This is a genomic window from Streptomyces sp. 4F14, assembly GCF_048159485.1.
Lineage (GTDB): Bacteria > Actinomycetota > Actinomycetes > Streptomycetales > Streptomycetaceae > Streptomyces.
Genome location: NZ_JBLRVY010000044.1, coordinates 1 through 57,237, shown reverse-complemented (window position 1 = coordinate 57,237; position 57,237 = coordinate 1). Strand labels below are relative to the sequence as shown.

Below are 57,237 nucleotides of genomic sequence, written 5' to 3'. Positions count from 1 at the left end.
CCGGCGGTTCGCCGGGGGCGAGGCCGTAGGGTGGGCCGATGCGCGCGGGGATCGGGCTCAGGGAGGTGGCCGAGCGGGCCGGGGTGTCGATGCGGACCGTGTCGAACGTGGTCCGGGGGACGGGCCGTTTCTCGGAGGCGACGCGGGTCAAAGTCGCCCTCGCCGTCGAGGAGTTGGGGTACCGGCCGAACACCGCCGCCCGGCGGCTGCGCACCGGCCGCAGCGGGGTGCTCCTGCTGGCGGTGCCCGATCTGTCGATGCCGTACTTCGCCGAACTCGCCGGGCACGTCCTGCGGGAGGCGGCGGCGCACGGCTGCACGCTGCTCGTCGAGGCGACCGGCGGTTCCCCTCGGGCGGAGCTGGAGATCGCCCTCGGGCGGACCGACCCGATGGTGGACGGCGTCATCCTGAGCCCGCTGGCGCTGGACGACGCGGCGGCGGCAACGGCCGTACGCAGCAAGCCTCTTGTGCTGCTGGGCGAGCGGCTGCACGACCTGCCGCATCCGCACGTCACCATCGACAACACGGCGGCGGCCCGGGAGGCGGCCGGCCGGCTGCTGGCGCGCGGGCGGCGCCGGATCGCGGTGATCGGCCGGCAGACCGTCCCGCACGCGGCGACCTCGGCGACCCGGCTCCAGGGGTACCGGGAGGCGCTGCGCGCGTACGACGTCCCGTACGACGAGGCGCTCGCGCCGCCCGTCCCCGCGTACGACCGGGCGTCGGGCGCCGCCGCGCTGCGCACCCTGCTCGCGCTGCCCGGGGCGCCGGACGCCGTGTTCTGTTTCGCGGACGCGCTCGCGGAGGGGGCGTTGCACGCGGCGCGGGAGGGGGGAGTGCGGGTGCCCGAGGAGCTGGCGGTGATCGGCTTCGACGACGTCGAGGCGGCCCGGTACACCGCTCCCCCGCTGACGACCGTCGCCCCGGACAAGTCCGGGCTGGCGCGGCTGGCGGTGACGTCGCTACTGACCGGGATAGCGGGGGCGGACCGGGCGCCGGTGCTGGTCGCGGGGCACCGGCTGGTGGTGCGCGAGAGCGGGTGAGGGGGCGGTCGTACAGGTCTCATCTCGCCTGTTCCTCGGTGGAGTTCGCGTGTCGCGTGTTCTAGGCCCTCTGGTGCCAGGGGCGTTGCTCCGATAGCTTCCGGCGCACACATCAACTCCACAGGTATGCAGGGAGGGTGCACGCGCATGCGCAAGGCGCTCAGATGGCTGCTCGCGCTCACGGTGCTGATAAGCACGCTGGGCACGGCGACGGTGGCAACAGCCGCCGGACCGGAGGCCACCGACATCAAGGACCGGCTGCTCGCGATCCCGGGCATGAGCCTGGTGCAGGAGAAGCCGTACCCCGGTTACCGCTTCTTCGTGCTGAACTACACGCAGCCGGTCGACCACCGCCGCCCTTCCGCCGGGACGTTCGAGCAGCGCATCACGGTGCTGCACAAGGACGAGAGCCGGCCGACCGTCTTCTACACGAGCGGGTACAACGTCTCCACGACGCCGGGCCGCCGCGAGCCCACCCAGATCGTGGACGGCAACCAAGTCTCCATGGAATACCGGTACTTCACGCCGTCACGACCCGCCGATCCGGCCGACTGGTCGAAGCTGACCATCTGGCAGGCCGCCAGTGACCAGCACCGTATCTTCGAGGCGTTGAAGCCCGTCTACTCCAAGAAGTGGCTGTCGACGGGTGGTTCGAAGGGCGGGATGACCGCCACGTACTACGAGCGGTTCTACCCGCGGGACATGGACGGCGTCGTCGCGTACGTGGCGCCCAACGACGTGGTGAACGACGAGGATTCGGCCTACGACCGGTTCTTCGCGACGGTCGGCACCAAGGAGTGCCGCGACCGGCTGAACGGGGTGCAGCGCGAGGCGCTGGTGCGCCGGGAGCCGCTGGAGAAGCGGTACGCGGCGTACGCGGCCGACAACGGGTACACCTTCGACACGGTCGGCAGCCTCGACAAGGCGTACGAGGCGGTCGTCCTCGACTACGTCTGGGGTTTCTGGCAGTACAGCCTGCTCAGCACCTGCGACACGATCCCGGCGGACGCGAAGAACGCGACGGACGACGAGATCTGGGACTCGGTCGACTCGATCTCCGGGTTCTCCTTCTACACGGACCAGGGCCTCGACACGTACACCCCGTACTACTTCCAGGCCGCCTCGCAGCTGGGTGCGCCGACGATCCGCTTCCCGCACATCGAGCGGAAGTACATCCGGTACGGGTACCAGCCGCCGTCGAACTTCGTGCCGGACAGCATCCGCATCCCGCGCTTCGACCGGTACGCGATGGCCGACGTCGACAACTGGGTGCGGCACAACGCCCACCGCATGCTCTTCGTGTACGGGCAGAACGACCCCTGGGGCGCGGAGCGGTTCCGGGTCGGCAAGGGGGCGAAGGACTCGTACGTGCTGACCGCGCCGGGGCTGAACCACGGGGCGAACGTCGCCGGACTGATCCCCGGGGAGAAGGCGTTCGCCACGGCTCGCATCCTGGAGTGGGCGGGCGTCCCGGCCAGTGCCGTGGAGGCCGCGAAGCCGCTGGCGAGGTTCGACGCGAAGCTGGACGTGCGGGATGTCGAGCGGGAGCCGACGCTGCGTCCGTAGTACCTGCGATGTACCCGGGTAGTACCTGCGGGGTCGCGTAGTACCCCCGCTACCTGAGAGCTACCCCCGACGGCCGGCCGGACCACATTCCGGTCGGCCGTCGTCTCTTTCACCGCCGGTGTGTATAGTCCCGGCCCATGGAATCCACCGGTGTCGAGCTTGTGAAGCGCGCGCACGTCGACCTGCTCCGGGTCGCCACCGCGCTGTGTAGCTGACCCCGCCCGCCGCGTCCGGCGTTCACTTCTTCTCGTTTTCCCCTCTTTCTCGCGCTTCGTACGCTTCCGAGCCATGTTCGCCGGGCGTTGATTCAACGTTGCATCCACCTTGGTGACCACCCTCCTCCTGGAGTCCCCATGACCGTGCGCCTGCACTGGTTCCTGCCCACCACGGGCGACGACCGTGACGTCGTCGGCGTGACCGCGCGTGACTCGCTCCAGTCCCGTACGACCACCCGTCCCCCCACCCTGGACTACCTCGCGCAGGTCGCCCGCGCCGCCGAGTCGGCCGGTTTCGAGGCCGTGCTGACCCCGACCGGCAGCGACTGCGAGGACTCCTGGCTCACCACGGCCGCGCTGATCCCGCAGACCACCCGGCTGAAGTTCCTGGTCGCGTTCCGCCCCGGCGTGATCGCCCCGCCGCTCGCCGCGCAGATGACGGCGACCTACCAACGCCTGTCCGGCGGGCGCCTGTTGCTCAACGTCGTCACCGGCTCCGACGCCGACGAGCAGCGCGCCTACGGCGACTTCCTCTCCCACGACGAGCGCTACGGCCGTACCGCCGAGTTCCTCGGCCTGCTGCGTACGGCGTGGTCGGGCGAGGCGTACGACCACGAGGGCGCGCACTACCGGGTGGTGGGCGGGCGGCTGCGCAAGCCGGCCGAGGCGCCCCCGGTGTTCTTCGGCGGCTCCTCGCGGGCGGCGCTTCCGGTGGCCGCCAAGTACGCGGACACGTACCTGACTTGGGGCGAGCCCCCGGCCGCCGTCGCGCAGAAGATCGGCCGGGTGCGGGAGTTGGCCGAGGCCGAGGGGCGTGAGCTGTCGTACGGCATCCGGCTGCACGTGATCAGCCGGGACACCGCCGCCGAGGCGTGGGCGGAGGCCGACCGGATCCTCGACAGCCTCGACCCCGCCGCGATCAAGGCCGCGCACGAGCGGTTCACGTCCTCGGAGTCGGCCGGTCAGCGGGCGATGGCCGCGCTGAGCGGGGGGCGTACGGACCGGCTGGAGATCCACCCCAACCTCTGGGCCGGGTTCGGTCTGGTCCGGCCCGGCGCGGGCACCGCGCTGGTCGGCAGCCATGAGCAGGTCGCCGAGCGCATCGAGGAGTTCGCCGCGCTCGGGATCGAGCACTTCATCCTCTCCGGGCAGCCGCACCTGGAGGAGGCAATCCGCTTCGGCGAGTGCGTCCGGCCGCTGCTCTCCGGACAACTCGCCGCTGCCTGAACCGACTTCACCTTCACTGGAAGAGAGAACCCCGCCATGTCCCCCACGCTCGACAGACGAGCCGCCCTCCGCCTCCTCGCCGCCTCCGGTCTGGGTCTCGGCCTCGCCGCCTGCGCCGGTCCGGGCGGTGGCAACTCCTCCTCGGCGAGCAGCAACTCCCCCTCCGCGCTCGCCACTTCGGGCGCGGTGAAGGGGACCGTGTCCTTCGCGCACTGGCGGGCGGAGGACAAGGCGGTGATAGCCGAGCTGGTGAAGGCGTTCGTGAAGAAGTACCCGGACGCGAACGTCGAGCAGGACATCTCCCCGTCCGCCGACTACCAGTCGACCGCGCTGCGCCGGATCCAGGGCTCGAAGACGGGTGACCTGTTCACCGCGTTCCGGGGCGCGCAGTTCCAGCAGATCGTGAAGGCGGGCGTGTACGCGCCGCTGACCGGCACGGACGTGGCCGGCAAGTACCAGGCGAGCCTGATCACTCCGGGTGCGCAAGGGGGCCAACAGTACGGGCTGCCCTACCAGTTGGTGTTCAACATGCCGCTCGCCAACACCGACGCCCTCGACAAGGCGGGGCACACCAGCGCCCCGAAGGACTGGAACGGCTTCCTGCAACTCCTCGACGACCTCAAGACGAAGGGGTACACGCCGATCGCCTGGCCGGGCGGGGACACCGCGAACGCGGGGCAGTTGCTCAACACGATGGTCATGAACAACGCGCCGAGCGACGACATGTTCACGAAGATCGAGTCGGGCGCGTACAAGGTGACCGACGACTGGTTCCTCAAGACCCTTGAGCAGTACGCCCAGTTGGCGCCCTACTTCCAGGCGCGGGCGACCGGGTCGACGACCGACGCGGTGACGCAGCTCTTCGCCTCGGGGAAGGCGGGGCTGCTCGCGACCGGCTCCTTCCAGATGGCCGGGGTGCGGGCACTGGGCGCGAAGTTCCCGTTCGACCTGGTCGCGCCGATCACCACGACCGCTCAACAGGCCAAGTACGAGGGCGTGTTCAACGCGACGTTCATCCTCGGCGTGAACAGCGCGTCCAAGGCGCAGCCGGCGGCGTACGCGTTCCTGGAGTTCCTCAGCGATCCGGCGAACGCGGCCGTCTACGCGAACGGCACCGGGCAGCACGTCACCGTGAAGGACGTCGCGTACACCAACGCCGACCTCAAGTCCGTGTCGCCGTGGCTGACCCGCAAGACGCTGCTCGCGCCGCGTTTCCAGTTCCTGGACCTCGACATCCGCTCGGCCGTGGAGAACGCCGCGGTGGCCGTCGTCGGGGGCAGGAAGCCGGCGCAGGCGGCCGAGGAGGCCCAGCGTGTCATCGACCAGAAGCGCGCGTAACCGCCGTACGGCGCGGACCCTTTGGCTCTTTCCGGTGCCCGCGCTGGCGCTCTACCTGTTCTTCTTCGCGTACCCGACCGTGCAGGCGGTCCAGTACGCGCTGACGGACTGGGACGGCTACAGCGCCACCTACCACAGCGTCGGACTGGACAACTTCCGTCAACTCGCCACCGGCGACGACGTGTTCAGGAACGCGGCCGAGAACAACCTGAAGCTGATGGTGGTGGTCGTCCTCGCCCAGACGGCGCTGGCACTGCTGCTCGCGCTCTACCTGGTGCGGACGACCCGCGCCTCCACGCTCCTGCGCGCGCTCTTCTTCCTGCCGACCGTCCTGTCCTCGGTGGCCGTCGCCTTCGTGTGGCGGTTCGTGTACGACCCGGACGGCGGACTGCTCAACTCTGGCCTGCGCGCGGTGGGGTTGGACGGTCTCCAGTCGGTGTACCTGGGGAACCCGGACACGGCCGTGTACTGGCTGGCGCTCACGCAGGTGTGGTTCCACGCCGGTCAGATGATGGTCGTCTTCATCGCCGGACTCCAGGCGATCCCACGGGAGCTGTACGAGGCGGCCGAGCTGGACGGCGCCGGGCGCTGGGCGCGATTCCGGTACGTCACCTGGCCGTTGGTGGCTCCGGCGACCGGGATCGTCGTCGCCTACACGACCGTGCAGTCCTTCAAGGCGTTCGACCTGGTCCTCGGGCTCGGCGGCAACCCCCCAGGTCCTGCACTGGACTTGCTGTCCACGCGGGTCTACACCACCTTCTCCAACAACCAGTTCGGCTACGCCGCCGCCCAGTCCCTGCTGTTCATGGCGCTCATCGCGCTGCTCACCTGGGTCCAGCGGCGGGCGATCCGGAGGGCGACGCGATGACGAAGACCCTGCGACCCCTGGTCCTGACGCTGGGCGCGGCGACCGTCGTACTCCCTTTGCTGGTCGTGGTGTTCGGCACCTTCAAGACGCTGCCGCAGCTCTTCGACTCGCCGCTGGCGCCGCCGTCCTCGCCGACGCTGGACAACTACCGGCGTGCGGTGGACGAGGGCGGGCTCGGTGCCGCGTTCGGCAACAGTGTGATCGTCACGGCGGGCGCGGTGACGCTGACGCTGGCCGTCGCGAGCCTCGCCGCGTTCTTCTGCGCGCGGGTTCCGGGGCGGGTCGGGTGGATCGTGTTCGGTGTCCTCGTGGCGGGGCTCGCGGTGCCCGCGCAGGCGGCGATCGTCCCGCAGTACGTGCTGTTCGACCGGCTCGGGCTCACCGACAGCCTGCTCGGGCTGATCCTCGTCGACACGACGATGACGCTGCCGACGGCCGTGTTCATCCTCGGCGGGTTCCTGCGGACGATCCCCGAAGAGCTGTACGAGGCAGCCGAGTTGGACGGGGCCGGGCCGCTGCGGTCGTTCGCGTCCATCGCGCTGCCCCTGACCCGGCCGGCGCTCGCGACGACCGGGATCTTCCTGTTCGTGATGGACTGGAACGACCTGCTGTATCCCCTGCTGTTCATCCGCTCCCACGAGCAACGGACGCTGCCGCTGGCCCTGTTGGACTTCCAGGGAGAGTTCCTGACGCAGTATCCCTTGCTGTTCGCGGGAGTTGTGATCGCCTCGGTGCCGGTGGTGGTCGTGTACGTGCTGTTGCAGAAGCACTTCGTGTCGGGGCTGACTGCGGGGGCGGTGCGGGGATAAGGGGACTCAGATGCCGTAAGCCCCCGTCCTCGGCGGGTCGTTGTGGCGGGCGTGCGGGGTGAGGGCGACCATGCCCTCGCCCCGCACCGGGGTGTCGGCGTGCAGGTCGAGGGGGCTCACGCCCCACTCCGGGTCGAGCGTGACCGAGGGGTCACGCCAGTCGTCGGGGTCGTCATCGTCGTCCTCCCAGGAGGGGAGGCAGTGCCGTACGACCTTCCCGCCGGCCGCCGCGAGCCAGCCCGAGGGGCCGCCCTCGTCGCTCTCGTAGTGCGCCTCGGCCCGGCCGTAGCGGGCGCTCAACTCCTCGACGAGACGCCGCACTTCGTCGGCGCGCTCGGGGTCGCCGGGGTTGCCCCAGGGGCCGAGGACCAGGGTCCATCCGGCCACCTCGGGGGTGACGTACACCCTGCCGTACTCGGGGACGTCGTGGCTGTCGTGGGAGACGACGTGGTGGCCGAGTTCGAAGGTCGCCGGGCGTCCGTTCCACAGGCCCAGCGCCTCGGCGATGCCGTCGCGGTCGCCGCCGGGGACGGCCAGCCAGGCGTTGAAGCAGACATCGAGGGGGATCGGGCGGTCGTCCGGGAGTTTGACGCGGACGAGACGCTCGACGGCCGCGCGGTCCTGCTCCGACAGGGCCTCCTCGCCGCCGACGGTCGCCAGCACCGACAGCGCGTCCGCCCTCAACTCCCCCGGCCCGTACAGGCGTACGCGGCGCAGGGGTTCCAGAACTTCGGGGCCCAGCATCGACAGGACGACCGCCGCACGCCAGGAGACCTCGCCGTCCGGGTCGGCCATGAGGGGGATCAACGCGTCGATCGCCGGGGTGATGTCGATGGCGGGGTCACGCTCACGGCCGTACGCGACCGAGCAGAGGTACTGGATGCCGATCGCGGCGGACTCGCGGACGTGCGCGGAGGGGTGGGTCAGTGAGGCGATGTGGCGGTCCAGGCTCCGGAAGCGGCTCAACGTCGCGCTCATGCGCCGCCGTTGCTCCTCGTCCGGCGCGGTGGCGAGGGCCTCGACGACCTCGTCGTAGGTCGCCTCCTCGGTGACGTCCATGTACTGCTCCCCCGTCGTTGGCTGTTGATCGTCATCATCGCGCATCCTCATGACAACAACTCGTTCAACATAAGGAGTTGACGCTCATCCGTTCAACTTCCATGCTGGGTCCATGACTTCGGATCCCTTCACCGCTCCCGACCCCGAACAGGCCCGCGCCCAGCGCGTCTATCCCTCCCTCTTCCGCATAGCCGAGCGGCACGCCGCCACGGACGCGCAGCGTGCCCGGCAGACCAACCCCGCGATCCTCGCGCCCCACGAGGCGGTGCGGCTGGTGTCGTTCCTGCTCAGCGGGGCGGCCTTGCCGGAGGAGGGCGAACAGGGCGTCGATCAGGCCGACATCACCGCCGCGCTGACGCTTCTGCCGCTGGTGCGGGCCGAGTTGGACGAGCTGGAGGCCGGGTTGCTGAAGATGGCGCGGGGGCGGGAGATGACCTGGCAGGAGATCGCGTTCGGGCTGGGACTGGGGACTCCGCAGGCGGCCCGGCAGCGGTACGAGAGGCTGGCCAGCCGGGTGGAGGAGGGGGCGTGAGGGGCGGCTCGCGCGGCGCTGCGAGCGGGGAGTAGGCATTGGCTCGCGCGCGTCGCTGCTGGTGCCAAGTCGCCGGCGCCCGACCCACGTTGCCCTCACTCCCGAGCCGTTCCCCTCACCCCCCGAAGCACTCCCGCCCTCCCACGCCCGCGCCCGCCCCGGTCCCCTCCCCCGGCACGAAGCACACCCGCAGCCCCTCCCGATCCGGCCCCCCGATCATCGCCGTGAACCGGTACACAGCGGTGTCGGCGGCATCCCTGACCACAGCCCGCCGCACCCCCGCCCCGGGCGCCGAGATCTCCACCGCGTCCCCCACCCGCGCATGCCAGATCCGCCCCCAGGCGGCCTCGCACACCGCGCTGTACCGCAGCTCGACGCTCGCCCCGGTGCGCGTCCGGTGCTGAGGGCCGAGCGAGTCGACCCGGCCGGGCAGTCCGCAGGACATCGTGTCCGGCTCCCGCCCGTCACAACTCCGGCCCTGGCAACCGGAGGTGGGGTCGAGCAGGGGCGCGGCGGCCGTCGTGTGCTCGGGCCCCGACCCGCGTACGGACAGCGCGGCAATCGCGACGGCGGCGACGGCCGCGCCGACGGGGAGCAGATAGCGGGGGCGGCGGCGCTTCAACGGCACGGGTGGGGGCGGGAGTTCGGCGGGCCGGCTCGCGCGGGCCCGCCCGCTCCACTCGGCGTCCGCCAGCTCCCACAGGGCGAGGAGTCTCGCGGGCGGTTCCCCGGCGAGTGCGCAGAGCGCCTCGACAGCCTGCCGGGGTGCCGGTTTCTTGCCGTTGAGATAGCGCTCCCAGGAAGACTTGCTGTACGGGGTCCGCTCGGCAAGTGCCGCCAGGCTGAGGCCCGTTCGGGCACGCACGGCACGCAGTCCCTCGGCGAGGGCCGCGCACTCCGGCGCCGTACCGGTCATCCCCGCAGCACCTGCCAGGTGTGCGGGCCGACGACGCCGTCCGCCGGCAGCCCGGCGCCGCGCTGGGCGCGTACGACGGCCGCGATGGTCTGCTGCCCGTAGACGCCGTCGACCGGGCCGGGGTCCAACTTGAGGTGGCGCAGCAGGCATTGGGCTTCGACGACGTCCCATCCGGGTCCGGCGAGGACGGCGGTACGGGTCGTGCTGTACCCGGCGCCGAGGCCGACGGCCGCACGCGGGCGGACCTCGCAGGGGTAGGTCTTGCCGACGGTGAAGAGGTAACGGCCCGGTCCGTCCTGGGGAGTTGAGGGGCTGAGGCTCACGCGGGTGCCGAGGGGGGCCACGCCCTTGTCGTTGCCGCCATTGTCGCCGTACCAGGGGACGGCGATCAGCAGGCCGGCGCCGATGCCGAGGAGGGCGGCGATCACTACGGCGACGAGGGCGTGGGGGCGGGGGATGCCGACAGAGCCTTCGGGGCCGACGGGGCCTTGGGGACTGACGGGGTCTTCGGGACCGGCGGGGTCTTCGGGACCGGCGTAGCCAGTGGGTTCACCGCTCTGCCACGCATCCACCGCGACCTCGTGCAGCACAAGCAGCCGAGTCGGCTCCACCCCCGCGACCCGGACGAGTTCCTCCACCGCCTGCCGGGGCGGGAGCGCCTTGCCGTTGAGGTAGCGCTCCCAGGACGAGCGGCTGTACCCGGTCTTGGCGGCGAGCGAGACCAGACTCAGCCCGGACCGGTCCTTCAACCGGCGTAACTGCACGACGAGTTGCCGGACCCTCTGGTCCAGCGAGTCCGGCAGTTCCTGCCAACGCGACATGTCTCACCCCGCACACGTCAGGGAGCCCTCGACTCTGTAGTACACCCTCGCGCGTGGCTGCGGGTTCCGGCCGGGGTGAAGCACGGGTCGCCTTTCGGCCGCGCTCCCCAGCGGCTCCGCATCCCACCGGCACCTCGTCGCCGTACCCGTCCGCGCAGGTCAGCGGGTGGGACGTCCCACGATGTCCCGGAGGGGCGGGTTTCGCTGGCCCATGGCCAAGTTGGCCAGCAATCTCGGTGGGGCGGGCCGGAAGGTACGGGGGTCCACCCGGCCCGCCACCGACACGGAACTACCGCCGAGGTAGTCCCGCACTACTCCCACAGGGGGACACCATGCACACATCCACCACCCGCCGCGTCGCCACCACGGCCGTCGCCGGGCTCGCCGCCCTGACCGGCCTCCTCGTACAGGCGGACCCGGCCGCCGCCGCGACGGGGCGCAGCGACGCCTGCGGCAAGTACGCCTGCGGCAGCGGCACTTTCACCTGGGGCAAGAAGACCCTGAACGGCGCCATGTCAGTGAACTTCCCCTGCGGCAAGGGACTTGTCGCAGGACAGATCCGTGTCATCGTCACCGGCACCGACGGCCGTCAGCAGTTCGGCACCCCGCGCATCGCCGGCAAGAGCCGCTGCGGCAAGTACACCCTGTTCCCGAATCTGTCCTGGAAGCAGAAGGCCGACATCCGGTTCTTCCAGGTCGAGGTGGCCTCCACCAAGGGCCAGGGGCCGAGCGGCTTCCACAGCTACCGGGGCAACGTCGTGGACAATCCCCTAACCTGACAGACGGTCAGGAAAAATCTGTCGGGACAGAGCCCCGTCAGCACAGGATCCACCCCGACTTGACCTCCCCGCGCCCCACATGCCCCTCCACGCGCACACACCGGTGCCCCGCGTGGACCGTGACGGCCGGGGAGGTCCGGGCGTGCGACCAGCCCCGCTCCACCGGGGCGTTGCCTCTCGCCTGGACGGTGACGGAGATGTCCTGCTTCGCGCCGGGACGCTTGGCGAGGGTGACGGCGCAGACGTAGCCGGGCCGCTTGTAGACGACGACCTTGCCGGTGGTGAAGGCGAAGGTGCGGACCGCGCGCCCGGCGCAACTCGTCGGCACCGGCGCCTTGTTCGACGCCGTCTCGGCGACCGCCGGGGTCGCCAGAGCGAGCACCCCGGATGTCGTCAAGGCTGCCGTCACCAGCGCCAGCCACCGCCGTGTCCCGCGTTTCTCCATGGTCCCCACCCGCGAGTCGCCCGCCCCGTACAGATGTACGGACGCACGACATGTGTCGTACGGTTGCACGACCGTCACGAGGACACGGCGTCCACCGGCTCCCCCACGAACGTCCGCCACAACACGGCGTACCGTCCGCCCCGTGCGAGCAGCTCGTCGTGGGTGCCGTCCTCCGCGATCCGCCCGTCGGCCATGACGACGACCCGGTCGGCGCGTGCGGCGGTGGTCAGCCGGTGGGCGACGACGAGGGTGGTACGGCGTCCCGCGAGCCGCTGGGTGGCCTGGTTGACCTGCGCCTCGGTCGCGAGGTCGAGGGCCGCCGTCGCCTCGTCGAGGAGCAGGATGTCGGGGTCGACGAGTTCGGCGCGGGCCAGCGCGATCAACTGCCGTTGCCCGGCGGAGAGGTTGCGGCCGCGTTCGGCGACCTCGTGCAGGTAGCCGTTCTCCAGGGTCGCGATCATCTCGTGCGCCCCGACGGCCCGCGCCGCCGCCTCGACCTCGGCGTCGGTCGCGGCGGGCCGGCCGTACGCGATGGCGTCCCGGACCGTCCCCTGGAAGAGGTACGACTCCTGGGGGACGACTCCGAGGTGATGGCGGTACGACGTGAGGTCGAGGTCGCGCAGGTCGGCGCCGTCGGCCAGGACCCGCCCGGAGGTGGGGTCGTAGAACCGGGCGACGAGCTTCACGAGGGTCGACTTGCCGGCGCCGGTCTCGCCGACGAAGGCGACGGTCTGGCCGGCCGGGATCGTCAACGACACGCCGCCGAGGGCCTCTTCGTCGTCGGTGTAGGCGAAGTGGACGTCCTCGAAGGTGATCTCGCCGCGCAGGGAGAGCACGTCGAGGGGTTCGTCGGCGGACCGCGTGGACGTCGGTTCCTGGAGCAACTCCTGTATGCGGCCCAGCGATACGGACGCCTGCTGGTAGCCGTCGAAGACCTGGGAGAGCTGCTGGACGGGGGCGAAGAACAGGTCGATGTAGAGCAGGTAGGCGACGAGCGCGCCGGTCGTCAGGGTCGCCGCCTCGACCCGGCCCGCGCCCGCGATCAGGACGGCCGCCGCGGCGGCGGACGACAGGAGTTGCACGAACGGGAAGTAGACCGAGATGAGCCACTGGCCGCGCACCCGGGCCTCGCGGTAGGCGGTGGAGCCCGCCGCGAACCGGACGCCGCCGTCGCGCTCGCGCCCGAACGCCTGGACGATCCTGAGGCCGGCCACGGCCTCCTGGAGGTCGGCGTTGACGGTGGAGATCCGCTCGCGGGCCAGCTCGTAGGCGCGCACGCTCGCCCGCCGGAAGTAGTACGTCGCTACGACCAGAGGGGGAAGGGTGAGGAAGACGACCAGGGCGAGCTGTACGTCGATGACGACGAGCGCGACCATGATCCCGAAGAAGGTGACGACGGAGACGAACGCGGTGACCAGTCCGGTCTGCAGGAACGTCGACAGCGCGTCGACGTCCGTGGTCATCCGGGTCATGATCCGGCCGGTCAACTCCCGTTCGTAGTAGTCGAGTCCGAGCCGCTGGAGCTGGGCGAAGATCTTCAGGCGCAGCGTGTAGAGGACGCGTTCACCGGTCCGGCCGGTCATCCGGGTCTCGCCGATCTGAGCCGCCCACTGCACGAGCACGGCGAGGAGTGCGAGCAGGGAGGCCGCCCAGACCGCGCCGAGGGCGGCCTCGGTGACGCCGCTGTCGATGCCGTGCCGGATGAGGACGGGCAGCAGCAGGCCGACGCCCGCGTCGACGGCGACGAGGCCGAGGCTGATCAGCAGCGGCGTACGGAATCCGCGCAGCAAGCGCCGTAGCCCGTACGACTCCTCGGGGGTGACCGCGCGCGCCTCGTCGATGCCGGGGGCGTCGGTCGCCGGGGGCAACGCCTCGACCTGGGCGAGGAGTTCGGGGGTGGAGGGGGTGCCGGACAGGGCCGTGTCGCCGGTCGGGCGCTCCCCCGCCCAGAGCCTCGGGGTGATGCCGCGTTCGGCGTCGAACTCGGCGTCGAGTTCGTCGCGTACGGTCGTGTCCTCGGCGGGCTGCGGGGGCTGGGCGTGGCCGGGGCTGACGCCGCCGAGGCCGTCGGGGTCGGTCAACAGGCGCCGGTAGAGCGGGGACCGGCGCTCCAGCTCGTCGTGGGTGCCGACGTCGGCGAGGCGTCCGGCGTCCAGGACGGCGATGCGGTCGGCGAGGTTGAGGGTCGAGCGGCGGTGCGCGATGAGCAGCGTCGTACGGCCCCGCATGACCTCCTTGAGGGCCTCGTGGATCTCGTGCTCGACGCGGGCGTCGATGGCGGAGGTGGCGTCGTCGAGGATGAGGAGGCGGGGGTCGGTGAGGATGGCGCGGGCGAGGGCGACGCGCTGGCGCTGGCCGCCGGAGAGGGTGAGGCCGTGTTCGCCGACCTTCGTGTCGTACCCGAGGGGTAGCTCGGTGATGAAGTGGTGGGCCTGGGCGGCGCGGGCGGCGGCCTCGACCTCGGCGTCGGTGGCGTCGGGGCGGCCGTAGGCGATGTTGTGGCGGACGGTCTCCGAGAAGAGGAAGGAGTCCTCGGGTACTAGTCCTATGGCGGTACGCAGGGAGGCGTACGTCAGCTCGCGGACGTCGTGGCCGCCGATCAGGACGGCGCCGTGGGTGACGTCGTAGAACCGGGGCATCAGCAGCGACAGGGTGGACTTGCCGGAGCCGGAGGCGCCGACGACGGCGAGGGTCTCGCCGGGGCGGATCTCGAAGCTGAGGCCGGACAGGACGGGGCGGTCGTCGTCGTAGCCGAAGGAGACGTCGTCGAACTCGACGGTGGCCGGGGCGTCGGCGGGCAGGTCCTTGGTGCCCTCGCGCATCGTCGGCTCGGTGTCGATGAGTTCGAGGACGCGCTCGGTGCCCGCGCGGGCCTGCTGGCCGACGGTGAGGACCAGCGCCAGCATCTTGACGGGGCCCACGAGTTGGGCGAGGTAGGTGGAGAACGCGACGAACGTGCCGAGGGTGATGCTGCCGCGTACGGCGAGCCAGCCGCCGAGGGCGAGCATCGCGACCTGGCCGAGCGCGGGGACGGCCTGGAGGGCGGGCGTGTAGAGGGAGTTGAGGCGTATCGTGCGCAGCCGTCCGGCGAACAGGCGGCGGCCGACCTCGCGGAGCTTGCCGGTCTCCTGGTCCTCCTGGCCGAAGCCCTTGACCACGCGGACGCCGCTCACGGCCCCGTCGACGACCCCGGCGACGGCGGCGGCCTGGGCCTGCGCGTACCAGGTCGCCGGGTGGAGGCGGTTGCGGCTGAGGTTGGCTATCCAGATCAGCGCGGGGCCCACCGCGAGAGCCACGAGGGTGAGCGGGACCGACAGCCAGGCCATGACGACCAGGGAGATCACGAACAGGGCGATGTTGCCGATCGTCATCGGCAGCATGAACAGGAGGCCCTGGATGAGCTGGAGGTCGCTGGTGGCGCGGCCGACGACCTGCCCGGTGGACAGCTCGTCCTGGCGGCGGCCGTCGAGCCCGGTGATCGTCCCGTACATCTCGGTGCGCAGGTCGTGCTGGACGTCGAGGGCGAGGCGGCCCCCGTAGTACCTGCGGATGTACGTCATCACGTACACCACGAGAGCCGCGGCGATGAGGGCGCCCGCCCAGGGGGCCATCGAACGGGAGCGGTCGCCGATGACGTCGTCGATGATCACCTTCGTGATCAGCGGGACGACCGCCATCACGGCCATACCTCCGAGGGAGGAGCCGAGGGCGAGGAGCGTGTCCTTCCGGTAGCGCCAGGCGTACCCCGCCAGTCGTCGTGCCCATCCCCGTTGCGCTGCCACGCGGTGCCCTCCTGCGGAATCCGATGCCTACCCGGAAGGCACCAACACGGACAGAACCGGATTTCATCCCTCCGCAACAAACGCGGCCGATTCGTGACTGTGCGTGACCGTCAGCGCGTCCGCACCCGCAGGAAGTAGAACCGGGTCGTCTGTACGGCGTTCTGGTTGTCGTCGCTGACCAGCGTCACGCGCAGCCGGCCGCCGGACCGGCCGGTGACCGCCATGCCCTCGATGTTGTCGAGCAGCGGGTTCGGCTGGGGCTGTTTCGCGGTGGCCCCGAGGCTCGGGCAGTCGGCGAGGTCGGCGAGGAGCGTCTTGCGTACGGTCCGCACCTCGGGCTGCCCGGTGAGGTACTCGACGTCGCGCGTGTCGCTCGCGCGGCGCGGGTCGGCGAGGTAGAGGCGGACCGTGTTGCCGACGCCCGCGGTGAACCCCCGCTCCAGGACGAGGAGCCGGCCGTCGGGCAGCGCCTGGACCTCGGGGACGCCGAGGCCGGTGTCCGCCCGGTAGGCGTACTGCGCGCCGGGCACGAAGCCCTTGCCGTGCCGCCGCCAGGTCTGGAAGCGGACGGTCCCGGCGCTGTCGCCGGTCAGCGCGTACTCCATGGACGCCAGCAGCGTACGGCCCCCGTCGGCCCAACTCAGGCCCTCGAACGTGCCGTTGGACACGGCCCGCCCGGCGGGCGCGACCTGGAGCGCGGCGGGGACGGGAAGCCGGTCGAGGATGCGGCCGTCCCGGTCGTAGCGGCGTACCGACGGCTCGGTCTCCGAAGTGATCAGCCGGGTGCCGTCCCGGTCGACGACGAGCCCTTCCGAGTCGAGGGCCACGCCCTTCTCGTCCGCGAGCTGAACGGCCTTGCGGGGCTGGAGAGTTCGCCGGTCGAGCGAGAAGAGGGCCGACCGGTCGGAGAGGGCCGCGAGGGTGCCGTCCGGATCGGGGGCGAGGGCGGAGAAGTTGCCGACGAAGGTCCCGTCGTACGTCGTCTTGTCGAGGGAGTCGGAGAAGCCGTCGATGGTCACGGCGGGCGAACAGGCGTGGTCCGCGGGCGAGTCGGCCGCTGCCGGGCCCGCGGCGGTGAGCGTGGTGGCCGCCGCCAGGCCGGCGGTGAGGGTGGCGAGTACGGTTCTCAGGCGCATGCACGGCACCGTAGGGCGCGCGGGTGTCCGCGAGAAGAACGCCGCGCCACGGACGCCGTGCGGTGAACGCCGTTCGGTGGACGCCGTGTTGTGCCCACCGCGCCGCGACCGGCGTACCACGAGCCCCGGGAGGCCCGGCCGCGGGGAGGCCGGGTACCGGTCGCGGCTCAGGACGCCTTGAGGTCCGCGTGGACGACCTTGGCGACACCCTGGATCGTCGCGATCCCGTAGTTCATGGTGCTGTTGCCGTGCGTGAGGACGGTGATCGTGTAGTCGTGCCCGCCGCCGGTGAACGTGCCGACGCTGTGCACGCGCCAGCCGTTGGTGGCCCGCTGGAGCCAGCCGTTCTTGACCCGGACGGCGACACCGGCCGGAGCGCCGTAGGGAGTTCCCCAGCGCTGGGACGAAACCACCTTGCTCATCAGGCCGTTGACGTACGAGCGCGAGCCGTCGGTGAGGACGGCGTTCTTCGCGTGCAGCAGCTTGAGGAGCTTCTGCTCGTCGGTGACCGTGATCTGGGTGAGGCCCCAGTAGCCGTTCGCGCCCGGCTTCGTCTGGGTCATCGCGGCGGCCTTGAGGAAGTTCTTCACCTTGGTGACGCCGAGCTGCTTCCACAGGGTGCTCGTGGAGGCGTTGTCCGACTTGGTGATCATCGCGGTCGCGAGGGACTTCTCGCGGGCGGTGAGGGAGCGCTTCGACTTCTGCGCGTCCCACAGGAGCGTCGACAGGACGGTCACCTTGACGACGCTGGCCGAGTCGTACGCCGAGGACGCCCGCAGGGTGCAGTTCGTGTTGGTCGTACGGTCGTAGACGCCGACGGCGACCGTGCCCTTGCGGGAGGCGAGCGCCGCGGTGATGTCCTTCTTGAGTTTGGTGGCGAGGGCCGCCTTGGACGACGTACAGGTCACGGCGGGCGCGGCGGCCGAGGCCGGGACGGCGGCGGTTATGAGCAGGCCGGTGCCGAGGGCGGCGACGGCCGCCGCTCTAGCACGTCTCGAAGTAGATGGAGTCATACCTGAGTTGACTCATGGGTTCGATGGAATGGTTGTACGGGTCCTCAGCACGGTTGGGCAAAGGTTGCACAACGCGTTACTCCGCCCGGTGCGCTTTCACAGGTGACGGCCAGCTTCGGCACAGCGGCCGCCAACTTGGGCTTCGCACCATGCTCGGGTGACATCTGCCACCGATCCCCACCCCCACACGACCGCGCCCGTCTCCCCGGACCGGCCGCCGCCCGAGCCGACCGCGGACGCCGGACCCGGGAAAGCGCCGCGCTGGTCGCTGCCCGCGCTGCTCGCGATCCTGGTCCTGGCGGCGGTCCTCTACTCCTGGAACCTCGCCGGTTCGAGCCTCAACAGCTTCTACAGCGCTGCCGTGTTGAGCGGTACGGAGAGCTGGAAGGCGTGGTTCTTCGGCTCGTTGGACGCCGGGAACTTCCTGACCGTCGACAAGCCGCCGTTCGCGCTGATGGTGATGGGCCTGTCCTGCCGCGTCTTCGGCTTCGGCACCTGGCAGATGATGCTGCCGATGGTCCTGGTGGCGCTGGGCACGATCTGGATCCTGCACGCGTCCGTGAAGCGGGTGTGGGGGCACGGCGCGGCGGCCGTCGCCGCGCTGGTCCTCGCGCTGACCCCGATCACCGTCGCCATCAACCGCGACAACAACCCCGACACGCTGCTGGTGTTCCTGATGGCGGGCGGCGCGGCCCTCGCGCTGCGCGCCGTCCACAACGGCAGGGTGCTGCCGCTGCTCGGTTCGGCCGCGTGCTTCGGGCTCGCCTTCAACACGAAGATGCTCCAGGGCTACATCGCGCTGCCGGCCGTCTTCGCGGTCTACCTCTACGCGGCGAAGCCCGGGCTGGTGAAGCGGATCGTCAACCTGCTGCTCGCGGGTGTAGTACTCGCGGTTTCCTCCTTCTGGTGGGCCGCCGCGGTCTCCCTCGTACCTGAGGACGACCGGCCCTACATCGGAGGTTCGACGGACGGCACCGCCTGGAACCTGATCATGGGCTACAACGGCCTCGGCCGGGTCTTCGGCGGCGACGGCAACATGGGCGGCGGAGGCGGGGGCGGCGGTGGAGGCGGCGGCTTCTCCGGCACCGCGGGGATCGGCCGGATGTTCAACGACGTCCTCGGCGGACAGATCTCCTGGCTGCTCCCCTTCGCGGCGATCGCCTTCGCCGGCGCCGTCGTCCTGTGCGGCCGCGCGCCGCGCACCGACCTCACCCGGGCCGCCGTCCTCGTCTGGGGCGGCTGGCTGGGCCTGCACTTCCTCACGTTCTCCATGGCCGAGGGCACGATGCACCCGTACTACACGACCGCCATGGCGCCCGGGATCGCGGCGCTGTGCGGGGGCGGCGGCGCGATGCTGCTGCGCGCGTTCCGTACGGACAAGCGGTGGGTGTGGGTGCTGCCGGTGGCCCTCGCGGCGACGGCCCTCTGGTCCGTCGTACTGCTGCGGCGGGCCTCCGGCTGGAACACCTGGCTGTGGCCGACGGTCGGTGTGCTGATGGCCGCGGCCGTCGTCGGGCTGATCGTCTTCCGCTCCGGGAACCGGGTACGGCTGCTGGCGGCGTCCGTCGCCGCGGCGGTCGTCGCGTCGGTGGCGGGACCCGCGGCGTACGCCTGGTCGGTGCCGTCGGGGTCCGGCGGAGGTATGGGGGGTACCAACCCCACGGCCGGTCCGACCACGGGGAACGGCGGGTTCGGCGGGGGTCCCGGTGGGGGCGGCGGTATGAGGGGTGGACAAGGCGGCTTCCCCGGCGGCCAGGGCCAGCGCGGTCAACAGGGTGACGGTATGACACCCGGCGGAGGGAACGGCGGGATTCCCGGCGGCGCCCAGGACGGCACGGGGCAGAACGGGACCGGTCAGAACGGGTCCGCCCAGAACGGCCGGCCCGGCTCCGGCCAGAACGGCCAGGCCCCCGGCGGCACCGGCGAGACGGCCCAACTCCCCGGCGGAACCGGCGAGATGGGTACGCCGCCCAGCGGCACCGGCACCACCGAGGGCAACGCCGGCTCCGGCACCCAGGGCGGCCCCGGCAACACCACCGGCGCCACCCCCGGCGGGGGCGGCATGGGTGGCGGCGGCATGGGCATGGGCGGCGCGAACAGCGAGCTGATCACCTACCTGAAGAAGCACCAGGACGGCGCCAAGTGGCTGCTCGCGGTGTCGAGTTCACAGAGCGCGGCACAGCTGATCCTCAGCAGCGGCCAGCCGGTGATCTCCATGTGGGGCTGGTCCGGCAGCGACAAGGCGATGACCCTCGCCAGGCTGAAGGAACTGGTCAAGAAGGGCGAGCTGCACTACATCCAGATCGGCGGCAACGGCATGGGCGGCGGCCCCGGCGGCGGCTCGAACGTCAGCTCCGAGGTCACGGCGTGGGTGCAGAAGAACGCGACGGCGGTGAAGGAGAGCGAGTACAGCAAGAGCGCGTCGACGTCGACGAGTTCGACGGCTACGACGGGTTCGGCAACGACAGAGTCCGGCAGTGAGTCGTCGTCCACGTCGAACACCTCGACGATCTACCGCCTGGACCCCTCGGACGTGACCTGACCCTCCCCTACGCGGCCCTCGACCCCACCGGGTCGGGGGCCGCTTCCGTCATACCCCATAAGCTCACGAAGGTGATCGACACCATCGTGCTGGACGTGGGTGAGACCATCGCGCGAGACGACCGCTACTGGGGAGCCTGGGCCGACTGGTTCGGCGTACCTCGCCACACGGTCTCCGCGCTCGGCGGAGCCGTAGTGGCCCAAGGCCGTGACAACTCCGACGCGTTGCGGCTCATCCGTCCCGAAGCCGGCCTAGTGGCCGAGTACCGGAAACACACAGAGGCCGGCCGCGGGGAGCAGTTGGACGAGTCCGACCTGTACGACGACGTCCGCCCGGCCCTCACCGCCGTCCGCCGGACCGGCGTACGCGTCATCAATGCCCGCGTAACGGCCTGAAGTTCACAGACCTCATCCTGTCCAATGCGTCCCGAGGTCTGCCGCGATCGATCGTCAGAGTCGCTCGGTGACGTTCGCTCGCCCCCACCGCCCCTTCGCCTGCGAGCGGAAGGGGCTCTTCTGTCATGCCCAGGCACCCAGGCATGATGAAACCCATGATTCGCGCTGTGATCTTCGACGTCGGTGAGTGCCTGGTGGACGAGACCACCGAGTACGGCACTTGGGCCGACTGGCTCGGTATCCCACGTCATACCTTCCACTCCATGTTCGGCGCTGTCATCGCCCAAGGCCGTGACTACAGAGAGGTGTTTCAGGAGTTCCGGCCTGGCTTCGACCTGTACATCGAGCGCGGGCGCAGGGCCGAGGCCGGGAAGCCCGAGCACTTCGGAGAGACGGACCTGTACCCCGACGTCCGTGACACCTTCGCCGCTCTCCGCGCGGACGGACTGTGGGTCGGGATCGCCGGCAATCAGACGGTCCGTGCGGGTGGCATCCTGCGCGAGCTGTTCAGTGCCGACGTCGACCTGATCGGCACCTCGGACGACTGGGGCGCCAGCAAGCCCGACCAGGCGTTCTTCCACCGCGTCGCCGAAGTTGTCCCCGCCGAAGCGGACGAGATGCTGTACGTCGGCGACCGTGTCGACAACGACATCCGGCCTGCCGTCGCCGTAGGCATGCACACCGCCCTCATCCGCCGAGGCCCGTGGGCGACGATTCAATGGAACACCGAGGAAGCCGGGAAACTCCCGACGTTCCGCATCGAAAGCCTCCTCGAACTCTCCGGTCTGGTGCGGGAGTTCAACGCGCGAGGGCACTGACCGTCGTCGACCACCCATACAGCCGGTCGTCCAACTCGCGCACGCACCGCTCGTGCTGGTGCGGCGCCAGAGTCCGCCGCACCTCCCGAATCCGATCCATGCCCATCGCGTACCAGGTCCGCTCCAGTTGGTCGAGAGCACGGACCGCATACGCGCACGCTGCCTCGGGGTCGCCGGCCGCGGCCTCGACAGCGGCGAGGTCGCCGAGCACGACCGCGATCTGCTTCTCCTCAGGCTCCAGGGAGTCGAGGACTCCGAGGAGAGTGGCCCTTGCTTGGGGCAGGTGGTTGGCCTTGAGCTGGGTGTTGCCTTTGAAAGCGGCAAGACGGACCGGGCTGAACCAGTCCATCCACTCAGGCGTCTTGTGTTCGGAGCCGTGAGCGAGCACGTCCTCGGCATGGCCGATCAGGTGCAGCGCGGTCCGCGTGTTCCCGCAGCGCGTTTCGCACTCCGCCTCCACCGCATCCAGCCACGCGAGCAGTTCGGCAGACGCCGGACTCCGGCGGGCGTAGGTGCGTGCGGCCACCATCCTTTCCACCGCCGCCTCCCGGTCCCCCGCCCAGGCTGGAGCGAACGCAGTGTGCGCAAGGACCGCAGCACCGAGTAGAGGATCGTCCGCCTCGCCTGCTGCCTGGAGCGCACGGAGAAGAGTCTGCTGGGAGCGGCCGGCGTCGCGGAGGTCGAAAAACTCGATCCTGCCCGCAAGGAGATACGTCTCCGCGAGCGCCGCCGCTACGCGTTGCCTGGTCTGCCCAGCAGTCTCGGGAAGCAGGGCACAGCCGAGGGAGGCGTGCGCGATGGCGGCGGGGTGGAGAGTGGCGGGGGCGACGGACCAGTACAGGCGGCGGTGAGACCGGGTGATCGCCTCATAGTCCGCGGCGACAGTCGCGGGCTGCATGGCCACAGCCTGAGTGGGAACGGACGGCAGGCCGACTCCTGGGGTCTCGGCGAGCGTGCTGATGTGGCGACGAGACTTCGCAGGGAGACCGCCAGGCGGGGTGAAGCCGAGCGATTCCAGGTCCTGGCCGAGCAGGCGAATGAGAGCCTGGGCCACCTCGGGTTGGGGCCACGGCGGTGATTCGGATTCCCATCGGCGGACCTGACGGACCCCCACCTGGAGGGCATCGGCAAGGGCCTGCTGGGAGTTGAACCCAGCCGCCGTCCTGGCTGCCTTGAGACGGGTGTTACCTGAGGGCCGTGCCACTGCTCCACCTCCACATCGAGCCCTGCAGAGAGTGTCCCTCAAAGCCCTGTTGACGACTAGCCATTCCCCTTGCGAGTTAACAGAAGTCCTCTTTACGCCCTGGAAAAGTCCCTCGGAAGTCCTCGGAAGTGCCGTTCTGCAAGGCCAGGCTGAGACACGCCAGATTCCAGGCCGCCAAGGAGCCACTCGTGTCGACGCCGCCGTTACTGTCCGCTGAGGAGTGCGCCCTGTACGACGCAGGGCATACGTGGGATGCCATCCGCGTACCCCACCCGCTCGGCCTCGCCGCCATGCGCATTCTCGGCAGGGGATCTGTGATGGCGATCCCGGCGGAGCGCCGTACGGACGGACCCGGCGCGCACTGGTTGATCTGCCCCGGAGAGGACGGCTGGCTCACCGACCCCGCTGCCCTGGCGGCGGCGCTCGGAGACAGCGTCGCCTCGCACGGGCCCGAATAGGCCGCTGCCGCGAAACCCCGGCGACCGTTCGCGGCGGCCCCGGGGCACGGCCAACGCTGCAAAGGAGCGTCAACATGGCGAACCGTATCGCCCCTCAAGGGGCTCCTCGGCCCGCTGGCTCGATCACGCCTGCCTACGAAGTGAACCGGCACGGCACGATCACCAAACAGGCGAGCAGGGCGGACGCGCAGCCGTCGCTCACCTCGATCTGCGCCGCTGCCGAGTGGTACGGCACGCAGAGCACGCTGCTGCGGCACGGCGAAGTGGCCGAGTTCGGCGAGCAGTTCACTGCCTGCCTCGCGCAGTTGGTGCCGGAGTCCAAGGAGATGGCTGAGCGCTTGGACCCTGGCGACGCCGAGGCGGAGACCGCGCTTGCCGCCGTCAGGACCGCCCGTATGCGGATGGACCGCCCGAAAGCCCCGGGTTTGAGGGGTGAGTCGGAGCGAGTCGGTGACCTCGCGCTCTCGGTCAGCGCTCTCGCCCACCACCGCGAGAAGCTCACCGCCGCGTTGGCCATGCTGGAGGCACGATGACCAGGCCGATCCACGCCCGCCCCAACGAGACCCGGCGCCGTCGGCTCCTCGGAGTCGCGTACCTCTCCGTACTGGTCACCCTGATCGTCGCCCTGGTCTGGGGAATCGCCTCCGGGGGTTCGTTGTGACGCCCGCCCGACTGCTCTGGCGGGGTATGCCGGTGCCTTGGGTGACTCCCTGGAGCCATGAGCAGACGGTGCCCGGCAGGTTCGTCCGGCACGTCAACGAGGAGTCCGAGGAGCGGCTCGGCTACGCGGACGAGCGCCCCTCGGACCGGCGCAACGGTGTCCTGTGAGTGCGGATGTCGGTGGCACGAGGGCGCGGCGAGCCGGACTTCGCGGGCCTGCGCCAGCGGCAGGCGATGACGCACATGCTGTGCCAGGTGTGCGGGACCACGACCGTCGGCACCCGCGCGGACGAACGGCACCTGTTCGTCTTCGTCGCCCGTGGCGATGACTCCCCCGTGCTGGAGGGAGAGCGGGTCATCGTGCCGCCCGTGCACGAGACCTGCGCCCTCCAGGCCATCGAGCAGTGCCCCCACCTGCGCCGGAGCTGGACCGCAGCCCTCGGTGGACCGGGCCCCGTCCTGGGGCGTCGTCGGGGCCCTCATCCATCCGGGCGCCCCCGACCTGATCAGTGACCCGTCCGATCTGGTCGAGGTGCCGTACGCGGACGAGCGGCGTCTGCGCTGGATCTATGCCTTCCGCGAGGCCGTCTCCCTCCATGGGGTCGAGCCGATCGACCTCGCCCGCCTGGAGATCGAGGCCCGAACGGCACGGGCCCCGGCATGAAGTCGGTCACCGGTCTGCTCGTGTACGTGGCGGTCGTGACCGCTCCTGTCCTCGCCCTGGTGCCAGCGCGGACGCCGATCTGAAAACGCACCCCTACGGCGCGGTTCTGCGCCGGTCCTCAAGTCAACAGCCAACAGACCGAAGGAACTTCATGACCGACACGACCGCCGAACCCGGCGAGGCAACCCGCCTGCGGAACCAGGTGGTGGACCACCTGCGCGCGGACGGCACGATCTCCTCCCCCGAGATCGAAGCCGCGATGCGTAAAGTGCCACGCCACGAGTTCACCCCCGACGCCCCGCTGGACAAGGCGTACGACACGTACGCGGCGGTGATCACCAAGGTGGACCGGTACGGCGTGCAGCTCAGCTCCGTCTCCGCCCCGCAGATCCAGGCCATGATGCTGGAGCAGGCTCAGGTGAAGCCCGGTATGAGTGTGCTGGAGATCGGTTCGGGCGGGCTCAACGCGGCCTACCTCGCCGAACTCGTCGGTGAGGACGGCCATGTCGTCACCGTGGACATCGACCCCGCCGTGACCGAGCGCGCCGCGCGCCTGCTGGCCGCGCACGGCTACGACACAGTGCAGGTCGTCACCGCGGACGCGGCCGAGCCGATCACCCCCGGCCTCGGCGGGTTCGACGTCATCCTGGTGACCGTCGGGGCCTGGGACATCCCCCCGGCCTGGATCTCGCAGCTCAAGCCGGGCGGCCGGCTCGTGGTGCCGCTGCGGATGCGCGGCCTGACCCGTTCGATCGCCTTCACGCAGGTGGTCGGCGAGCACGGCAGTCACCTGGAGAGCGAGTCTGCGCTGATCTGCGGCTTCGTCCCGATGCAGGGGTCGACCGCTCACCAGGAGGAGTTGCTGTTGGTCAACGGCACGCCGGAGATCGGCCTGAAGTTCGACGACGGCCTGCCGGCCGACCCGCACCGCCTCGACAACGCCGTCACGGCGCCGCGCCACGAACTGTGGACCGGCGTCACCGTCGGCCTCCGGGAACTCCTCGACACCCTCCAGATGGCGATGGCGATCGGCCTTCCGGGCTTCTGCACGATGGCCGTCGACGAGAACCTGGACACGGGTCTGGTCGCGCCTGTGAACAAGCGGTTCGCCCTGGCCGCCGTCGAGGACGACACCTTCGCCTACCTCGTCACCCGCCGCACCGAGGACGCCCGGCACGCCGAGTACGGCGTGCACGCGCTCGGCCCGCACGCGAAGCAGTTCGCCGACAGGATCGCCGACGTGCTCCGCGACTGGGCGGCCAACCGTCGCGGCGGCCCGAGCCCGGTCGTCCGGGTCCATCCGGACGGCACCCCCGACGACCGGATCCAGGCCGACCAGGTGATCGACAAGGTGCACAGCCGGATCTCGCTCTCCTGGCCGCCGGCGTGACACCTGGGCCAGGTACTCCCGCACCATCCGATCAAGAGGAAGGCAGCACATCATGACGAGCGCCACCCTGGCCCCGCCTGCCCAACTGGCGGACCCGGACGACGACTTCGCTCCCCTGGACGTGAGGGTCGTCATCGCCGAGCACCCGCACGGCAAGCTCATGTGCTCCACGGGCGACGGCTGCGGCAGCACCTGCGCAACCGGCGCCTCGGCCTGTACTTCGTTCGTGGAGGACCCGGCCTGACCTCACCGGTGGGCCGGGCGAAGCTCTCTGTCCGGCCCCCTGGGTCCCTCCCCCCTCTCTCACAGAAGGGTCCCCATGGCATCCCGAGCAGCCGACTACCGGTGGCAGGGCGTTGCGCTGCTGCGCGCCACCACCAGCCCCGGGCCGGCAGACATCCCCCGAACCCTCGACCTGGACGACGTGACCGTCACCCGCGGCTGGCTGACCCGCGTCTGGCAGCGCGAGGACTTCCGCAGCGCGCTGGAACTGGCCACCCCCACCCTGTCCCACGCCATCGAGACGGCCGTCCAGGGACAGCGGACCGATCCCCGTCACGTCCGCCGTACCGCACTGTCGACGGCCTCCTACCTCCTGCGATGGCAGCACCGCCCGATCCCGCTCGGCCTGTTCGCCGGCACCGCGCCGGTCTCCGTCGGGCCCTCGGCGACCTCGCGGTGGCGCGAGAAGCACCGCGTGACGATCCGGCCGGACGCCGAGTGGGTCACCGACATCGTCCTCCGGCTCCAGCGCACCCCCGCGTTACGGGAGCGGCTTCCGATCGTCGCGAACAACGCCGCCCGCGTCCGCGGCGACCGGCTCGTGGCGCCGGGCCCGCCCTCCGACGGCCACGCCGTCCTCCTGGCCCCGGTCGAGACATCCGTACGCAACACCCGGTCGGTGGCCGCCGCCATGGACGCGGCCCGCACCCCCATCGCGTACGGAGACCTCCACAACCGCCTCCGCGAGCGCTTCCCGAACGCCTCCGCGCATCAAGTCGACACGGTGCTCACCGACTTGGTCGAGCAGCGGTTCCTGATCACCAGCCTGTGGGCTCCGATGACCACGGTGGACGCCTTCCGGCACCTGTGCCGCGAACTGGAGCGGCACCAGGCGGACCACGTCCCTGAGGTACGGGACCTGGTCCACGCGCTGTACGCGCTGCGCGACGACGTGTCCGCCCATCAGCCGGCGCTCTCCGACACGAGCGTGAGCGCCCTCGTCTCGCGGATGCATACCTTCACCACGGTCACCCCGACACCGCTGCTCGTCGACACCGCACTCGACTGCGAGACCCAGCTCCCGCACGCCGTGGTCGCGGAAGTGCAAGCAGCGGTGTCGGCGCTCTACCGGATCACCCCGCAGCCCTACGGCTACCAGCACTGGCGCGACTACCACCGCCGCTTCCGGGCCCGGTACGGGGTGGGCGCCCTGGTGCCGGTGATGGACCTGGTCGCGGACAGCGGCCTGGGTCTGCCCGCCGGATACGTCGGCTCCGAACGCGGCCCGGCACCGAAACCGCGCACCGACCGCGACGAGCTGCTGCTCGCCCTGGTGCAACGGGTCCTCCTCGACGGCCGCGACGAACTCCGGCTGACGGACGGCATGGTCGACGCCCTGGAGAAGGCCGCCGGTGGCGACGAGCGGCTGTTCGTGCCCCGGGTGGAGGCCGCTTTCGAAGTCCACTCCCCCAGCACCAGGGCGCTCTCCGACGGCACCTTCGACGTCCTGCTCACGGCCGTACCCCGGCCCGGCAGCAGCATGGGCGGCCGGTTCGCCCACGTCCTGCCCCCTGAACAGCAGGACGCGCTCGCCGCCACCTACCTCGGAGCGCCGGGCGTCCTCAGCGCGCAGCTCGTGTTCCCGCCACGCCGTCACCGCAACGAGAACGTCGCCCGTACCCCGCGGCTGCTGCCGTACGTCATCGAGCTGTCCGGCCACCGGGAGGCGGACGAGACGACGATCCCGCTCGCCGACATCGCCGACATCGCCGTCACCGCGGACCCCCGCAGCCTCCACCTCGCACAGCTCTCCACCGGCCGACATATCGATGTACGGGTCCTGCACGCCCTGGAAGGCGGAACGCAGACCCCGCCCCTGGCACGCTTCCTCGCCGAAGTGGCCACCGCCCGCCACGCCGCCTACAAGCCCATGGACTTCGGCGTCGGCTCCCGCCTCCCGTTCCTTCCCCGGGTGCGCTACCGCCGTACCGTCCTCCTCCAGGCCCGATGGCTGCTCACGGCCGACGAGTTGCCCGGCCGCAAGGCCCCGGCGAAGGAGTGGGAGCGCGCTCTCACCGCCTGGCGGGAGAGGCTGCGCGTCCCTGTGCGGGTCGCCGTCGTCGAGTACGACCAGCGCCTTCCCCTCGACCTGTCCCACCCGGTCCACCTCCGGCTGCTGCGCGCCCACCTCGACAACGCCCGGCACACGGAACTGCGCGAGGTCCCGGACGCGGACGCCCACGGCTGGATCGGGCGCGCACACGAGATCTGGCTGTCCCTGGGCCTCTCCCAGCCCGGCGCCACCGATACGCCGCAGTTCCGCCCCGCCACTCTGCCGATGCCGGAACGCACCGGCGACGTCCTCCACGCACAGCTCCACGCCCACCCGCGCCGCTACGACGAGATCCTGAGCCACCACCTCCCCCGCCTGCTCGCCGCCTTCGGCGACACCCCGCCGCTCTGGTGGTTCACCCGGCACCGGGAGATGGCCCGCCCGGACGCCGACCAGCACCTCGACCTCACACTGCACCTGCCGCCGGACGCGTACGGGGCCGCTGCCCAGCACCTCCGTACCTGGGCGGACGACCTGCACAGGAGCGGACTGGCGTCCGGACTCGTCCTGGCCCCTTACCAGCCGCAGACCGGGCGCTTCGGCAGCGGGGCCGCCATGGACGCCGCGCACCGGGTGTTCGCCGCGGACTCCGCCGCCGCCCTCGCGCAGATCCAGCTCACCGAGCGCACCGACGCCATCGCCCCGCAGGCCCTCGCCGCCGCCGGCGCCCTGCGCCTCGTCACCCCGCTGGCACCGGACACCGCAGCGGCCGAGGAGTGGCTGATACGCAACCTCCCCCGCAGTACGGGGCCGCTGGACCGGGCCCTGCGCGACCAGGCGCTCGAACTGGCCCTGGAACACAGCGCCTCCGCGCTCGCACCCCTCCCCGGCGGCCCTGCGATCACCGAGGCGTGGCAGGCACGTACCGCCACTGTGGACGCCTACCGCAACACCCTGACCGGCCGGCTCGACCCGTTGGGCACCGCCCGGTCGCTGCTGCACCAGCACCACGTCCGGGCACTGGGCGTCGACCCGCGCACCGAAGAGACCACGATCCGGCTCGTACGGACCGCGGCCCTCCAGCACCGCAGGACGGCCCGATGACCGCGGCGAGCCTGGAGCAGTACACCGCCCGTCTCGCACACCCCGCGCCCCCGTCTCCGGACGAGCCGTGGGCAGCGCAGTCCCTCGCCGACGGCGCCGCCGGCATCAGCCTGCTGCACATCGAGACGGCCGCCCGTCACGGCGGTTCCTGGCACACCGCCCACCGATGGATCACCGCCGCGGCCGCCGGACACGTCAGCGCGGCCGACACCACCGGCCTCTTCCTCGGCGCCCCGGCCCTCGGCTTCGTCCTCACCACCGTCCCCCCGGCCTTCCAGCACCTGTACGACCCGGCACGCCAGACCCTGCACCAACACATCACCGCCCTGGCCCACCGCCGTGTGGACGCCGCGCTCACCCGTATCCGCAAGGGCGACCTGCCCACGTTCGCCGAGTACGACCTCCTCCACGGCCTCACCGGCATCGGCGCCTACCTCCTGCGGACCGACCCCGAAGGGCTCGCCCTCGCACGAGTCCTCAAGTACCTGGTCGCCCTGGCCCGCCCGCTCGTCCCCGACGGCCGCGCCCTGCCGGGCTGGTGGGTCCGCCACGACCCGGCCCGAGGTACATCCCCCCATTTCCCGGGCGGCCACGCCAACTTCGGCGCCGCCCACGGCATCACCGGCCCGCTGCTCCTCCTCGCACAAGCCCTGCGCCGCGACATCACCGTCTCCGGTCACCGCGAGGCCATGTGGACCATCTGCGAACACCTCGATACCTGGTGCCAGTTGAGACCCTCCGGTCCCTGGTGGCCCGAGCACCTCTCACGCCGCGACCTCGACGCCGGACGGCCCCACCATGAGGCCCCCGCCCGGCCGAGCTGGTGCTACGGAACCGCGGGCATCGCACGGGCCGGACCGCTCGCCGGACTCGCCCTGCACGCCCCCGACCTCCAGGCGTTCCACGAGAACGCCCTGTACCGCGCCCTGACCGACCCCGAACAGCTCGCCCACGTCACCGACTCCGGCCTGTGCCACGGCTGGGCAGGCATCTACCAGACCAGCGTCCGCGCCGCCGCCGACACCCTCGACCCCCGCCTCCGCACCCTCCCGGAGCTCCTCGGTCCCACCCTCGCCGAACGGACCCGGACCGGTGGCCCTCCGGGGCTGATCACCGGCGACGCCGGCACGGCACTCGCCCTGTCCACGCACACCTCGCAGCAGGCACCAGTCACCGGATGGGACGCATGTCTCTTGATCAACTGACTCGGGCGACCGAGTCGAGCCCGACGTACCTCGCCGTCCTCGCTGTCCTCGGCGGCCTGCCTATCACCGACGCGGCACACCAGTACCGGCTGGATCCCCTGGTCCTCTCCGACGCGGTCGTCGTCTACGACCAGGCCGGCCGGGAAGCACTGATCCGCCACATGGTCGCCGCCGACTGGTGGCAGACCTACCTGTACTTCACCGACTGGACGAACGCCGACACCACCTTCACCACCCACGTCCTGCCCGTACTGCGCGAGGCGGAGACCACCGGCGCGATCGACGGCTGGTGGTACACCCGGAAGCACCCCTGCTGGCGCCTGCGCCTGCGCGTCCAGCCCGTCACCGGCGCCAAGCTGTCCGTCGGGGAGGGTCTGGACCGCCTGGTCTCCGACGGCCACCTCCAGCGCTGGTGGCCCGGCATCTACGAGCCGGAAACCCCGGCGTTCGGCGGGAAAGCCGCCATGGCGGCCGCACACCACCTGTTCGTCGTCGACAGCCGGGAGGCCCAGCAGGTACGTCGGCACCACGACCTCACCGTGGGACCCCGGGAACTGTCCGTCTTCCTGTGCACGATCATGATGCGCGCGGCCGGGCTGGAGTGGTACGAGCAGGGCGACGTCTGGCACCGCGTCATCACGGACGAACACCGCTCGGCCGTCAGCGGCGTCCCGACGGAACAACTCGACGCCCGAGCCCAGGAGATTCGCCCCCTGCTCCTCGCCGACAGTGACGTCCTGCTGCGCCCCGGAGGGCCGTTGGAGCCCGTCACCGAGTGGGTCGCCGCCTTCCGCGACACAGGGCAGGCGCTCACCCGCTCAGTCCAGGACGGCACACTCGACCGCGGGCTGCGACAGGTGCTCAGCTACCACGTGATCTTTCACTGGAACCGGCTCGGACTGTCCTTGCGGGGGCAGAGCGTGCTGGCCTGGGCGGCCAAGACGGCGATCTTGAGTGGTCAACTCGCGTAGATCACCCCCGATTTGCCGTTTCTTGACACCGAACAGACATGCCGGATTCATTTACATGACCTCATGTCCATGTCACGCTCCCCCTGTTGCCCCCCACTCAACACGCGTAGACAGGACACTCCTCATGCCGGCGACAAGCACACGCCGCCACTGGAAGTCAGTGGCTCTGACGACGACCGCGGTCCTGGTGGGCCTCACCGCACCAGCCATGACGGCGACCCCGGCCGCCGCCACGACGACCGCGTACGACGCGACGTACTACAAGAACGCGGTCGGCAAGACGGGCGCGAGCCTCAAGTCCTCGCTGCACACGATCATCAGCAGCCAGACGAAGATCTCGTACTCCGCCGTGTGGGACGCCCTCAAGGCGACCGACCAGGACCCGAACAACAGCAGCAACGTGATCCTGCTCTACAGCGGCGTCTCGCGCAGCAAGTCGCTCAACGGCGGCGACGTCGGCGACTGGAACCGCGAGCACGTGTGGGCCAAGTCGCACGGCGACTTCGGCGAGGCGACCGGCCCCGGTACCGACCTGCACCACCTGCGCCCGGCGGACGTCCAGGTCAACAGCATCCGCGGGAACCTGGACTTCGACAACGGCGGCAGCTCCGTCACCAACGGCGGTGGCAGCAAGGTCGATTCGGACTCCTTCGAGCCGCGCGCCGCGGACAAGGGCGACGTCGCCCGCATGATCCTGTACATGGCCGTGCGCTACGACGGCGGCGACGGCTTCGCCGACCTGGAGCCGAACGAGAAGGTCAACAACGGCAGCAACCCGTACATCGGCAAGCTGTCCGTGCTGAAGGCGTGGAACGAGGCGGACCCGCCGAGCGCCTTCGAGGAGCGCCGCAACCAGGTCATCTACGACACGTACCAGCACAACCGGAACCCGTTCATCGACCACCCGGAGTGGGTCGAGGCGATCTGGTAGCAGCCGCTTCCACCGACGCGGGCCCTTTCCCGACCCGGGGGAGGGCCCGCGTCGGCGTCGCCCGCCGGGCGCCCCGCCCGCATACCCTCCCCACAGCTCGGCCACAAAGATCGGCAAGCCTCCACGGCCGCCACGGAAAAGCCCCGCCGGAAAACCCCGACTCCCTTTTCTGACAAGGGAGTTGGCCTTCCGGCCCCGGGCAGCCGATCATGGGCGGACCGGTCGAGCGGAGGGGAAGAACGACGGTGAGCTACGCCCTGGAGATGAGTACGGGGGACATGCGCCAGGTGGTCCGACTGCTGACGGCGGTGGAGCGGACGCCGGAGCAGGAGGAGCACCTCGGCAGGGTGCGGGAGCGCTGCAAGGCCCTGGACGTCAGACTTGAGAGCCAGGGGGTCCACTACGACGTACCGGTGATCCGCGCGCTGGAGGAGCTGATCGACGGCGCCCCGTCGAGGACCCTGGGCCCGGCGTACGCCCACGCCTTCCACGAGGTCGTGACGTCCTGTTTCTCGTACACCACCGACCTGGGCAGCTGGCGCCGGATGTCCTGGTTCCAGACGGTCTCCAACGACCTGGCCCGCAACGGCATCCCGCCGGCCCTGCTCCCGGAGACGTTCCTCTTCTGCGGCCCGCCCCTCCCGCTCCCCCACCCCGGCGACACCCACCCCCGGATCGGCACCCTCTCCCTCCGGCAGGCCGCCGAGGCGGCGACCGCGTACACCGCCGTCCTCGACCGCGTCCACCCCGACTGCCAGGACACGGTCCGCCGCTTCACCGAGGCGTTCCGCTTCGAACTGAACGACTGGCGCCCGGGCTCGGCGGCGGACACGCTCTTCTTCTGGTTCGACTGACCCGCGTTCGACCGACCTGCGGGAGTCACCCCTCGGCGGCCACCCCCTCCACCACCGACAGCACCGACCCGGTCGGAATCACCCGGCTCAACCGCAGCCCCGCCGCCGCGAAGAGCGCCGCGAAGTCGGACGCCGTACGCTCCCGTCCCCCCAGCGAGGCCATCATCATGAGGTCGAGGGTCTTGGACTGGTGGGGCGCGTTGCCGGGCGGGACGACGGCGTCGAGGACGAGGACGCGCCCGCCGGGGCGCAGGGAGTCACGGCAGTGGCTCAGCAGGGTGACGCAGCGGTCGTCGTCCCAGTCGTGGGTGATGCGCTTCATCATGATGACGTCGCCGGCGGGTACGGCGGCGAAGAAGTCGCCGTCCGCGAGGGTCCAGCGCCCGGCGATGTCCTTGTCGCCGGCCAGCCGGTGGCCCGCGAGGACGTGGGCGCGGTCGTACAACACGCCCTCCAGGCCCGGGTTCTGCCGCAGCGTCTCCTGGAGGAGGCCGCCGTGCCCGCCCCCGACGTCGACGACCGTGCCGGTGGCCGGGAAGTCGTACGCGGCGGCGATGACCGCGTTCTCGGGGTCGGACATCGCGGCCATCCCGACATGGAAGACGGCGGCCGTCCGCTCGTCCTGCGCGAAGTAGTCGAAGAACGGCATCCCGAACATCGCGTCGAACGCGGTGACTTGACCGGTCAGACAGCCGGCCAGCTCCCCGGCGGGCTGCCACATGCTCCGATCGGTGATCATGAGTACGGCGCTGCGCACGGAACCCGGCACGTCGCCGCGCAGCGCCTGCCCGGCGTCGGTGAGCGTGAACGCCCCGCGCGTGTCCTCCTCGACGATGCCGCGGGTCGCGAGGAGCCGCAGCACGCGGTAGAGCCCGCGCTCGTCCGCGCCGGTGGCGACGGCGAGCTGGGCGGGGGTGCGGGGGCCGTCGGCGAGGTGGTCGGCGACCCCCGTCTCGGCCGCCGCGCGCAGGGCCGCGGGCTGGAGGAAACCGAGCGCCTCGTCGACGAGGAACGCGCCGGAACGGCGCAACCGCTCGCCCTCCGCCTCCGGGACACCCGCCGCACCCTGCACCATGCCGCTCTCCTCACCACGCGAGCCGAAAGTAACTCTCCGTGCACCCAGAGTGACATGTCGCACTGACAGAGCGGAACACCCGAAAGAGCCAACCTCCTCCGGGAGACCGGAAACATCAGAAGCACATCGGAGAACCGCAAGAAGCGCGCGGAACCGGAACCGGAAACCGGCTACAGGTGCGTCGGCGCGAACATCCGCAGCACCGCCGGCAGCACCACCACCGAAGGCCCGGGCTCCGCAAGGGACTTGGCGAGGTCCCCGGCCAGCGTCTCCACCGAACTCAGCACCCCCGGCACCCCGAACGACTCGGCCAGCGCCACGAAGTCGGGCCGGACCAGCTCGGTCCCGGTGGCCTCGCCGAACGCGTCGGTCATGTACTCCCGCAGGATCCCGTACCCGCCGTCGTCGACGATGAGCCAGGTGACGTCGGCCCCGTACTGCCGGGCCGTGGCCAGTTCGGCGATGGAGTAGAGCGCGCCCCCGTCCCCGGACACGGCGAGCACGGGCCGCGTCGGATCGGCGGCGGCAGCGCCCAGCGCGGCGGGGAACGCGTACCCCAACCCCCCGGCGCCCTGGGCGGAGTGCATGAGGTTGGGTGCCCCGGCGTCGAACCCGGCCCACGCCCAGTACCCCAGGATGGTCATGTCCCAGAACGACGCGGCCCCCTTGGGCAGCGCACGCCGCACGGACGCCAACACCCCTTGCTCCAGGTCGAGTTGCTGGCCGGCGAGCCGCTCCCCCACCTTCGCGAGCAACTCCCGTACCCGCACCGGCGCTTGCTCGTCGACCCGGTCGGTGACGGTCTCCAGGAGCGCCTGCACCGCGAGCCGCGCGTCGGCGTGGATGCCGAGCGCGGGGTGGTTGGACTCCAGCTTGCCGAGATCCGCCTCGACCTGGATCACCCGGCCGCGCGGCCTGAACGTGTGGTAGTTGGAGGAGAGTTCACCGAGCCCGGAGCCCAGGACGAGCAACACGTCGGCGTCTTCGAGGAGTTCGGTGGTGTGCCGGTCCTCCATCCACGACTGCAGGGACAGCGGGTGCTTCCAGGGGAACGCGCCCTTCCCGCCGTACGTCGTGACGACGGGCGCGGAGAGCCGCTCGGCCAGTTTCCGCAGCTTGCCGGAGGCGTCCGCGCGGACCACCCCGCCGCCCGCGACGATCACCGGACGTTCGGCACGGGAGAGCAGGTCGGCGGCGACAGCGGTGAGTTCGGGGCGGGGGGCCGGCTCCTCCGGGGTCGCGTCGACGCCGGTCACGACGGGGAGCGCGGCCGGCGCGAGGAGCACGTCCTGCGGGATCTCCACCCACACCGGCCCGTGCGGCGCGGACAGCGCCGACCGCCACGCCTCCGCGAGCGCCGAGGGGATCTGCGACTGGGTGCGGACGGTGTGGACGGACTTCACGACACCCCTGAACGAGGCCGCCTGGTCCGGGAGTTCGTGGAGGTGGCCGTGGCGTCCGCCGCCGAGTCCGGCGGTCGGGACCTGGCTACAGATCGCCAGGACCGGCGCCGAGGCGGCCGCCGCCTCCTGGAGCGCGGCGAGCGAGGTCAGCGCGCCGGGCCCGGTGGACAGCAGCAGCGGCGCCGCCTCACCGGTGACCCGGCCGTACGCGTCGGCCGCGAAGCCCGCGTTGTTCTCCACCCTGAGACCGACATACCTGAGACCGGAGCGGCGCAGCGCGTCGAACATGCCGAGCGCGTGCTGACCGGGCAGCCCGAAGACGGTCGTGGCTCCCAGGCTGGACAGGGTTTCCACGACCAGGTCCCCGCCGATCCGCCCGGCGGGCGGGTTCAGCGCGGCCTCGGTCTGGGCCGCCGTCGGACTGAGGACGAGGTCATGGTCGTGAGTCACTGTGCGCGGGCCTCGGCAATCTGGCGGGACATGAGGGTGACCAGCTCGTACGCCGTGTGGGAGGCGGCGACGGAGGTGATCTCGGCGTGGTCGTAAGCCGGAGCAACCTCTACCACATCGGCGGAAACGAGGTTGCACCCGGACAGGCCGCGCAGAATCTCAAGGAGCTCGCGGGACGTCATACCTCCGGCCTCGGGGGTACCCGTACCAGGGGCGTGCGCGGGGTCGAGGCAGTCGATGTCGATCGAGATGTACAGCGGCCGGTTCCCCACCCGCTGCCGGAGCTGGTCGGCGACCTCGTCGACGCCGCGCCGCATGACGTCGGCGGAGGTGACGATCCCGAAGCCCATCTTCTCGTCGTCGGTGAGGTCCTGCTTGCCGTAGAGCGGGCCCCGGGTGCCGACGTGCGAGAGCGCCGAGGTGTCGAGGATGCCCTCCTCGACCGCGCGCCGGAACGGGGTGCCGTGCGTGTACTCGGCCCCGAAGTACGTGTCCCAGGTGTCGAGATGGGCGTCGAAGTGCAGCAGCGCGACCGGCCCGTGCTGCTTGGCGACCGCCCGCAGCAGCGGCAGCGCGATGGTGTGGTCACCGCCGAGCGTCATCAACCGTGCTCCGCCGTACAGGAGTTGGTCGGCGGCGGCTTCGACCGTCTCGACGGCCTCGTTGATGTCGAACGGGTTCACCGCGATGTCCCCGGCGTCCGCGACCTGCGCGAGCGCGAACGGCGAGGCGTCCTGCGCCGGGTTGTACGGCCGCAGCAGCCGCGACGCCTCCCGGATCGCGTTCCCGCCGAACCGCGCCCCCGGCCGGTACGAGACCCCGGAGTCGAACGGCACGCCCACGACCGCGACTTCGGCCTTCCCGCCGACCTCGTCGATCCTCGGCAGCCGCGCGAACGTCGCGGGTCCGGCGTAGCGGGGAATGCGGGAGGAGTCGACGGGCCCGCGGGGCGTCTCGTGCTCGACCATGGTGAAGTGCCTTCTTCCTCACGCCTGTTGGCGTGTTCTGCCGATATCTCCTACGACGAGGTCGTCGCCGTACGAAGCTGTTGTTCCGTCAGTTCCGGTGCGTGCCCGGCGAGTCGCTCGCGCCAGGCGGCGAGGACCGCCGCGTCGGCCGGCGGGGTCGCCAGCGAGACGGCGACGTAGGCCACGAGGGAGGCCGAAAGTCCGTAGTACACGGGCTCGTTGGCGAGAATGCCGTACGTCGCCATCAGCCCGATGACCGAGCCGCCGCCGACCACGACCGAGGCGAGCGCGCCGTGCACCGTGCCCCGCTTCCACAGCAGGCCGCCGAGGATGGGGACGAGCAGGCCGCCGACGAGGAGGTTGTAGGCGACGGTCAGCGCCTCGACCACGTTGTCGATCGCGACGGCCGTACCGATCACCGCGATCCCCATGACCAGGATGAACCGCCGGTTGTCGCGGACCTCGTCCCCGCTCCCGGCGCCCGCCGCTGTGCCCCGCAGCCGCGCCCAGATGTCGTTGTTCGCGACCGTCGCGCAGGCGATGAGGGCGCCGGACGACGTCGACATGACCGCCGCGAGGGCCGCCGCCAGCACCAACCCGCGTACGCCGATGGGGAGTTCGTCCTTCACGATCGTCGCGAAGGCGTCGTCCGCCGAACTCAGGTCCGGGTACAGGACTTTGGCCGCCGTACCGATCACGGCGCCCGCCAGCGCGTACGCGAGGCAGTACGAACCCGCCACCGTGCCGCCCCACTTGGCGGTGCGGTCGCTGCGGGCCGTGAACACGCGCTGCCAAATGTCTTGGCCGATGAGCATGCCGAAGGTGTAGATCAGCACGTAGGTGAAGATCGTCTCGCCGCCGATGCCCAGCGGGTCGAAGTACGAGGTCGGCAACTCGTCGCGCATGGCGCCGAATCCGCCCGCCTTGACGACCGCGATCGGCAGCAGCAGGAGCAGGACGCCGATGGTCTTGACGACGAACTGCACCATGTCCGTGAGGGTGATCGACCACATCCCGCCGAGGGTGGAGTAGGCGACGACGATCGAGCCGCCGAGGACGATCGCGAGGGTGCGGTTCATGTCGAGGAGGACGTCGAAGATCGTGGCGTAGGCGATGGTCGAGGTCACCGCCAGCATCAGGGTGTAGGCCCACATGACCACCCCCGAGATCACGCCGGCCCGGCCGCCCCCGTACCTGAGGTCGAGCATCTCGGAGACCGTGTACACCTTGAGGCGGGCGATCCGGGCGGAGAAGAAGACGCTCAGGGCGAGCAGGCCGAGGCCGATGGTGAAGACCATCCAGGCGCCGGACAGGCCGTACTGATACCCGAGACCTACCCCGCCGATCGTGGACGCGCCGCCGAGGACGATCGCCGCCATCGTCCCGGAGTACATCGCGGGACCGAGCCTGCGGCCCGCCACCAGGAACTCGCTCTTCGAGCGGGCGCGGCGCATGCCCCACCAGCCCATGGCCAGCATCCCGGCCAGGTAGACGACGATCACGGTGTAGTCGACGGCCATGGAATCCCTCACTCTGGCTGCGCGCCCGGGAGCGCTCGTTGTCGCCGTGCGGGTGACGGACTCCGACATTAGGTGGCCGGAAAGCGACTGCGAAGTGTACGTTTCCCACACCCTCGCGGTACGGGATGGAGGAAACGCACATGCATGGCGAACCGCCGGTCACCCCGCCCACCCCGCCCGTCCCCCTCGCCGCGCTCCTCGCCCGCGAGGACCTCGCCCTGCGCCAGATCGCCGGCCCCGCGGACCCGGCCACCGTCCTGTACGGCGCCCTCACCTCCGAGATGGCCGACCCGTACCCGTACCTCCTGGGGGGCGAGCTGCTCCTCACGGCGGGCGTGCACATCCCGGAGGCCACCGGTTCGGGGACGTACTTCGACGACTACGTCTCCAGGGTGATCGCCGCGGGCGGCGTAGCTCTCGGGTTCGGGGTCGCCCCCGTCCACGACACGGTCCCCCGCGCCCTGGTCGCCGCCTGCGAGGCGTACGGGTTGCCGCTGATCGAGGTACCCGAGGAGACGACGTTCGCGGCGGTCGCCCGCGCGGTGTGGCAGCTGATGGAGCGGGTCCGCACCGCGGAGCTGCGCCGGGTGACGGAGGCCCAGCAGAGCCTTGCGGCGGCGGCCTCACGGCCGGACCCGGTCCCGGCGGTGCTGCGGCAGCTGGCCCAGCGGACCGGGGGGCGGGCGGTGCTGTTCGGGCCGGAGGGGGTGGAGGTCGCGGCGGCGGGGACGGTGGGTGCGGCGGGCTCGGGGGACCTGACAGGCGGGGTGGGCGTGCCGGGCCCGGTGGGCCTGACAGGCACCGCTTCCGGAGCCGATGTCGACGCCGCGCTCGCCGACCTCGCGCACCTCGTCACGACCCGCGCCTCGACGACGGCCACCGACACGGATCCCTCCACAGGGGTACACCTCACGGCCTACGCCTTGGGTACCACGGGCGCCACGGGCCTCACCGGCAAGGGCGCCGCAGGTACCCCGGGTACCACCCCCATCCCCCGCCGCCCCTTCGCCCTGACCCTCGCCGCCCTCCACCGCACCCCCGCCGACCACACCATCACCTCCGTCGCCGCCGTCCTCCTCACCCTCCTCACCGACGAACGCCAGAGCGCCCCGGAGACGACCCGCACCACCTCCCTCGTCCGCCTCCTCCTGGGCGCACCCCCGGCAGAGGTGGCCCCCCTCCTCGGCGCCGACCGCTGGATCGTCGTCCACGCCCGCCGGTCGAACCGCCACTCCGCCGACCCCGACCACCCCTCGGCCACCCCCGAAGCCGCCCTCACCCTCGCGTCGTCCCTGGGTACCCCCCTCGTGGACCTCGCCCCCGACCTCGTCCGCCTCCTCCTGGCCGCCGACCAGGACCCGTACCCCACCCCCGACCCCCCACCGGGCTGGACCCTGGGGATGAGCGCCGCCGTCACCCCCGCCGACTGGCCCGCAGCCGACGCACAGGCGGCACGGGCGCTCGCGCGGGCGGCGGCGACCCGTGTCCCCCTGGTGAGGCACACCGCGCGCACGACGCTGACCGCGCTGATCGCCCCGCAGGACGCGCAGGCGCACGCGCGGGCGCTGCTCGCGCCGGTCGCCAAGAGCCCCGCGCTGACCGAGACGCTGCGCACCTGGCTGTCCCTGCACGGGAGTTGGGACCGGACGGCGGTGGCGCTCGGCGTGCACCGCAACACCGTGCGCCAACGCATCGCGCGCTGCGCCGGGTTGCTGGGGACGGACCTGGACGACCCGGACGTACGGATGGAGTTGTGGTTCGCGCTCAGGGAACGGGCAGGCGGCGAGGCATGATCGCCGACGTGACCCGCGTCCCAGCGCCCGTAACCGCGCTGACGCGCACAGGCGTCCGGGACAGAATGGGGGTATGCCGATACCCCGGATCCCCACCCGCAGCGAGCTCGTCGACCACCTGGTGAAGACCCGCATCGCGGGTCAGGTGGCCACTCCGCGCGAGAACAACCTCTCTCACTACCGCCAACTCGCCAACGGTGTGCGGAACTTCTGGCTCGGCCTGGAACTGGGCGACCGATGGGCGGACGAGCAGGACGTGCTCGCCGTGATGGCGGAGCGGGTCGGGGTGAACGACGATCCGGAGTACCGGTACGGGCAGGACACCATCGACCCGGAGCTGACGGTCGACGCGCTGGACCGGATGGCGGCGCGGCTGCGGAAGGCGGCGGACGGGCACCAGCGGGTGCTGTTCGCGACGGGTCACCCGGGCGGGCTCCTCGACGTGCACCGCACGGTCGCCGCCGCCCTGCGCACGGCCGGCTGCGACATCGTGGTGATCCCGGACGGCCTCCAGACGGAGGAGGGGTACGTCATGCAGTTCGCCGACGTCGCCGTCCTCGAACACGGCGCGACCCTGTGGCACACGCACTCCGGCGAGCCGATGCGGCAGATCCTCACGGCCCTCGAACGCACCGCCCGCGACCTGCCGGACCTCGTCGTCGCCGACCACGGCTGGGCCGGGTACGCCGGCCAGCACGGCATCGACTCCCTGGGGTACGCCGACTGCAACGACCCCGCCCTGTTCCTCGCGGAGTCGGAGGGGACGGTGCAGGTGGCGGTGCCGCTGGACGACCACGTGGTCAGCCCCAGGTACTACGACCCGATGGTGGCGTACCTGCTGGCGGAGGCGGGGCTGAGATGACCTGTAGCTCTCAGGTCGTACCCGGCTAACCCTCCCGGGGGACCCGGCCCCAGCGCCCCCCGGCCCGCCCCGCAGTACCCCTAGCTCTCCCGGGGGACCCGGACCACGCCCTCCTGGATCACCGAGATCGCGAGCTGCCCGTCCTGCGTGTAGATCCGCGCCTGCCCGAGCCCCCGCCCCCCGTGCGCCGACGGCGACTCCTGGTCGTACAGGAGCCATTCGTCGGCCCGGAACGGCCGGTGGAACCACATCGCGTGGTCCAGGGAGGCCCCGACGACGTCCCCCACGGCCCAGCCCCCGCGCCCGTGCGCGAGCAGGACGGAGTCGAGGAGGGTCATATCGGAGACGTAGGTCGCGAGGACCACGTGGAGCAGCGGGTCGTCGGCCAGCTTGCCGTTCGTGCGGAACCAGACCTGGGAGTGCGGTTCACGGGGCTCGCCGAACTGACCGTACGGCGGCTCCTCGACGTACCGCAGGTCGATCGCCTCGCGGGCTTCGAGGAAGCGTTCGACGACCTCGGGCGCCAAGTGGCCGTACCCGCGCAGCCGTTGATGGCTGGTCGGCAGGGACTCCGGGTCGGGCGCGGGCGGCATCGGGGCCTGGTGGTCGAGGCCGTCCTCGTACGTCTGGAAGGACGCCGACAGCGCGAAGATCGGCCGGCCGTGCTGGACGGCGACCGCGCGGCGGGCCGTGAAGGAGCGGCCGTCGCGCAGGCGCTCGACCGTGTAGACGATCGGGGCGCCGGGGTCGCCGGGGCGCAGGAAGTAGGCGTGCAGGGAGTGCGCGAGCCGGTCCGGCGGGACGGTGCGCCCCGCCGCGACGAGCGCCTGGGCCGCGACCTGCCCGCCGAAGACCCGGGGGACGACGGCGGAGCGGGACTGGCCGCGGAAGATGTTCTCCTCGATCTGTTCGAGGTCGAGCAGATCGAGGAGATCCTCAAGTGCCTCGGTCATGGCCCCTAGTTTCTTGACTGATCGTTGCCGGGGCCTTTCCCGCTGCTTACAGGCCCATGTTCTTCGCGATGATCGTCTTCATGATCTCGCTGGTGCCGCCGTAGATGCGGTTGACGCGGTTGTCCGCGTACAGGCGGGCGATGGGGTACTCGTTCATGAAGCCGTAGCCGCCGTGGAGCTGGAGGCAGCGGTCGATGACGCGGTGCGCGACCTCGGTGGTGAAGAGCTTCGCGGAGGCGGCCTCGGCGGGGGTCAGCTCGCCCGCGTCGAGCGCCTCGGTGGCGCGGTCGACGACGGCCTCGGCGGCGTCCACCTCGGCCTGGCAGGCGGCCAGCTCGAACTTGGTGTTCTGGAAGGCGGCGACCGGCTGGCCGAAGACGACGCGGTCCTTGACGTACTGCGTCGCGAACCGGATCGCGGCCTTGGCCTGCGCGTACGCGCCGTAGGCGATGCCCCAGCGCTCGGAGGCGAGGTTGTGGCCGAGGTAGTAGAAGCCCTTGTTCTCCTCGCCGAGGAGGTCCTCGACGGGGACCTTGACGTCGACGAACGCCAGCTCGGCGGTGTCGGAGGTCTTCAGGCCGAGCTTGTCGAGCTTGCGGCCGACGGAGTAGCCCTCGGCCTTCGTGTCGACGACGAAGAGGGAGATGCCGTGGCGGCGGTCCTCGGCGGTCGGCGCGGAGGTGCGGGCGCAGACGATCATGCGGTCGGCGTGGACGCCGCCGGTGATGAAGGTCTTGGCGCCGTTGAGGACGTAGTGCGTGCCGTCCTCGCTCAGCTTGGCGGTGGTCTTCATGCCCGCGAGGTCGGAGCCGGTGCCCGGCTCGGTCATCGCGATGGCCCACATCTCCTCGCCGGAGACGAACTTCGGGAGGTAGCGCTTCTTCTGCTCGTCGGTGGCGAGCAGCTTCACGTACGGCAGGCCGAGCAGCGTGTGCACGCCGGAGCCGCCGAACGTCACGCCCGCGCGCGCGGTCTCCTCGTAGATGATCGCCTCGAACTTGTACGAGTCGATGCCCGCGCCGCCGTACTCCTCGGCGACCTGGATGCCGAAGACGCCCAGCTCGGCCAGCTTGTAGTAGAACTCGCGCGGCGCCTGCCCCGCGGCGAACCACTCGTCGTACACCGGCACGACCTCGGCCTCGATGAACGCCCGAAGGGTCTCCCGGAACGCCTCGTGATCCTCGTTGAACACCGTACGGCGCACGCCGCCACCTCCCGCTACCTGTCTAAGCGCTTGCTCATACTCCAAGATACCGGCGAGTACGACACTCAGTCCAGGGTGACCTTGCCCACCCGCGCGCGCCACCCCCTGGACCCGAACGGCACATGCACCCCAGGGGACTCAGCGCTTCCGCACATGACCTGATCGGCCACCCCGCACGGACGCCGATCCGGTCATTTCCGGTCACCCCCCGTCCGCCGCCGCCCCGAACGCCCCCCGGGCCATCCGGTGCAGCAGCCGCGCCGTGTCCCCCCGCCCCGGCAGCGACCCCGCGCGCCCGAGGTGCGGCGTCGAGTTCAGGAGGCCGAAGACCGAGTGGACGGCGGAGCGCGCGGCGGGTTCGGGCAGCGCGGGGTACACCTCGCGCACGACCTCCACCCACAGCTCGACGTACTGCCGCTGGAGCTGGCGGACGAGCTTGCGGTCGCTGTCGCGCAGGCGGTCGAGTTCGCGGTCGTGGAGGGTGATGAGGGGTCGGTCGTCGAGGGCGAAGTCGATGTGGCCCTCGATCAGGGAGTCCAGCACGCGCGCGGGGGGCTCGTCGGTGGATTCCTGGAGGCGGCGGCGCGCGCCCGTGAGGAGCTGCCCGCTGATGCCGACGAGGAGCTCGGCGAGCATCGCGTCCTTGCCGGCGAAGTGGCGGTACAGGCCGGGTCCGCTGATGCCGACGGCCGCGCCTATCTCGTCGACGCCGACCCCGTGGAAGCCGCGCTCGGCGAAGAGGCGAGCGGCCTCCCGGAGGATCTGGTCACGCCGGGTGGGAGCGTCGGTTCTGGTGCCCATGAAATCGATTCTAGACAGGCTTGTTAGCGGTCGTTAACATGGAGTCATGAGTTAACGCTCATTAACTCCAGCCCACTACTGCGGAGGGGAGCGCGACATGGCGCAGGAACCCGTGCTGACCAGCGCGGCAGACCCGGCGTCGGAAACGTGGCGGGTGAACGAGGCGGCCCACCAAGCCCTCGCCGAGGAGCTGCGCGGCAAGCTCGCGGCGGCCAGGCTGGGCGGCGGCGAGAAGGCCCGCGCCCGGCACACCGCGCGCGGCAAGCTCCTCCCGCGCGACCGCGTGGACACCCTCCTGGACCCCGGCTCCCCGTTCCTGGAACTGGCCCCCCTCGCGGCCGAGGGGATGTACGGCGGCCAGGCCCCGGCGGCCGGTGTCGTCGCGGGCATCGGCCGCGTGAGCGGGCGCGAGTGCGTGATCGTCGCGAACGACGCCACGGTCAAGGGCGGGACGTACTACCCGATGACCGTGAAGAAGCACCTGCGCGCGCAGGAGGTCGCCCTCGACAACCGCCTCCCGTGCGTGTACCTGGTGGACTCGGGCGGCGCCTTCCTCCCGATGCAGGACGAGGTCTTCCCGGACCGCGACCACTTCGGCCGCATCTTCTACAACCAGGCCCGTATGTCCGGCGCGGGCATCCCGCAGATCGCGGCGGTGCTGGGCTCGTGCACGGCGGGCGGCGCGTACGTCCCCGCGATGAGCGACGAGGCGGTGATCGTCCGCGGCCAGGGCACGATCTTCCTGGGCGGCCCCCCGCTGGTGAAGGCGGCCACGGGCGAGGTCGTCACGGCGGAGGAGCTGGGCGGCGGCGAGGTCCACGCGCGCGTGTCGGGCGTGACGGACCACCTCGCGCAGGACGACGCGCACGCGCTGCGCATCGTCAGGAACATCGTCGCCACCCTCCCCGCGCGCGGCCCCCTCCCCTGGGAGGTGAAGCCGGCCGCCGAGCCGAAGGTGGACCCCTACGGCCTGTACGGCGCGGTCCCGGTCGACCCGCGCACCCCGTACGACGTCCGCGAGGTCATCGCGCGCATCACCGACGGCTCGCGGTTCGCGGAGTTCAAGGCGGAGTTCGGCCAGACCCTGGTCACCGGCTTCGCGCACATCCACGGCCACCCGGTCGGCATCGTCGCCAACAACGGCATCCTGTTCTCCGAGTCGGCCCAGAAGGGCGCCCACTTCATCGAACTGTGCGACCAGCGCGGCATCCCGCTGCTGTTCCTGCAGAACATCTCGGGCTTCATGGTCGGCAAGGACTACGAGGCGGGCGGCATCGCGAAGCACGGCGCGAAGATGGTCACGGCCGTCGCGTGCACGCGCGTCCCGAAGCTGACGGTCGTGATCGGCGGCTCGTACGGCGCGGGCAACTACTCGATGTGCGGCCGCGCCTACTCCCCCCGCTTCCTGTGGATGTGGCCCGGCGCGAAGATCTCCGTCATGGGCGGCGAACAGGCCGCCTCGGTCCTCGCGACCGTCAAGCGCGACCAGGTGGAGGCGCGCGGCGAACAGTGGCCGGCCGCCGACGAGGACGCCTTCAAGGCACCGATCCGCGCGCAGTACGACCAGCAGGGCAGCGCGTACTACGCGACGGCCCGTCTGTGGGACGACGGCGTGATCGACCCCCTGGAGACCCGCCAAGTCCTCGGACTCGCCCTGACCGCCTGCGCGAACGCCCCCCTGGGTGACCCCCAGTTCGGCGTCTTCCGGATGTGAGGGCTGCCTATGCGGCTAAACCGCCGCCGCTCTCGCGGAGGTGGTTGCTCGCCTTCGTGGTTCCTCAATTAATGGTTGCGGTGATCTCGTGGAAAGAGAGTTCTTCATGTTTGGGACCGTTCTGGTTGCCAACCGGGGCGAGATCGCCGTCCGCGTCATCCGCACGCTGCGCGCGCTGGGCGTGCGTTCGGTCGCCGTGTACTCGGACGCCGACGCGGACGCACGGCACGTCCGGGAGGCCGACACGGCCGTACGGATCGGGCCGGCGCCCGCGTCGGAGAGCTATCTGTCGGTGGAGCGCATCCTGGAGGCCGCCGCCCGTACGGGCGCGCAGGCGGTGCACCCCGGGTACGGCTTCCTCGCGGAGAACGCCTCCTTCGCGCGCGCCTGCGCCGAGGCGGGGCTCGTGTTCATCGGCCCGCCCGCCGAGGCTATCGCGCTGATGGGCGACAAGATCCGCGCCAAGGAGACCGTCCAGGCGGCCGGCGTGCCCGTCGTCCCGGGCGGGCGTGACCCCGAACTCGCCGAGGCGGCCCGCGCGTTGGGCGCCCCCGTGCTGCTCAAGCCGAGCGCGGGCGGCGGCGGCAAGGGCATGCGCCTGGTACGCGACCTGACCGCGCTGGACGAGGAGATCGCCGCCGCCCGCCGCGAGGCCCGCGCCTCCTTCGGCGACGACACGCTCCTGGTCGAGCGCTGGATCGACCGCCCCCGGCACATCGAGATCCAGGTCCTGGCGGACGGCCACGGAAACGTGGTCCACCTGGGCGAGCGCGAGTGCTCCCTCCAGCGCCGCCACCAGAAGGTCATCGAGGAGGCCCCCTCGGTCTTCCTCGACGCATCCGCGCGCGCGGCGATGGGCGAGGCGGCCGTACAGGCGGCGCGCTCGTGCGGGTACGTCGGCGCGGGGACGGTCGAGTTCATCGTCCCCGGGAGCGACGCCACGCAGTACTGCTTCATGGAGATGAACACCCGCCTCCAGGTGGAGCACCCGGTCACCGAACTCGTCACGGGCATCGACCTGGTGGAGTGGCAACTGCGCGTCGCCGCCGGCGAGAAGCTCCCCTTCACGCAGGACGACATCACTCTTGAGGGCCACGCGGTGGAGGCCCGCCTCTGCGCCGAGGACCCCACGCGCGGGTTCCTCCCGACCGGCGGCACGGTCCTCAGGCTCCGCGAGCCCGAGGGCGCCGGCATCCGCACCGACTCGGGGCTCAGCGAGGGCACCGAGGTCGGCAGCCTGTACGACCCGATGCTCGCGAAGGTCGTCGCGTACGGGCCGGACCGCGAGACCGCCCTGCGCAGGCTCCGGGGAGCCCTCGCGGAGACGGTCACCCTGGGCGTGCAGACCAACGCCGGGTTCCTGCGCGCGCTCCTGGCCCACCCGGCGGTCGTCGCGGGCGAGCTGGACACGGGGCTCGTCGAGCGCGTCGCGGGGGACCTGGTCTCCGACGCCGTACCGCAGGAGGTGTACGAGGCGGCGGCGGCCGTACGTCTCGAAGCGCTCCGGCCGGCCGAGGAAGGCTGGGTCGACCCCTTCTCCGTACCGAGCGGCTGGCGGCTGGGCGGGGAGGCGAAGGCGACCGCGTTCCCGCTGCGGGTGACGGGACTCGAACCCGTCACGCACGCCCCGCGCGGGACGGCGACGGTGACGGACGACCAGGTCTCGGTGACCCTGGACGGCGTCCGCCACACGTTCCACCACAGCGGCGACTGGCTGGGCCGCGACGGCGACGCCTGGCAGGTCCGCGACCACGACCCGGTCACCGCCTCCCTCACCGGCGCCACGCACACCGGGGCGAACGCCCTCACCGCCCCCATGCCCGGCACGGTCACGGTCGTCAAGGTCGCGACCGGCGACGAAGTCACCGCAGGGCAGAGCCTGTTGGTCGTCGAGGCGATGAAGATGGAGCACGTCATCGCGGCCCCGTACGCGGGCACGGTCACCGAGCTGGACGTCACCCCGGGCGCGACGGTCGCCATGGACCAGGTTCTGGCGGTCGTCACCCCGACCGAACCGAACGCCCCGAACGACCCCGCGGGCGCCCCTCCCCAGGAGGCCCCCGATGCCTGAACTCCCCATGACCGTCCCGGCCGACGGCCTCCCGGCGCGCGTACGCATCCACGAGGTCGGCGCCAGGGACGGCCTCCAGAACGAGAAGACGACCGTCCCCACAGAGGTCAAGGCGGAGTTCATCCACCGTCTGGCGGACGCCGGCCTCACCAGCATCGAGGCGACGAGCTTCGTCCACCCCAAGTGGGTCCCCCAACTGGCGGACGCGGAGGCCCTGTTCCCCCGGATCAGCCAACTGCCGGTCGATCTCCCGGTGTTGGTCCCCAACGACCGCGGCCTGGACCGGGCCCTCGCGCTCGGCGCCACCCGCGTCGCCGTCTTCGCCAGCGCCACGGAGTCCTTCGCCAAGGCCAACCTGAACCGCACGGTCGACGAGTCCCTCGCGATGTTCGAACCGGTCGTCGCCCGCGCGAAAGAACACCAAGCCCACGTCCGCGGCTACCTGTCGATGTGCTTCGGCGACCCCTGGGAGGGCCCGGTCCCGATCCCCCAGGTCGTCAAGGTCACCAAGGCCCTGCACGACATGGGCTGCGACGAGTTGAGCCTCGGCGACACGATCGGCGTGGCGACCCCGGGCCACGTACAGGCCCTCCTCAAGGCGCTGAACGACGCCCAAGTCCCCACCTCCGCCCTGGCCGTCCACTTCCACGACACCTACGGCCAGGCCCTCGCGAACACCCTCGCCGCCCTCCAGCACGGCGTCACCACGGTCGACGCCTCCGCGGGCGGCCTCGGCGGCTGCCCGTTCGCCAAGTCGGCCACCGGCAACCTGGCCACCGAAGACCTCGTGTGGATGCTCCAGGGCCTCGGTATCGACACCGGCACCGACCTCGGCCGGCTCGTCGCCACCAGCACCTGGATGGCCGACCGCCTGGGCCGCCCGAGCCCCTCCCGAACCGTCCGCGCCCTCGCCCGCGAGGAACTCTCCCACAAGGAACAGTGATGGACTACCGCCTCTCCCCCGAGCTGGAAGAACTCCGCCGCACGGTCGAGGAGTTCGCCCACGACGTCGTGGCCCCCAAGATCGGCGACTTCTACGAGCGCCACGAGTTCCCGTACGAGATCGTCCGCGAGATGGGCCGTATGGGCCTGTTCGGCCTGCCGTTCCCGGAGGAGTACGGCGGGATGGGCGGCGACTACCTGGCGCTGGGCGTCGCGCTGGAGGAACTGGCCCGCGTCGACTCGTCGGTGGCGATCACCCTGGAGGCGGGCGTCTCCCTGGGTGCGATGCCGATCCACCTGTTCGGCACGGACGAGCAGAAGCGCGAGTGGCTCCCGCGCCTGTGCGCGGGCGAACTCCTCGGCGCCTTCGGCCTGACGGAGCCGGACGGCGGCAGCGACGCGGGCGCGACGCGTACGACGGCCCGCCTGGACCCGGACACGGACGAATGGGTCATCAACGGCACGAAGTGCTTCATCACCAACTCGGGTACGGACATCACGGGGTTGGTGACGGTCACGGCGGTCACGGGCCGCAAGCCGGACGGCAAGCCGCTGATCTCGTCGATCATCGTCCCCTCGGGCACGCCGGGCTTCACGGTCGCCGCCCCGTACTCGAAGGTCGGCTGGAACGCCTCCGACACCCGCGAGCTGTCCTTCGCGGACGTACGCGTGCCGGCCGCGAACCTGCTCGGTGAACTCGGCCGTGGCTACGCCCAGTTCCTGCGGATCCTGGACGAGGGCCGGATCGCCATCGCCGCGCTGGGGACGGGTCTCGCGCAGGGCTGCGTGGACGAGTCGGTGAAGTACGCGAAGGAGCGCGAGGCGTTCGGGCGGCCGATCGGCGCGAACCAGGCCATCCAGTTCAAGATCGCCGACATGGAGCTGAAGGCGCACACCGCGCGCCTGGCGTGGCGGGACGCGGCGGCGCGGCTGGTGGCGGGCGAACCCTTCAAGAAGGAGGCGGCGTTGGCGAAGCTGCACTCCTCGACGGTCGCGGTCGACAACGCGCGCGACGCGACGCAGATCCACGGCGGCTACGGCTTCATGAACGAGTACCCGGTGGCCCGGATGTGGCGCGACTCGAAGATCCTGGAGATCGGGGAGGGCACGAGCGAGGTGCAAAGGATGTTGATTGCAAGGGAGTTGGGCCTCGTGAGCTGACATCTCACAACCCACAGGCCATCCATAGCTTTCGATCCAAGGCGACCACCCCTAGGAACATCAACTGAGGTTAGGCTAACCTACCTTCGATCTGTCCCGGCGGTGCTCCCGCACGTTCGAAAGCAGCCTCACCCATGGCCAACGCCAGAACCACCCACCTCACCCGTCGCGGCATCCTGGCCGCCGGCGGAGCCCTCGGCCTCGGTGCCGTCCTCGCCGCCTGCGGGGACGACGACGCGAAAAGCGGTGGTTCTGAATCGGCGAGCCCGAGCGCGAACGCCGCGAAGCCGGGCCCGTGGACGTTCAAGGACGACCGCGGCACGACCGTGCGGCTCGACAAGACCCCCGCGACGATCGTCGCCTTCATCGGCGTCGCCGCCGCGCTCCACGACTACGGCATCGAGGCCAAGGGCGTCTTCGGCCCGACCAAGACGTCGGCCGGCCAGGCCGACGTCCAGGCCGGCGGCCTCGACATCTCGAAGGTCGAGATCCTCGGCAACGTCTGGGACGAGTTCAACGTCGAGAAGTACGCCGCCCTCGCGCCGGACGTCCTGATCTCCACCATGTTCGACGCGGCCGGCACCCTCTGGTACGTCCCCGAGGCGTCCAAGGACAAGATCGCCAAGCTGGCGCCCAGCGTGGGCATCTCGGTGTTCGACCGCCAGCTCACCGCGCCGCTGGAGCGGATGTGGGAGCTGGCCGAGTCGCTCGGCGCGGACATGACGGCCGCGAAGGTGACCGCCGCGAAGAAGCGGTTCGAGGACGCGGCGACCCGGCTGCGCGCCGCCGCGAAGGCCAAGCCCGACATCAAGGTCCTCGTCGGTTCCGCGAGCGCCGAGCTGTTCTACGTTTCCGGCAGCAACCTCTCCATCGACCTGGAGTACTTCAAGGCCCTCGGCGTGAACTTCGTCGAGCCGCCCGCGGACGTCCTGAAGGCGAGCGGCGGTTGGTACGAGTCGCTGAGCTGGGAGAACGTCGACAAGTACCCGGCGGACATCATCCTGATGGACGACCGCACCTCCGCGATCCAGCCCGCGGCGATCACCAAGGAGACCTGGAAGAAACTGCCCGCCGTCAAGGCCGGCCAGGTCATTCCGCGCTCGACCGAGCCGATTCTCTCCTACGACAAGTGCGCGCCGCTTCTGGAGAATCTCGCGGCGGCCATCGAGAAGGCCAAGAAGGTCTCGTGATCCCCGGATGACCGATTCCGCCGAGTCCCCGTTCCGTTTCTTCTCCCTCCACGTGACGCGGACCCGGCGGATTTCGCCGTCTCTCGTCCGCGTTTCCTTCGCCGGTGACGATCTCCGGCATTTCCATTCCCACGGGTACGACCAGTCCCTGTCACTGTTCGTCCCGCATCCCGGCCAGCGCGAGCCCCGAGTTCCCATCGAACTCGGCGACGGCTGGTGGCAGGGCTGGCGCGACCTCCCCGACGACATACGGGCCGTGATGCGGTCGTACACCCTGCGGGAACTGCGCCACGAGCCCGACGAGCCAGTCGAGATAGACATCGACTTCGTGCTCCACACCCCCGCCGGCCCCGCCTCGGCCTGGGCCGAACGGGCCGCGCCCGGCGACCGGGTCCTCCTGCTGGGCCCCGCCGTCGCCGACAACCGGGCGATCCGCTTCCGGGCGCCGGACGACGCCGACCTGGTCGTCCTGTGGGGTGACGCGACGGCGCTTCCCGCCATCGCGGCGATTCTTGAGGCGCTGCCGGAGAACCGGCGGGTCCGGGCATGGATAGAGATCCACGACGCCTCGGACGTCATTCACCTGGCCGCCCCTCCCGACACCGAGATCAATTGGCTGGTCGGCGAGGATTCGCTCGCCCATCTCCGAGCCGCTCAATTGCCGCCCGCCGCACTGCCGTACGTCTGGATCGCCGGGGAATCCGGTTCGGTGAAATCGCTGCGGCGCCATTTCGTCCAGGAGCGCGGAATCGACCGGCGCCGGGTCGCCTTTGTCGGTTATTGGCGGCAGGGGATGTCCGAGGAGGAATTGCGGGCCTCCGGGGAGTGAACGTGATCACGGTCACCACACAGTCGCGATTTCGAACAGCAAACTTAGGTTAGGCTAACCTTAGTTCGATCACCTCGCGATCGTCCCCCCGATCACCCCCACGCCGCCGCCGTCCCCTTCACCTCCGGAGGACCCCGCATGCGCTCGCACCTGCTCAACGACACGACCGCGGAGCAGTACCGCCGCTCCGTGACCGACGGAGTTGCACGGGTGGCCGCCAGACTCGCCGCCACCGACCGCCCGTTCACGGGTGTCACGGTCGACGCCCTCGCCCCCCGCATCGGGCGGATCGACCTGGACAAGCCGCTGCACGACCCGACGGCGGTCCTCGACGAGCTGGAGGAGGTCTACCTCCGGGACGCGGTCTACTTCCACCACCCCCGCTACCTCGCCCACCTCAACTGCCCGGTCGTCATACCGGCGGTGGTCGGCGAGGCCGTCCTCAGCGCGGTCAACTCCTCGCTGGACACCTGGGACCAGTCGGCGGGCGGCACGCTGATCGAGCGGAAACTGATCGACTGGACGACCGAGCGCATCGGCCTCGGCCCGGCGGCGGACGGCGTCTTCACCTCCGGCGGCACCCAGTCCAACCTCCAGGCGCTGCTGCTGGCCCGCGAGGAGGCCAAGGCCGAGGACCTCGCCACCCTGCGGATCTTCGCCTCCGAGGTCAGCCACTTCAGCGTGAAGAAGTCCGCCAAACTCCTCGGCCTGTCCGCCGATGCGGTCGTCTCGATCCCCGTCGACCACGACAAGCGGATGCAGACGGTCGCCCTGGCAAGGGAGTTGGAGCGCTGCGAGGCGGCCGGCCGCACCCCGATGGCCGTCGTCGCCACCGCCGGCACCACCGACTTCGGCTCCATCGACCCGCTCCCCGAGATCGCCGAACTCTGCGCCCAGTACGGCACTTGGCTGCACGTGGACGCGGCGTACGGCTGTGGCCTGCTGGCCAGCCGCAAGTACCGCCACCGCATCACCGGCATCGAGCGCGCCGACTCCGTCACCGTCGACTACCACAAGTCCTTCTTCCAGCCGGTGAGTTCGTCGGCGCTCCTGGTCCGCGACGCGGCCACCCTGCGGCACGCGACCTACCACGCCGAGTACCTGAACCCGCGCCGGATGGTCCAGGAGCGCATCCCGAACCAGGTCGACAAGTCCCTCCAGACGACCCGCCGCTTCGACGCGCTCAAGCTGTGGATGACGCTGCGCACGATGGGCTCGGACGGAATCGGCGAACTCTTCGACGAGGTCTGCGACTTGGCGGTCGAGGGCTGGCAACTCCTGGCCGCCGACCCGCGGTTCGACGTCGTCGTGGAGCCGTCGCTGTCCACGCTGGTCTTCCGCTACATCCCGGCCGCGGTCACCGACCCTTCGGAGATCGACCGCGCCAACCTGTACGCCCGCAAAGCCCTGTTCGCGTCCGGTGCCGCGGTCGTCGCGGGCACGAAGGTCGGCCACCGCCACTACCTGAAGTTCACCCTGCTGAACCCCGAGACCACGGCGGACGACATCGCCGCCGTCCTCGACTTGATCGCCGGCCACGCCGAGCAGTACCTGGGAGAGTCCCTTGACCGCGCGTCCTGACACCACGCATGACTTCGTGGGCATCGGCCTCGGCCCCTTCAACCTCGGCCTCGCCTGCCTGACCGAGCCGATCGACGGACTCGACGGCGTCTTCCTGGAGTCGAAGCCCGACTTCGCGTGGCACGCGGGCATGTTCCTGGACGGCGCCCACCTCCAGACCCCGTTCATGTCGGACCTGGTCACCCTCGCCGACCCCACCTCGCCCTACTCCTTCCTCAACTACCTGAAGGAGAAAGGCCGGTTGTACCCGTTCTACATCCGCGAGAACTTCTATCCGCTGCGGGTGGAGTACGACGACTACTGCCGCTGGGCCGCGAACAGGCTGACCAGCGTCCGCTTCTCGACGACGGTCGAGGAGGTCACGTACGACGACGAGCTGTACGTCGTCCGCACCACCGCCGGCGACACCTACCGCGCCCGGAAACTGGTCCTCGGCACCGGCACTCAGCCCCACTGCCCGGCGGCCGTCCAGGGCCTCGGCGGCGACTTCCTGCACAACTCCCGTTACGTGCAGCACCGTTCGGAGCTGGTGAAGAAGGAGTCGATCACGCTGGTCGGCTCGGGCCAGTCCGCCGCCGAGATCTACCACGACCTCCTGAGCGAGATCGACGTCCACGGCTACCGCCTCAACTGGGTGACCCGTTCCCCGCGCTTCTTCCCGCTCGAATACACCAAGCTGACGCTGGAGTTGACCTCCCCGGAGTACATCGACTACTTCCGCGCTCTGCCCGAGGCCACCCGCTACCGGCTCACGGCCCAGCAGAAGGGCCTGTTCAAGGGCATCGACGGCGAGCTGATCAACGAGATCTTCGACCTGCTCTACCGCAAGAACCTCGGCGGTCCGGTCCCCACCCGTCTCCTCACCAACTCCGCCCTGAACAGCGCCACTTACGACAACGGCAGCTACACCCTGGGCTTCCGCCAGGAGGAGCAGGGCAAGGACTTCGAGCTGGTGAGCGAGGGCCTGGTCCTGGCGACCGGATACGCCTACACCGAGCCGGAGTTCCTCGCCCCGGTCCGCGACCGCCTGGTCTACGACTCCCACGGCAACTTCGACATCGCCCGCAACTACGCGATCGACACGACCGGCCGGAGCGTCTTCCTCCAGAACGCCGGGGTGCACACGCACAGCGTCACCTCCCCCGACCTGGGTATGGGGGCGTACCGCAACAGCGTCATCATCGCGGAGCTGCTGGGCTACGAGTACTACCCGGTGGAGAAGACCATCGCGTTCCAGGAGTTCGCGATATGAGCGGGATGAGCGGGATGAACGGCGGTACTACCCGGGTAGTACCGGGCGCCTTCACCTTCCGCCCGGTCGACCCCCTCACCGACTCCGAGCTCCTGCACTCCTGGCTGACCCACCCCAAGGCGGCCTACTGGATGATGCTGGACGCCCGGCTCGAAGACGTCGAGCGCGCCTACATGGCCGTCGCCGCCGACGAGCACCAGCAAGCCTTCCTCGGCCTGGAGGACGGCGTCCCGGTCTTCGTGATGGAGCGCTACGACCCCGTCCACCGCGAACTGACGGGCCTGTACGACCCGTTGCCCGGCGACGTCGGCATGCACTTCCTCACCCCCGCGACCGACACCCCCCGCAGCGGCTTCACCCTGGCCGTCATCACCGCCGTCATGGCCCACCTCTTCGAGGACCCGGCGGTCGAGCGGGTCGTCGTCGAACCGGACGTGTCCAACACGGCCGTCCACGCCCTGAACGAAGCCGTCGGATTCGTCGCCGAACGCGAGATCCAGAAGCCGGAGAAGACAGCGTTGCTGAGTTTCTGCACCCGGGAGCACTTCCTCGATGCGACGGCGGTGACCGCGTGACCCTCGCCGGCTCCGTCGCCCACCTCTCCCCCGAACGCTGGGAGCGGGCCAACCGCCTGCTGATCCGCAAGGCCCTCGCCGAGTTCACGCACGAACGCCTCCTGAACCCCGAGGAGAATCCCGAGGAGGACAAGGGGAGTTATCTCGTCCGCAGCGACGACGGCCGGACGGCGTACCGCTTCACGGCCGTCCGCCGCGCCCTCGACCACTGGCAGGTCGACGCCGCCTCCATCACCCGCACCCGCGGGGGCGCCGAACTCCCCCTGGCCGCCCTGGACTTCTTCATCGAGCTGAAGGACACGCTCGGCCTGAGCGAGAAGGTCCTCCCGGTCTACCTGGAGGAGATCTCCTCCACCCTCTCCGGCACCTGCTACAAGCTCACCAAGCCGAAGCTCACCTCCGACGAGCTGATCGACGCCGGTTTCCAGGCGATCGAGACCGGCATGACCGAGGGCCATCCCTGCTTCGTCGCCAACAACGGCCGGCTCGGCTTCGGGGTCCACGAGTACCTCGCGTACGCTCCGGAGACCGCGAGCCCGGTCCGCCTGGTCTGGCTCGCCGCACACCGCTCGCGCGCCGCGTTCACGGCGGGCGCCGGCATCGAGTACGAGTCGTTCGTGCGGGGGGAGTTGGGCGAGGAGACCGTCGACCGGTTCACGGAGCGGCTGCGCGAACTCGGCCACGACCCCGCCGAGTTCCTCCTCATCCCCGTCCACCCCTGGCAGTGGTGGAACAAGCTGTCGGTGACGTTCGCGGCGGAGGTCGCGCGCGGGACGCTCGTACCGCTCGGCGAGGGCGACGACGAGTACCTCGCCCAGCAGTCGATCCGCACGTTCTTCAACAGCTCCCACCCTGAGAAGCACTACGTCAAAACGGCGCTCTCGGTCCTCAACATGGGCTTCATGCGCGGGCTTTCGGCCGCGTACATGGAGGCGACCCCGGCCATCAACGACTGGCTCGCCCAACTCATCGACAACGACCGGGTGTTGAAGGAGTCCGGCCTGTCGATCATCCGGGAGCGGGCCGCCGTCGGCTACCGGCACCTGGAGTACGAGGCGGCGACCGACCGCTACTCGCCGTACCGCAAGATGCTCGCCGCGCTCTGGCGGGAGAGCCCCGTCTCCCGTCTCCAGGAGGGCGAACAGCTCGCGACGATGGCCTCGTTGGTCCATGTGGACCACGAGGGCCGCTCGCTGGCCGTCGCGCTGGTCGAGCGGTCGGGCCTGGACCCGGTGGAGTGGCTGGGGCGCTACCTGGACGCCTACTACACACCGCTGCTGCACTCCTTCTACGCCTACGACCTGGTGTTCATGCCGCACGGCGAGAACACGATCCTGGTGCTGCGCGACGGTGTCGTCCAGCGGGCGGTCTACAAGGACATCGCCGAGGAGATCGCCGTCATGGACCCGGACGCGGTGCTGCCGCCCGAGGTCCGCCGGATCGCGGTCGACGTCCCCGAGGACAAGAAACTCCTGTCGATCTTCACGGACGTCTTCGACTGCTTCTTCCGCTTCCTCGCCTCCGACCTCGCCGCCGCGGGCGTCCTCGCCGAGGACGACTTCTGGCGGACGGTCGCCGGGACGACCCGCGCCTACCAGGAGGCGAACCCCGAACTCGCCGACAAGTTCCGGCAGTACGACCTGTTCGCCCCCGAGTTCGCGCGCTCCTGCCTCAACCGGCTCCAGTTGCGCGACAACGAGCAGATGGTCGACCTCGCCGACCCGGCGAGCGCCCTCCAGCTGATCGGTACCCTCGAAAATCCCGTCGCGGGGTACTGATCACACAGGCGGGGGGGCCCCCCGCCCGGGGGGGGGGGGGGCCGCCCCCCCCCGCGGGGCCCCCCAGGCCTGGGCGCCACCAAACCGCCAGCCGGCCC

The 57,237-nt window shown here is 70.8% G+C and carries 49 protein-coding genes and 1 pseudogene; 35 read left to right on the top strand and 15 right to left on the bottom strand.

The genetic code is table 11. The features are described from left to right. Positions 1-38: 38 nt before the first annotated feature. The 7 genes from ACLZOT_RS46020 to ACLZOT_RS45990 all read left to right on the top strand — a co-directional run bounded on the left by ACLZOT_RS46020 (position 39) and on the right by ACLZOT_RS45990 (position 7,063). A complete protein-coding gene (locus tag ACLZOT_RS46020; protein WP_416975247.1) occupies positions 39-1,040 on the top strand; it encodes a LacI family DNA-binding transcriptional regulator in 1,002 nt (333 codons plus the stop codon). A gap of 147 nt (positions 1,041-1,187) precedes the next feature. Next, positions 1,188-2,606, top strand: a complete 1,419-nt coding sequence (locus ACLZOT_RS46015; RefSeq protein WP_416975246.1) for a S28 family serine protease — start codon at positions 1,188-1,190, stop codon at positions 2,604-2,606. A 137-nt stretch (positions 2,607-2,743) separates the two neighbouring features. Beyond that, complete coding sequence (locus ACLZOT_RS46010; protein WP_368451344.1) at positions 2,744-2,821, top strand: putative leader peptide; 78 nt, start codon at positions 2,744-2,746, stop codon at positions 2,819-2,821. 138 nt (positions 2,822-2,959) lie between these two features. Continuing rightward, positions 2,960-4,048 carry an LLM class flavin-dependent oxidoreductase gene (locus ACLZOT_RS46005; RefSeq protein WP_416975245.1) on the top strand — a complete coding sequence of 363 codons (1,089 nt, stop codon included), beginning with the start codon at positions 2,960-2,962 and terminating at the stop codon, positions 4,046-4,048. 36 nt (positions 4,049-4,084) lie between these two features. Further along, positions 4,085-5,386: an ABC transporter substrate-binding protein gene (locus tag ACLZOT_RS46000; RefSeq protein ID WP_416975244.1), complete on the top strand. Its 1,302-nt coding sequence runs from the start codon at positions 4,085-4,087 to the stop codon at positions 5,384-5,386. After that, positions 5,361-6,254 carry a carbohydrate ABC transporter permease gene (locus tag ACLZOT_RS45995; RefSeq protein WP_416975243.1) on the top strand — a complete coding sequence of 298 codons (894 nt, stop codon included), beginning with the start codon at positions 5,361-5,363 and terminating at the stop codon, positions 6,252-6,254. The genes ACLZOT_RS46000 and ACLZOT_RS45995 overlap by 26 nt, the downstream gene beginning before the upstream one ends. Next, positions 6,251-7,063, top strand: a complete 813-nt coding sequence (locus tag ACLZOT_RS45990; RefSeq protein WP_416975242.1) for a carbohydrate ABC transporter permease — start codon at positions 6,251-6,253, stop codon at positions 7,061-7,063. Before ACLZOT_RS45995 ends, ACLZOT_RS45990 begins: the two co-directional genes overlap by 4 nt. A gap of 6 nt (positions 7,064-7,069) precedes the next feature. Here the strand turns inward: ACLZOT_RS45990 and ACLZOT_RS45985 are convergent, their stop codons facing one another. Next, on the bottom strand, positions 7,070-8,122 hold the full coding sequence (locus ACLZOT_RS45985) for a HEAT repeat domain-containing protein (RefSeq protein ID WP_416975241.1): 1,053 nt from the start codon (positions 8,120-8,122) through the stop codon (positions 7,070-7,072). 112 nt (positions 8,123-8,234) lie between these two features. On the opposite strand from ACLZOT_RS45985, the gene ACLZOT_RS45980 reads away from it, so the two are divergent. Next, positions 8,235-8,654, top strand: a complete 420-nt coding sequence (locus ACLZOT_RS45980) for a DNA-binding protein (RefSeq protein WP_416975240.1) — start codon at positions 8,235-8,237, stop codon at positions 8,652-8,654. A 115-nt stretch (positions 8,655-8,769) separates the two neighbouring features. Here ACLZOT_RS45980 and ACLZOT_RS45975 read toward each other — a convergent pair whose 3' ends face one another. Then, the gene (locus ACLZOT_RS45975; protein ID WP_416975239.1) at positions 8,770-9,570 is read right to left on the bottom strand and encodes a helix-turn-helix domain-containing protein; all 801 of its coding nucleotides are present in this window, start codon (positions 9,568-9,570) and stop codon (positions 8,770-8,772) included. Next, positions 9,567-10,391 (bottom strand): peptidoglycan-binding protein, encoded by an 825-nt coding sequence (locus tag ACLZOT_RS45970; protein WP_416975238.1) that lies wholly within the window; start codon positions 10,389-10,391, stop codon positions 9,567-9,569. The genes ACLZOT_RS45975 and ACLZOT_RS45970 overlap by 4 nt, the downstream gene beginning before the upstream one ends. Before the next feature lie 332 nt (positions 10,392-10,723). Here ACLZOT_RS45970 and ACLZOT_RS45965 point away from each other — a divergent pair, with 332 nt between their 5' ends. Next, positions 10,724-11,170, top strand: coding sequence for a hypothetical protein (locus ACLZOT_RS45965; protein WP_416975237.1), 447 nt, complete (start codon positions 10,724-10,726; stop codon positions 11,168-11,170). Positions 11,171-11,207: 37 nt separating this feature from the next. Here ACLZOT_RS45965 and ACLZOT_RS45960 read toward each other — a convergent pair whose 3' ends face one another. The 4 genes from ACLZOT_RS45960 to ACLZOT_RS45945 form a co-directional block, all read right to left on the bottom strand. Continuing rightward, entirely contained in the window at positions 11,208-11,615 is a 408-nt protein-coding gene (locus ACLZOT_RS45960; protein ID WP_416975236.1) for a hypothetical protein, read from the bottom strand. Positions 11,616-11,689: 74 nt separating this feature from the next. Further along, positions 11,690-15,397 carry an ABC transporter ATP-binding protein gene (locus ACLZOT_RS45955; RefSeq protein WP_416975235.1) on the bottom strand — a complete coding sequence of 1,236 codons (3,708 nt, stop codon included), beginning with the start codon at positions 15,395-15,397 and terminating at the stop codon, positions 11,690-11,692. 110 nt (positions 15,398-15,507) lie between these two features. Beyond that, a complete protein-coding gene (locus ACLZOT_RS45950) occupies positions 15,508-16,533 on the bottom strand; it encodes an esterase-like activity of phytase family protein (RefSeq protein WP_416975234.1) in 1,026 nt (341 codons plus the stop codon). 167 nt (positions 16,534-16,700) lie between these two features. After that, positions 16,701-17,546, bottom strand: coding sequence for a serine hydrolase (locus tag ACLZOT_RS45945; protein WP_416975233.1), 846 nt, complete (start codon positions 17,544-17,546; stop codon positions 16,701-16,703). Between the two features lie 157 nt (positions 17,547-17,703). Here ACLZOT_RS45945 and ACLZOT_RS45940 point away from each other — a divergent pair, with 157 nt between their 5' ends. The 3 genes and pseudogenes from ACLZOT_RS45940 (at position 17,704) to ACLZOT_RS45930 (ending at position 21,301) form a co-directional block, all read left to right on the top strand. Continuing rightward, positions 17,704-20,088, top strand: a complete 2,385-nt coding sequence (locus ACLZOT_RS45940; RefSeq protein ID WP_416975232.1) for a glycosyltransferase family 39 protein — start codon at positions 17,704-17,706, stop codon at positions 20,086-20,088. A gap of 71 nt (positions 20,089-20,159) precedes the next feature. Beyond that, positions 20,160-20,468: pseudogene (locus ACLZOT_RS45935) on the top strand (HAD family hydrolase); the annotation flags it as partial. 170 nt (positions 20,469-20,638) lie between these two features. Further along, positions 20,639-21,301 carry an HAD family hydrolase gene (locus tag ACLZOT_RS45930; protein ID WP_416975231.1) on the top strand — a complete coding sequence of 221 codons (663 nt, stop codon included), beginning with the start codon at positions 20,639-20,641 and terminating at the stop codon, positions 21,299-21,301. On the opposite strand, the gene ACLZOT_RS45925 is transcribed toward ACLZOT_RS45930, so the two are convergent. Then, positions 21,282-22,505 (bottom strand): helix-turn-helix transcriptional regulator, encoded by a 1,224-nt coding sequence (locus tag ACLZOT_RS45925; RefSeq protein ID WP_416975230.1) that lies wholly within the window; start codon positions 22,503-22,505, stop codon positions 21,282-21,284. The two genes, ACLZOT_RS45930 and ACLZOT_RS45925, sit on opposite strands and share 20 nt — an antisense overlap. A gap of 188 nt (positions 22,506-22,693) precedes the next feature. Here ACLZOT_RS45925 and ACLZOT_RS45920 point away from each other — a divergent pair, with 188 nt between their 5' ends. The 11 genes from ACLZOT_RS45920 (at position 22,694) to ACLZOT_RS45870 (ending at position 33,017) form a co-directional block, all read left to right on the top strand. After that, the gene (locus ACLZOT_RS45920) at positions 22,694-22,963 is read left to right on the top strand and encodes a hypothetical protein (protein WP_416975229.1); all 270 of its coding nucleotides are present in this window, start codon (positions 22,694-22,696) and stop codon (positions 22,961-22,963) included. 74 nt (positions 22,964-23,037) lie between these two features. Further along, positions 23,038-23,496 (top strand): DUF6415 family natural product biosynthesis protein, encoded by a 459-nt coding sequence (locus ACLZOT_RS45915; protein WP_416975228.1) that lies wholly within the window; start codon positions 23,038-23,040, stop codon positions 23,494-23,496. Beyond that, positions 23,493-23,624, top strand: a complete 132-nt coding sequence (locus tag ACLZOT_RS45910) for a hypothetical protein (protein ID WP_416975227.1) — start codon at positions 23,493-23,495, stop codon at positions 23,622-23,624. The genes ACLZOT_RS45915 and ACLZOT_RS45910 overlap by 4 nt, the downstream gene beginning before the upstream one ends. A gap of 441 nt (positions 23,625-24,065) precedes the next feature. After that, the gene (locus ACLZOT_RS45905; RefSeq protein ID WP_416975226.1) at positions 24,066-24,287 is read left to right on the top strand and encodes a hypothetical protein; all 222 of its coding nucleotides are present in this window, start codon (positions 24,066-24,068) and stop codon (positions 24,285-24,287) included. A gap of 151 nt (positions 24,288-24,438) precedes the next feature. Next, positions 24,439-25,677, top strand: a complete 1,239-nt coding sequence (gene fxlM, locus ACLZOT_RS45900; protein ID WP_416975225.1) for a methyltransferase, FxLD system — start codon at positions 24,439-24,441, stop codon at positions 25,675-25,677. Between the two features lie 52 nt (positions 25,678-25,729). Then, the gene (locus ACLZOT_RS45895; RefSeq protein ID WP_416975224.1) at positions 25,730-25,921 is read left to right on the top strand and encodes an FxLD family lanthipeptide; all 192 of its coding nucleotides are present in this window, start codon (positions 25,730-25,732) and stop codon (positions 25,919-25,921) included. A 75-nt stretch (positions 25,922-25,996) separates the two neighbouring features. After that, positions 25,997-29,056, top strand: coding sequence for a lantibiotic dehydratase (locus ACLZOT_RS45890; protein ID WP_416975223.1), 3,060 nt, complete (start codon positions 25,997-25,999; stop codon positions 29,054-29,056). Then, positions 29,053-30,261: a lanthionine synthetase C family protein gene (locus tag ACLZOT_RS45885; RefSeq protein WP_416975222.1), complete on the top strand. Its 1,209-nt coding sequence runs from the start codon at positions 29,053-29,055 to the stop codon at positions 30,259-30,261. The genes ACLZOT_RS45890 and ACLZOT_RS45885 overlap by 4 nt, the downstream gene beginning before the upstream one ends. Then, positions 30,243-31,232: a thiopeptide-type bacteriocin biosynthesis protein gene (locus ACLZOT_RS45880; protein WP_416975221.1), complete on the top strand. Its 990-nt coding sequence runs from the start codon at positions 30,243-30,245 to the stop codon at positions 31,230-31,232. Before ACLZOT_RS45885 ends, ACLZOT_RS45880 begins: the two co-directional genes overlap by 19 nt. Positions 31,233-31,356: 124 nt before the next feature. Continuing rightward, positions 31,357-32,163 carry an endonuclease I family protein gene (locus tag ACLZOT_RS45875; RefSeq protein ID WP_416975220.1) on the top strand — a complete coding sequence of 269 codons (807 nt, stop codon included), beginning with the start codon at positions 31,357-31,359 and terminating at the stop codon, positions 32,161-32,163. Between the two features lie 245 nt (positions 32,164-32,408). Beyond that, on the top strand, positions 32,409-33,017 hold the full coding sequence (locus ACLZOT_RS45870) for a hypothetical protein (protein WP_416975219.1): 609 nt from the start codon (positions 32,409-32,411) through the stop codon (positions 33,015-33,017). A 25-nt stretch (positions 33,018-33,042) separates the two neighbouring features. Here the strand turns inward: ACLZOT_RS45870 and ACLZOT_RS45865 are convergent, their stop codons facing one another. The 4 genes from ACLZOT_RS45865 to ACLZOT_RS45850 form a co-directional block, all read right to left on the bottom strand. Continuing rightward, positions 33,043-34,092, bottom strand: coding sequence for a methyltransferase (locus ACLZOT_RS45865; protein ID WP_416975218.1), 1,050 nt, complete (start codon positions 34,090-34,092; stop codon positions 33,043-33,045). A gap of 170 nt (positions 34,093-34,262) precedes the next feature. Continuing rightward, positions 34,263-35,945, bottom strand: a complete 1,683-nt coding sequence (locus ACLZOT_RS45860; protein WP_416975217.1) for a thiamine pyrophosphate-binding protein — start codon at positions 35,943-35,945, stop codon at positions 34,263-34,265. Then, on the bottom strand, positions 35,942-36,913 hold the full coding sequence (speB, locus tag ACLZOT_RS45855; RefSeq protein ID WP_416975216.1) for an agmatinase: 972 nt from the start codon (positions 36,911-36,913) through the stop codon (positions 35,942-35,944). The genes ACLZOT_RS45860 and speB overlap by 4 nt, the downstream gene beginning before the upstream one ends. 50 nt (positions 36,914-36,963) lie before the next feature. Continuing rightward, entirely contained in the window at positions 36,964-38,433 is a 1,470-nt protein-coding gene (locus ACLZOT_RS45850; protein ID WP_416975215.1) for a sodium:solute symporter, read from the bottom strand. Between the two features lie 140 nt (positions 38,434-38,573). Between ACLZOT_RS45850 and ACLZOT_RS45845 the strand changes: the two genes are divergently transcribed. Beyond that, positions 38,574-40,226 (top strand): PucR family transcriptional regulator, encoded by a 1,653-nt coding sequence (locus ACLZOT_RS45845; RefSeq protein ID WP_416975214.1) that lies wholly within the window; start codon positions 38,574-38,576, stop codon positions 40,224-40,226. A 73-nt stretch (positions 40,227-40,299) separates the two neighbouring features. Continuing rightward, a complete protein-coding gene (locus tag ACLZOT_RS45840; protein WP_416975213.1) occupies positions 40,300-41,088 on the top strand; it encodes a phosphatase in 789 nt (262 codons plus the stop codon). 80 nt (positions 41,089-41,168) lie between these two features. Here ACLZOT_RS45840 and tesB read toward each other — a convergent pair whose 3' ends face one another. The 3 genes from tesB to ACLZOT_RS45825 form a co-directional block, all read right to left on the bottom strand. Then, positions 41,169-42,041, bottom strand: a complete 873-nt coding sequence (gene tesB, locus ACLZOT_RS45835; protein ID WP_416975212.1) for an acyl-CoA thioesterase II — start codon at positions 42,039-42,041, stop codon at positions 41,169-41,171. A gap of 46 nt (positions 42,042-42,087) precedes the next feature. Further along, positions 42,088-43,245: an acyl-CoA dehydrogenase family protein gene (locus ACLZOT_RS45830; RefSeq protein ID WP_416975211.1), complete on the bottom strand. Its 1,158-nt coding sequence runs from the start codon at positions 43,243-43,245 to the stop codon at positions 42,088-42,090. Between the two features lie 201 nt (positions 43,246-43,446). Next, on the bottom strand, positions 43,447-44,046 hold the full coding sequence (locus tag ACLZOT_RS45825; RefSeq protein WP_416975210.1) for a TetR/AcrR family transcriptional regulator: 600 nt from the start codon (positions 44,044-44,046) through the stop codon (positions 43,447-43,449). A 97-nt stretch (positions 44,047-44,143) separates the two neighbouring features. Between ACLZOT_RS45825 and ACLZOT_RS45820 the strand changes: the two genes are divergently transcribed. The 10 genes from ACLZOT_RS45820 (at position 44,144) to ACLZOT_RS45775 (ending at position 57,139) form a co-directional block, all read left to right on the top strand. After that, on the top strand, positions 44,144-45,760 hold the full coding sequence (locus ACLZOT_RS45820) for a carboxyl transferase domain-containing protein (RefSeq protein ID WP_416975209.1): 1,617 nt from the start codon (positions 44,144-44,146) through the stop codon (positions 45,758-45,760). Positions 45,761-45,866: 106 nt separating this feature from the next. Then, positions 45,867-47,831 carry an acetyl/propionyl/methylcrotonyl-CoA carboxylase subunit alpha gene (locus tag ACLZOT_RS45815; protein WP_416975208.1) on the top strand — a complete coding sequence of 655 codons (1,965 nt, stop codon included), beginning with the start codon at positions 45,867-45,869 and terminating at the stop codon, positions 47,829-47,831. Further along, the gene (locus ACLZOT_RS45810) at positions 47,824-48,774 is read left to right on the top strand and encodes a hydroxymethylglutaryl-CoA lyase (RefSeq protein WP_416975207.1); all 951 of its coding nucleotides are present in this window, start codon (positions 47,824-47,826) and stop codon (positions 48,772-48,774) included. The genes ACLZOT_RS45815 and ACLZOT_RS45810 overlap by 8 nt, the downstream gene beginning before the upstream one ends. Next, positions 48,774-49,934 (top strand): acyl-CoA dehydrogenase family protein, encoded by a 1,161-nt coding sequence (locus ACLZOT_RS45805; protein WP_416975206.1) that lies wholly within the window; start codon positions 48,774-48,776, stop codon positions 49,932-49,934. The genes ACLZOT_RS45810 and ACLZOT_RS45805 overlap by 1 nt, the downstream gene beginning before the upstream one ends. A gap of 134 nt (positions 49,935-50,068) precedes the next feature. Continuing rightward, positions 50,069-51,124, top strand: coding sequence for an ABC transporter substrate-binding protein (locus ACLZOT_RS45800; RefSeq protein ID WP_416975205.1), 1,056 nt, complete (start codon positions 50,069-50,071; stop codon positions 51,122-51,124). Between the two features lie 7 nt (positions 51,125-51,131). Continuing rightward, on the top strand, positions 51,132-51,953 hold the full coding sequence (locus tag ACLZOT_RS45795) for a siderophore-interacting protein (RefSeq protein ID WP_416975204.1): 822 nt from the start codon (positions 51,132-51,134) through the stop codon (positions 51,951-51,953). Between the two features lie 138 nt (positions 51,954-52,091). Continuing rightward, positions 52,092-53,534 (top strand): lysine decarboxylase DesA, encoded by a 1,443-nt coding sequence (gene desA / locus ACLZOT_RS45790; RefSeq protein WP_416975203.1) that lies wholly within the window; start codon positions 52,092-52,094, stop codon positions 53,532-53,534. Continuing rightward, positions 53,518-54,786, top strand: coding sequence for a lysine N(6)-hydroxylase/L-ornithine N(5)-oxygenase family protein (locus tag ACLZOT_RS45785; RefSeq protein ID WP_416975202.1), 1,269 nt, complete (start codon positions 53,518-53,520; stop codon positions 54,784-54,786). The genes desA and ACLZOT_RS45785 overlap by 17 nt, the downstream gene beginning before the upstream one ends. 5 nt (positions 54,787-54,791) lie before the next feature. Then, positions 54,792-55,361 (top strand): GNAT family N-acetyltransferase, encoded by a 570-nt coding sequence (locus tag ACLZOT_RS45780; protein ID WP_416975265.1) that lies wholly within the window; start codon positions 54,792-54,794, stop codon positions 55,359-55,361. Continuing rightward, positions 55,358-57,139 (top strand): IucA/IucC family protein, encoded by a 1,782-nt coding sequence (locus ACLZOT_RS45775; RefSeq protein ID WP_416975201.1) that lies wholly within the window; start codon positions 55,358-55,360, stop codon positions 57,137-57,139. Before ACLZOT_RS45780 ends, ACLZOT_RS45775 begins: the two co-directional genes overlap by 4 nt. The last annotated feature ends 98 nt before the right edge of the window (positions 57,140-57,237 follow it).

Bases quoted from the DNA above. Each gene is read 5' to 3' on its own strand.
- ACLZOT_RS45930 (WP_416975231.1), top strand. From the start codon at position 20,639: ATGATTCGCGCTGTGATCTTCGACGTCGGTGAGTGCCTGGTGGACGAG.
- ACLZOT_RS45805 (WP_416975206.1), top strand. From the start codon at position 48,774: ATGGACTACCGCCTCTCCCCCGAGCTGGAAGAACTCCGCCGCACGGTC.
- ACLZOT_RS45910 (WP_416975227.1), top strand. From the start codon at position 23,493: ATGACCAGGCCGATCCACGCCCGCCCCAACGAGACCCGGCGCCGTCGG.
- ACLZOT_RS45970 (WP_416975238.1), bottom strand. From the start codon at position 10,391: ATGTCGCGTTGGCAGGAACTGCCGGACTCGCTGGACCAGAGGGTCCGG.
- ACLZOT_RS45820 (WP_416975209.1), top strand. From the start codon at position 44,144: ATGGCGCAGGAACCCGTGCTGACCAGCGCGGCAGACCCGGCGTCGGAA.
- ACLZOT_RS46010 (WP_368451344.1), top strand. From the start codon at position 2,744: ATGGAATCCACCGGTGTCGAGCTTGTGAAGCGCGCGCACGTCGACCTG.
- desA (WP_416975203.1), top strand. From the start codon at position 52,092: ATGCGCTCGCACCTGCTCAACGACACGACCGCGGAGCAGTACCGCCGC.
- ACLZOT_RS45825 (WP_416975210.1), bottom strand. From the start codon at position 44,046: ATGGGCACCAGAACCGACGCTCCCACCCGGCGTGACCAGATCCTCCGG.
- ACLZOT_RS45795 (WP_416975204.1), top strand. From the start codon at position 51,132: ATGACCGATTCCGCCGAGTCCCCGTTCCGTTTCTTCTCCCTCCACGTG.
- ACLZOT_RS45850 (WP_416975215.1), bottom strand. From the start codon at position 38,433: ATGGCCGTCGACTACACCGTGATCGTCGTCTACCTGGCCGGGATGCTG.
- ACLZOT_RS45895 (WP_416975224.1), top strand. From the start codon at position 25,730: ATGACGAGCGCCACCCTGGCCCCGCCTGCCCAACTGGCGGACCCGGAC.
- ACLZOT_RS45840 (WP_416975213.1), top strand. From the start codon at position 40,300: ATGCCGATACCCCGGATCCCCACCCGCAGCGAGCTCGTCGACCACCTG.
- ACLZOT_RS45960 (WP_416975236.1), bottom strand. From the start codon at position 11,615: ATGGAGAAACGCGGGACACGGCGGTGGCTGGCGCTGGTGACGGCAGCC.
- ACLZOT_RS45845 (WP_416975214.1), top strand. From the start codon at position 38,574: ATGCATGGCGAACCGCCGGTCACCCCGCCCACCCCGCCCGTCCCCCTC.
- ACLZOT_RS45950 (WP_416975234.1), bottom strand. From the start codon at position 16,533: ATGCGCCTGAGAACCGTACTCGCCACCCTCACCGCCGGCCTGGCGGCG.
- ACLZOT_RS45985 (WP_416975241.1), bottom strand. From the start codon at position 8,122: ATGGACGTCACCGAGGAGGCGACCTACGACGAGGTCGTCGAGGCCCTC.
- ACLZOT_RS46000 (WP_416975244.1), top strand. From the start codon at position 4,085: ATGTCCCCCACGCTCGACAGACGAGCCGCCCTCCGCCTCCTCGCCGCC.
- ACLZOT_RS45875 (WP_416975220.1), top strand. From the start codon at position 31,357: ATGCCGGCGACAAGCACACGCCGCCACTGGAAGTCAGTGGCTCTGACG.
- ACLZOT_RS45975 (WP_416975239.1), bottom strand. From the start codon at position 9,570: ATGACCGGTACGGCGCCGGAGTGCGCGGCCCTCGCCGAGGGACTGCGT.
- ACLZOT_RS45880 (WP_416975221.1), top strand. From the start codon at position 30,243: ATGTCTCTTGATCAACTGACTCGGGCGACCGAGTCGAGCCCGACGTAC.
- ACLZOT_RS45885 (WP_416975222.1), top strand. From the start codon at position 29,053: ATGACCGCGGCGAGCCTGGAGCAGTACACCGCCCGTCTCGCACACCCC.
- ACLZOT_RS46020 (WP_416975247.1), top strand. From the start codon at position 39: ATGCGCGCGGGGATCGGGCTCAGGGAGGTGGCCGAGCGGGCCGGGGTG.
- ACLZOT_RS45945 (WP_416975233.1), bottom strand. From the start codon at position 17,546: ATGACTCCATCTACTTCGAGACGTGCTAGAGCGGCGGCCGTCGCCGCC.
- ACLZOT_RS45810 (WP_416975207.1), top strand. From the start codon at position 47,824: ATGCCTGAACTCCCCATGACCGTCCCGGCCGACGGCCTCCCGGCGCGC.
- ACLZOT_RS45980 (WP_416975240.1), top strand. From the start codon at position 8,235: ATGACTTCGGATCCCTTCACCGCTCCCGACCCCGAACAGGCCCGCGCC.
- ACLZOT_RS45865 (WP_416975218.1), bottom strand. From the start codon at position 34,092: ATGGTGCAGGGTGCGGCGGGTGTCCCGGAGGCGGAGGGCGAGCGGTTG.
- ACLZOT_RS46005 (WP_416975245.1), top strand. From the start codon at position 2,960: ATGACCGTGCGCCTGCACTGGTTCCTGCCCACCACGGGCGACGACCGT.
- speB (WP_416975216.1), bottom strand. From the start codon at position 36,913: ATGGTCGAGCACGAGACGCCCCGCGGGCCCGTCGACTCCTCCCGCATT.
- ACLZOT_RS45890 (WP_416975223.1), top strand. From the start codon at position 25,997: ATGGCATCCCGAGCAGCCGACTACCGGTGGCAGGGCGTTGCGCTGCTG.
- ACLZOT_RS45915 (WP_416975228.1), top strand. From the start codon at position 23,038: ATGGCGAACCGTATCGCCCCTCAAGGGGCTCCTCGGCCCGCTGGCTCG.
- ACLZOT_RS45800 (WP_416975205.1), top strand. From the start codon at position 50,069: ATGGCCAACGCCAGAACCACCCACCTCACCCGTCGCGGCATCCTGGCC.
- tesB (WP_416975212.1), bottom strand. From the start codon at position 42,041: ATGACCGAGGCACTTGAGGATCTCCTCGATCTGCTCGACCTCGAACAG.
- ACLZOT_RS45990 (WP_416975242.1), top strand. From the start codon at position 6,251: ATGACGAAGACCCTGCGACCCCTGGTCCTGACGCTGGGCGCGGCGACC.
- fxlM (WP_416975225.1), top strand. From the start codon at position 24,439: ATGACCGACACGACCGCCGAACCCGGCGAGGCAACCCGCCTGCGGAAC.
- ACLZOT_RS46015 (WP_416975246.1), top strand. From the start codon at position 1,188: ATGCGCAAGGCGCTCAGATGGCTGCTCGCGCTCACGGTGCTGATAAGC.
- ACLZOT_RS45780 (WP_416975265.1), top strand. From the start codon at position 54,792: ATGAGCGGGATGAACGGCGGTACTACCCGGGTAGTACCGGGCGCCTTC.
- ACLZOT_RS45815 (WP_416975208.1), top strand. From the start codon at position 45,867: ATGTTTGGGACCGTTCTGGTTGCCAACCGGGGCGAGATCGCCGTCCGC.
- ACLZOT_RS45965 (WP_416975237.1), top strand. From the start codon at position 10,724: ATGCACACATCCACCACCCGCCGCGTCGCCACCACGGCCGTCGCCGGG.